At 35.1% G+C, this 57,671-nt stretch carries 60 protein-coding genes (1 of these 60 running past the window's edge); 31 read left to right on the forward strand and 29 right to left on the reverse strand.

Annotation, left to right across the window (positions count from 1 at the left end; all coding sequences use genetic code 11):
• Nucleotides 1-234 precede the first annotated feature (234 nt).
• From PSU83_RS02760 to PSU83_RS02780, 5 genes are all read right to left on the reverse strand, one after another.
• Nucleotides 235-1,002: a dienelactone hydrolase family protein gene (locus tag PSU83_RS02760; protein ID WP_300586455.1), complete on the reverse strand. Its 768-nt coding sequence runs from the start codon at nt 1,000-1,002 to the stop codon at nt 235-237.
• Nucleotides 1,003-1,109: 107 nt separating this feature from the next.
• On the reverse strand, nt 1,110-1,628 hold the full coding sequence (locus tag PSU83_RS02765; RefSeq protein WP_300586457.1) for a hypothetical protein: 519 nt from the start codon (nt 1,626-1,628) through the stop codon (nt 1,110-1,112).
• A gap of 170 nt (nt 1,629-1,798) precedes the next feature.
• Nucleotides 1,799-3,022, reverse strand: coding sequence for a porin (locus PSU83_RS02770; protein WP_300586460.1), 1,224 nt, complete (start codon nt 3,020-3,022; stop codon nt 1,799-1,801).
• 134 nt (nt 3,023-3,156) lie between these two features.
• Nucleotides 3,157-4,512, reverse strand: a complete 1,356-nt coding sequence (locus PSU83_RS02775) for an inorganic phosphate transporter (protein WP_300586462.1) — start codon at nt 4,510-4,512, stop codon at nt 3,157-3,159.
• Between the two features lie 74 nt (nt 4,513-4,586).
• Nucleotides 4,587-5,228 carry a DUF47 family protein gene (locus tag PSU83_RS02780; protein ID WP_300586464.1) on the reverse strand — a complete coding sequence of 214 codons (642 nt, stop codon included), beginning with the start codon at nt 5,226-5,228 and terminating at the stop codon, nt 4,587-4,589.
• A gap of 339 nt (nt 5,229-5,567) precedes the next feature.
• Between PSU83_RS02780 and PSU83_RS02785 the strand changes: the two genes are divergently transcribed.
• Nucleotides 5,568-7,196: a carboxyl transferase domain-containing protein gene (locus tag PSU83_RS02785; protein ID WP_300586466.1), complete on the forward strand. Its 1,629-nt coding sequence runs from the start codon at nt 5,568-5,570 to the stop codon at nt 7,194-7,196.
• 71 nt (nt 7,197-7,267) lie between these two features.
• On the opposite strand, the gene PSU83_RS02790 is transcribed toward PSU83_RS02785, so the two are convergent.
• Nucleotides 7,268-8,191 carry a LysR family transcriptional regulator gene (locus PSU83_RS02790; protein WP_300586468.1) on the reverse strand — a complete coding sequence of 308 codons (924 nt, stop codon included), beginning with the start codon at nt 8,189-8,191 and terminating at the stop codon, nt 7,268-7,270.
• A 92-nt stretch (nt 8,192-8,283) separates the two neighbouring features.
• On the opposite strand from PSU83_RS02790, the gene PSU83_RS02795 reads away from it, so the two are divergent.
• From PSU83_RS02795 to PSU83_RS02820, 6 genes are all read left to right on the forward strand, one after another.
• Nucleotides 8,284-9,720 carry an NADP-dependent isocitrate dehydrogenase gene (locus tag PSU83_RS02795; RefSeq protein ID WP_300586470.1) on the forward strand — a complete coding sequence of 479 codons (1,437 nt, stop codon included), beginning with the start codon at nt 8,284-8,286 and terminating at the stop codon, nt 9,718-9,720.
• Nucleotides 9,721-9,728: 8 nt separating this feature from the next.
• On the forward strand, nt 9,729-9,896 hold the full coding sequence (locus PSU83_RS02800; protein ID WP_300586472.1) for a hypothetical protein: 168 nt from the start codon (nt 9,729-9,731) through the stop codon (nt 9,894-9,896).
• Nucleotides 9,896-10,189, forward strand: coding sequence for a hypothetical protein (locus PSU83_RS02805; protein WP_300586473.1), 294 nt, complete (start codon nt 9,896-9,898; stop codon nt 10,187-10,189). The genes PSU83_RS02800 and PSU83_RS02805 overlap by 1 nt, the downstream gene beginning before the upstream one ends.
• Nucleotides 10,182-11,015: a DUF6671 family protein gene (locus PSU83_RS02810; RefSeq protein ID WP_300586475.1), complete on the forward strand. Its 834-nt coding sequence runs from the start codon at nt 10,182-10,184 to the stop codon at nt 11,013-11,015. The genes PSU83_RS02805 and PSU83_RS02810 overlap by 8 nt, the downstream gene beginning before the upstream one ends.
• A gap of 5 nt (nt 11,016-11,020) precedes the next feature.
• Complete coding sequence (locus tag PSU83_RS02815) at nt 11,021-11,980, forward strand: L-threonylcarbamoyladenylate synthase (protein ID WP_300586477.1); 960 nt, start codon at nt 11,021-11,023, stop codon at nt 11,978-11,980.
• A 72-nt stretch (nt 11,981-12,052) separates the two neighbouring features.
• Nucleotides 12,053-13,015: a sodium-dependent bicarbonate transport family permease gene (locus tag PSU83_RS02820; protein ID WP_300586479.1), complete on the forward strand. Its 963-nt coding sequence runs from the start codon at nt 12,053-12,055 to the stop codon at nt 13,013-13,015.
• 168 nt (nt 13,016-13,183) lie between these two features.
• On the opposite strand, the gene PSU83_RS02825 is transcribed toward PSU83_RS02820, so the two are convergent.
• The 7 genes from PSU83_RS02825 to PSU83_RS02855 form a co-directional block, all read right to left on the reverse strand.
• The gene (locus PSU83_RS02825; RefSeq protein ID WP_300586481.1) at nt 13,184-13,426 is read right to left on the reverse strand and encodes a hypothetical protein; all 243 of its coding nucleotides are present in this window, start codon (nt 13,424-13,426) and stop codon (nt 13,184-13,186) included.
• Nucleotides 13,427-13,584: 158 nt separating this feature from the next.
• Complete coding sequence (locus PSU83_RS02830) at nt 13,585-13,920, reverse strand: hypothetical protein (protein ID WP_300586483.1); 336 nt, start codon at nt 13,918-13,920, stop codon at nt 13,585-13,587.
• 11 nt (nt 13,921-13,931) lie between these two features.
• Nucleotides 13,932-14,279, reverse strand: coding sequence for a phage holin family protein (locus PSU83_RS02835; protein WP_300586485.1), 348 nt, complete (start codon nt 14,277-14,279; stop codon nt 13,932-13,934).
• Between the two features lie 34 nt (nt 14,280-14,313).
• Nucleotides 14,314-14,640, reverse strand: a complete 327-nt coding sequence (locus PSU83_RS02840) for a YtxH domain-containing protein (RefSeq protein WP_300586488.1) — start codon at nt 14,638-14,640, stop codon at nt 14,314-14,316.
• Between the two features lie 36 nt (nt 14,641-14,676).
• Nucleotides 14,677-15,336 (reverse strand): porin family protein, encoded by a 660-nt coding sequence (locus tag PSU83_RS02845; protein ID WP_300586490.1) that lies wholly within the window; start codon nt 15,334-15,336, stop codon nt 14,677-14,679.
• A 45-nt stretch (nt 15,337-15,381) separates the two neighbouring features.
• Entirely contained in the window at nt 15,382-15,537 is a 156-nt protein-coding gene (locus tag PSU83_RS02850; RefSeq protein WP_300586492.1) for a lmo0937 family membrane protein, read from the reverse strand.
• Nucleotides 15,530-15,784: a hypothetical protein gene (locus PSU83_RS02855; protein WP_300586494.1), complete on the reverse strand. Its 255-nt coding sequence runs from the start codon at nt 15,782-15,784 to the stop codon at nt 15,530-15,532. The genes PSU83_RS02850 and PSU83_RS02855 overlap by 8 nt, the downstream gene beginning before the upstream one ends.
• A gap of 306 nt (nt 15,785-16,090) precedes the next feature.
• On the opposite strand from PSU83_RS02855, the gene PSU83_RS02860 reads away from it, so the two are divergent.
• On the forward strand, nt 16,091-16,444 hold the full coding sequence (locus PSU83_RS02860; RefSeq protein ID WP_300586495.1) for a hypothetical protein: 354 nt from the start codon (nt 16,091-16,093) through the stop codon (nt 16,442-16,444).
• A 77-nt stretch (nt 16,445-16,521) separates the two neighbouring features.
• Here PSU83_RS02860 and PSU83_RS02865 read toward each other — a convergent pair whose 3' ends face one another.
• The 8 genes from PSU83_RS02865 to PSU83_RS02900 all read right to left on the reverse strand — a co-directional run bounded on the left by PSU83_RS02865 (nt 16,522) and on the right by PSU83_RS02900 (nt 26,187).
• A complete protein-coding gene (locus PSU83_RS02865) occupies nt 16,522-19,536 on the reverse strand; it encodes a glycoside hydrolase family 3 N-terminal domain-containing protein (RefSeq protein WP_300586496.1) in 3,015 nt (1,004 codons plus the stop codon).
• 12 nt (nt 19,537-19,548) lie between these two features.
• The gene (locus PSU83_RS02870) at nt 19,549-20,031 is read right to left on the reverse strand and encodes an ABC transporter ATPase (protein ID WP_300586498.1); all 483 of its coding nucleotides are present in this window, start codon (nt 20,029-20,031) and stop codon (nt 19,549-19,551) included.
• A gap of 40 nt (nt 20,032-20,071) precedes the next feature.
• Complete coding sequence (locus PSU83_RS02875; RefSeq protein ID WP_300586500.1) at nt 20,072-20,863, reverse strand: (Fe-S)-binding protein; 792 nt, start codon at nt 20,861-20,863, stop codon at nt 20,072-20,074.
• A gap of 78 nt (nt 20,864-20,941) precedes the next feature.
• On the reverse strand, nt 20,942-21,388 hold the full coding sequence (locus PSU83_RS02880; RefSeq protein ID WP_300586502.1) for a phosphoheptose isomerase: 447 nt from the start codon (nt 21,386-21,388) through the stop codon (nt 20,942-20,944).
• Nucleotides 21,389-21,523: 135 nt separating this feature from the next.
• Nucleotides 21,524-22,828: a (Fe-S)-binding protein gene (locus tag PSU83_RS02885; protein WP_300586504.1), complete on the reverse strand. Its 1,305-nt coding sequence runs from the start codon at nt 22,826-22,828 to the stop codon at nt 21,524-21,526.
• Nucleotides 22,829-22,831: 3 nt separating this feature from the next.
• On the reverse strand, nt 22,832-23,809 hold the full coding sequence (locus PSU83_RS02890; RefSeq protein WP_300586506.1) for an MlaD family protein: 978 nt from the start codon (nt 23,807-23,809) through the stop codon (nt 22,832-22,834).
• A gap of 51 nt (nt 23,810-23,860) precedes the next feature.
• Nucleotides 23,861-25,033 carry an N-acetylmuramoyl-L-alanine amidase gene (locus PSU83_RS02895; protein WP_300586508.1) on the reverse strand — a complete coding sequence of 391 codons (1,173 nt, stop codon included), beginning with the start codon at nt 25,031-25,033 and terminating at the stop codon, nt 23,861-23,863.
• A 17-nt stretch (nt 25,034-25,050) separates the two neighbouring features.
• A complete protein-coding gene (locus PSU83_RS02900; RefSeq protein WP_300586510.1) occupies nt 25,051-26,187 on the reverse strand; it encodes an N-acetylmuramoyl-L-alanine amidase in 1,137 nt (378 codons plus the stop codon).
• A 180-nt stretch (nt 26,188-26,367) separates the two neighbouring features.
• Here PSU83_RS02900 and PSU83_RS02905 point away from each other — a divergent pair, with 180 nt between their 5' ends.
• From PSU83_RS02905 to PSU83_RS14760, 4 genes are all read left to right on the forward strand, one after another.
• The gene (locus tag PSU83_RS02905; RefSeq protein WP_300586512.1) at nt 26,368-28,986 is read left to right on the forward strand and encodes a putative LPS assembly protein LptD; all 2,619 of its coding nucleotides are present in this window, start codon (nt 26,368-26,370) and stop codon (nt 28,984-28,986) included.
• Between the two features lie 81 nt (nt 28,987-29,067).
• Complete coding sequence (locus tag PSU83_RS02910) at nt 29,068-29,454, forward strand: RidA family protein (protein WP_300586515.1); 387 nt, start codon at nt 29,068-29,070, stop codon at nt 29,452-29,454.
• 127 nt (nt 29,455-29,581) lie between these two features.
• On the forward strand, nt 29,582-30,385 hold the full coding sequence (locus PSU83_RS14755; RefSeq protein WP_363319852.1) for a cation:proton antiporter: 804 nt from the start codon (nt 29,582-29,584) through the stop codon (nt 30,383-30,385).
• Between the two features lie 18 nt (nt 30,386-30,403).
• Nucleotides 30,404-31,153 (forward strand): hypothetical protein, encoded by a 750-nt coding sequence (locus PSU83_RS14760; RefSeq protein WP_363319853.1) that lies wholly within the window; start codon nt 30,404-30,406, stop codon nt 31,151-31,153.
• 30 nt (nt 31,154-31,183) lie between these two features.
• On the opposite strand, the gene PSU83_RS02920 is transcribed toward PSU83_RS14760, so the two are convergent.
• The 6 genes from PSU83_RS02920 to PSU83_RS02945 form a co-directional block, all read right to left on the reverse strand.
• Entirely contained in the window at nt 31,184-31,687 is a 504-nt protein-coding gene (locus tag PSU83_RS02920; RefSeq protein WP_300586518.1) for a hypothetical protein, read from the reverse strand.
• 89 nt (nt 31,688-31,776) lie between these two features.
• Entirely contained in the window at nt 31,777-32,151 is a 375-nt protein-coding gene (locus tag PSU83_RS02925; protein ID WP_300586521.1) for a methylglyoxal synthase, read from the reverse strand.
• 101 nt (nt 32,152-32,252) lie between these two features.
• Entirely contained in the window at nt 32,253-33,104 is an 852-nt protein-coding gene (locus PSU83_RS02930) for a BadF/BadG/BcrA/BcrD ATPase family protein (protein WP_300586524.1), read from the reverse strand.
• 144 nt (nt 33,105-33,248) lie between these two features.
• Nucleotides 33,249-34,259 (reverse strand): type I glyceraldehyde-3-phosphate dehydrogenase, encoded by a 1,011-nt coding sequence (gene gap / locus PSU83_RS02935; RefSeq protein WP_300586526.1) that lies wholly within the window; start codon nt 34,257-34,259, stop codon nt 33,249-33,251.
• Between the two features lie 50 nt (nt 34,260-34,309).
• The gene (gene pfkA, locus PSU83_RS02940; protein WP_300586528.1) at nt 34,310-35,296 is read right to left on the reverse strand and encodes a 6-phosphofructokinase; all 987 of its coding nucleotides are present in this window, start codon (nt 35,294-35,296) and stop codon (nt 34,310-34,312) included.
• Nucleotides 35,297-35,435: 139 nt separating this feature from the next.
• The gene (locus PSU83_RS02945) at nt 35,436-39,974 is read right to left on the reverse strand and encodes a translocation/assembly module TamB (protein WP_300586530.1); all 4,539 of its coding nucleotides are present in this window, start codon (nt 39,972-39,974) and stop codon (nt 35,436-35,438) included.
• A gap of 100 nt (nt 39,975-40,074) precedes the next feature.
• On the opposite strand from PSU83_RS02945, the gene tsaD reads away from it, so the two are divergent.
• From tsaD to PSU83_RS02970, 5 genes are read left to right on the forward strand one after another with little or no spacing between them, the layout of a single operon-like run.
• The gene (gene tsaD / locus PSU83_RS02950) at nt 40,075-41,097 is read left to right on the forward strand and encodes a tRNA (adenosine(37)-N6)-threonylcarbamoyltransferase complex transferase subunit TsaD (RefSeq protein ID WP_300586534.1); all 1,023 of its coding nucleotides are present in this window, start codon (nt 40,075-40,077) and stop codon (nt 41,095-41,097) included.
• A 5-nt stretch (nt 41,098-41,102) separates the two neighbouring features.
• Complete coding sequence (locus tag PSU83_RS02955; protein ID WP_300586538.1) at nt 41,103-41,810, forward strand: 16S rRNA (uracil(1498)-N(3))-methyltransferase; 708 nt, start codon at nt 41,103-41,105, stop codon at nt 41,808-41,810.
• Nucleotides 41,811-41,813: 3 nt separating this feature from the next.
• Nucleotides 41,814-42,500: a DUF4159 domain-containing protein gene (locus tag PSU83_RS02960; RefSeq protein WP_300586541.1), complete on the forward strand. Its 687-nt coding sequence runs from the start codon at nt 41,814-41,816 to the stop codon at nt 42,498-42,500.
• Nucleotides 42,501-42,510: 10 nt separating this feature from the next.
• Nucleotides 42,511-43,689 (forward strand): class I SAM-dependent methyltransferase, encoded by a 1,179-nt coding sequence (locus PSU83_RS02965; protein WP_300586544.1) that lies wholly within the window; start codon nt 42,511-42,513, stop codon nt 43,687-43,689.
• A gap of 2 nt (nt 43,690-43,691) precedes the next feature.
• Nucleotides 43,692-44,264, forward strand: coding sequence for a hypothetical protein (locus PSU83_RS02970; RefSeq protein ID WP_300586546.1), 573 nt, complete (start codon nt 43,692-43,694; stop codon nt 44,262-44,264).
• Here the strand turns inward: PSU83_RS02970 and PSU83_RS02975 are convergent.
• Both PSU83_RS02975 and PSU83_RS02980 read right to left on the reverse strand, forming a co-directional pair.
• Nucleotides 44,257-44,916, reverse strand: coding sequence for a M15 family metallopeptidase (locus PSU83_RS02975; protein ID WP_300586550.1), 660 nt, complete (start codon nt 44,914-44,916; stop codon nt 44,257-44,259). The genes PSU83_RS02970 and PSU83_RS02975 overlap by 8 nt on opposite strands.
• A gap of 49 nt (nt 44,917-44,965) precedes the next feature.
• Nucleotides 44,966-45,286: a rhodanese-like domain-containing protein gene (locus tag PSU83_RS02980; RefSeq protein ID WP_300586553.1), complete on the reverse strand. Its 321-nt coding sequence runs from the start codon at nt 45,284-45,286 to the stop codon at nt 44,966-44,968.
• A 167-nt stretch (nt 45,287-45,453) separates the two neighbouring features.
• On the opposite strand from PSU83_RS02980, the gene PSU83_RS02985 reads away from it, so the two are divergent.
• The 14 genes from PSU83_RS02985 to PSU83_RS03050 all read left to right on the forward strand — a co-directional run.
• Nucleotides 45,454-45,912, forward strand: a complete 459-nt coding sequence (locus tag PSU83_RS02985) for a MarR family transcriptional regulator (protein WP_300586556.1) — start codon at nt 45,454-45,456, stop codon at nt 45,910-45,912.
• Between the two features lie 12 nt (nt 45,913-45,924).
• Nucleotides 45,925-46,557: an NAD(P)H-dependent oxidoreductase gene (locus PSU83_RS02990; RefSeq protein WP_300586561.1), complete on the forward strand. Its 633-nt coding sequence runs from the start codon at nt 45,925-45,927 to the stop codon at nt 46,555-46,557.
• Between the two features lie 22 nt (nt 46,558-46,579).
• Nucleotides 46,580-47,146, forward strand: a complete 567-nt coding sequence (locus PSU83_RS02995) for a YceI family protein (protein ID WP_300586566.1) — start codon at nt 46,580-46,582, stop codon at nt 47,144-47,146.
• 288 nt (nt 47,147-47,434) lie between these two features.
• Nucleotides 47,435-48,829 (forward strand): anthranilate synthase component I family protein, encoded by a 1,395-nt coding sequence (locus tag PSU83_RS03000; RefSeq protein WP_300586569.1) that lies wholly within the window; start codon nt 47,435-47,437, stop codon nt 48,827-48,829.
• 96 nt (nt 48,830-48,925) lie between these two features.
• On the forward strand, nt 48,926-49,495 hold the full coding sequence (locus PSU83_RS03005) for an aminodeoxychorismate/anthranilate synthase component II (RefSeq protein ID WP_300586574.1): 570 nt from the start codon (nt 48,926-48,928) through the stop codon (nt 49,493-49,495).
• Between the two features lie 74 nt (nt 49,496-49,569).
• Complete coding sequence (trpD, locus tag PSU83_RS03010) at nt 49,570-50,562, forward strand: anthranilate phosphoribosyltransferase (protein WP_300586577.1); 993 nt, start codon at nt 49,570-49,572, stop codon at nt 50,560-50,562.
• The gene (gene trpC / locus PSU83_RS03015; protein ID WP_300586582.1) at nt 50,562-51,347 is read left to right on the forward strand and encodes an indole-3-glycerol phosphate synthase TrpC; all 786 of its coding nucleotides are present in this window, start codon (nt 50,562-50,564) and stop codon (nt 51,345-51,347) included. Before trpD ends, trpC begins: the two co-directional genes overlap by 1 nt.
• 26 nt (nt 51,348-51,373) lie before the next feature.
• Entirely contained in the window at nt 51,374-51,970 is a 597-nt protein-coding gene (locus PSU83_RS03020; protein ID WP_300586586.1) for a phosphoribosylanthranilate isomerase, read from the forward strand.
• Nucleotides 51,971-51,976: 6 nt separating this feature from the next.
• Nucleotides 51,977-53,164, forward strand: coding sequence for a tryptophan synthase subunit beta (gene trpB, locus PSU83_RS03025; RefSeq protein WP_300586589.1), 1,188 nt, complete (start codon nt 51,977-51,979; stop codon nt 53,162-53,164).
• A 2-nt stretch (nt 53,165-53,166) separates the two neighbouring features.
• On the forward strand, nt 53,167-53,928 hold the full coding sequence (gene trpA / locus PSU83_RS03030) for a tryptophan synthase subunit alpha (RefSeq protein WP_300586592.1): 762 nt from the start codon (nt 53,167-53,169) through the stop codon (nt 53,926-53,928).
• Between the two features lie 159 nt (nt 53,929-54,087).
• On the forward strand, nt 54,088-54,711 hold the full coding sequence (locus PSU83_RS03035) for a TetR/AcrR family transcriptional regulator (RefSeq protein ID WP_300586593.1): 624 nt from the start codon (nt 54,088-54,090) through the stop codon (nt 54,709-54,711).
• Nucleotides 54,701-56,029, forward strand: coding sequence for a TolC family protein (locus PSU83_RS03040; protein ID WP_300586595.1), 1,329 nt, complete (start codon nt 54,701-54,703; stop codon nt 56,027-56,029). Before PSU83_RS03035 ends, PSU83_RS03040 begins: the two co-directional genes overlap by 11 nt.
• Before the next feature lie 13 nt (nt 56,030-56,042).
• Complete coding sequence (locus PSU83_RS03045) at nt 56,043-57,122, forward strand: HlyD family secretion protein (protein ID WP_300586598.1); 1,080 nt, start codon at nt 56,043-56,045, stop codon at nt 57,120-57,122.
• Nucleotides 57,123-57,249: 127 nt separating this feature from the next.
• A protein-coding gene (locus PSU83_RS03050; protein WP_300586599.1) for a DHA2 family efflux MFS transporter permease subunit crosses the window boundary here: on the forward strand, nt 57,250-57,671 show its beginning. 1,165 nt of this gene lie beyond the right edge of the window; the window shows 422 of its 1,587 coding nt (coding positions 1-422); the start codon lies at nt 57,250-57,252; its stop codon lies beyond the right edge, outside the window.

Here is a 57,671-nt window from a genome sequence, read left to right on the forward strand (position 1 = left end):
AATAGATAAATAATAAAAAAGTCCTATATTAGTTTTTATCGGACATTAATGATTTAAAATTTATAATTCATAATTTAAAATAACAACGTATATTTGCATCGAGGATTCCGAAAGGAAGTTACACCTCACCGCAATAGTCGACCGCTCCAGGTCGGCTTTTGTACTTTTATAAAGAAACGAAAGCCCAAAATAGTCAACTGTTTTGGGCTTTCGTTTTAAAATTGTTAAAGCAATTTACAAAACTTCTTTTAGGAAATCAAGCAAAGCTTGAAACGAACGCTTATCTGCTTTTTCGTTGTAGGCTGCCCCTTTGGAATTATCGTTTCCAGCACCTTTTTCGGTGAACGCGTGTACAGCATTTGCATAATAGGTCATTTGCCAGTCAGCTTTGGCTGTACGCATTTCGTTTTGGAATTTTTCTATCTCTTCTTTTGACTCGTATGGATCATCAGCTCCGTGTAGCACCAGCACTTTTGGATTAATCGCCTCTATTGTTCTGGCATCATCACGACCTAAACCACCGTGAAAGGATACAACTCCTTTGAATTTCATGTTGGCTCTCGCTGCTTCCACTGCACCTGTTCCCCCAAAGCAATATCCAATTACCACAATATCATCAGGATTTGCGCCTTGCTTTACCAATTGGTCTAATGCTAATTGAATTCTGGTTTGGTATTCTTTGATATTCTTTTTGTAATAACCCGCTTTGGCACCAGCCTCTTTTGGTCCATTCGGACGTTGATCAATTCCGTAAATATCTGCGACAAAGGTTTGGTAACCCAACGCTGCTAATTCACTAGCAACGTCTTTTTCGTGCTCTTTAATTCCCATCCACGCTGGAAGAATTAACACTCCAGGATTGTTTTTCAATCCTTTAGAGGGTTTAACACCAACACCACTCAACACTTGATTTCCATCTTTGTATTCCACGGCTTTGGATTGTGCATTTACAGAAGACACTATAAAAATCGCCGCTATTAAAAACCCGAAGTTACTTTTCATATTATTTGATTTTTTAACTTTAGTAAAAGTACTCAACACTAACCGAAAACAGTTGTTAAGAATATAATAAAAAAAGCACCCAGTAATTGGATGCTTTAGTTAACTGCTTATTTTTTCTTTTTAGAATTTGACTTCTTTTTAGATTTTGCTTTAGTTTTCTTCTTTGCTTTTTCTTTAGCCTTTTTCTTTTTAGCCTTTTCTTTCTTTTTAGCCTTTTCTTTCTTCTCTTTCTCTTTTTGTTTTTCTTTCTTAGCTTTCTCTTTTTTCTTAGCTTTTTCTTTTTTCTCTTTTTCCTTGGCTTTTGATTTTGCCTTCTTAGCTTTCTCTTTGTCTGAATCTTTCATAGTTTCTAGTGTTTCCTGATTTGTACTTGTTTCTTTCTCAACTGCTGTTGGTTTAGCAACTACAACTGCTGTTTTACTAACCGCTGATTTTCTTGTTACTGGAGCCTTTTTTACTACTGGAGTTTTTGCTACTGGTGTTGTTTTAGTAGCTAAAGTTCTCCTTACAGAAGTTTTTGCTGCTGGTTTAACTGACGCAGCAGTTGTAGTAACTTCAGTTGGTGTAACAGAATTCTCTACAGCTTTTGCGGGCTTACTATTCTCTGGTGCTGTTTTATCTATCATACTATTTTTGTTTGTTTAAATTTTATGTTAATCAAATGTAAATTTAACGTTAACAAAAATACAGTATAAACACATTCGCCAATGTTAAGTTTTAGTTTTAAGCTAAAACTTAACATTGAAAAATTACAAACAATTAAAAATCAGATGATTAACTATTTATAGATGAATAGTTAAATTCCGATTTCAACTTGAAAACGCAAATACCAGTTATTTTTTGAAGTACCATTTGCAAAATCTAAGGTATCAAAAGTCAGTTCGCTTTGTAGTTTGAAAGAGTGTTCCCAAATGTATTTTGTAATACCAACACTATATTCTTTAGTGTTTGGAGCCAATGCTCTAATATCATTTCCGACTTTCTGAATGGAATATCTTCCAATAAACTCATAATTTGTTCGTGTACTATAACTTAGCTGATAATCGAATCCGTTACCAACAAATGCATAATTACTTTGGGTTAAATCAGCTGGATTGAAGGTAACAGCATTTTCATTGGTTGTTCTAGACATATAACTCATCATTGCTGCCCAACCACTGTATTTAAACATTGCATCTAACATAACAGATTTCATTGTTCTTCTTTCAAATAAATCATTTCCAAGCTGACCTTGTGTTCGCTGTGCGTGATTGTTTTGCTGGAATGCACCAGAAAGCAACAATTTAGGTTTTTTTTCTCTTAGAATATCACCTTCAAAGTAAGTTCCATCTTTGGTAAATGCTCCAAAAGGCAACAATTCTACTTTACCAGTCACGGCAATTCCATCGTCTGCTTTTCCAGTTTGGTTACGCCCTTCTCCACCGCTAATCGCTGTTTTGAAATTGTATGAGAATGCATCTTTATACTCGTTTAGATGATGAATCTGAAACCCAAAATCCCTATCGATAGTAAATTTGGCATTATTTATCGTTCGGTCTGTCAATTGTAATCCTCCCGAAGAGTTTACCCGTTGGCGGTTGCCAGGTAATTTCGTCTGTCCAAAACTGATGTTCCAATTTTTATTAGGTCTATAAAACACGACCGCATCCCGAATAATATTTATATTTTCTCCATCCTTTATCTCGCCAACATCTCCCGGAGCAAAAGACAATTGTACCGCATAAAGAAACTTGGGATTTCCAACATATCCATCAAAACGCAATCTTAAACGACGCACTTGTCCGTCATAAGCTCCGTTCTCTCCATCTTGTTTCAAGTAAGTAACTCGATTCTGCATTCGGAAACGGATATTTAATTGGAACAAACTGTCCGGCGAAGTCATTCCGATTCCTTTTCCAAAGCTATAATATGGCAAGGCTGATAATTTAATATCATTGTCGTTTTTGGTTGGTTCAATTGACACTTGAGAATGCATCGAAATTGATAGAAGCAAAGTACATAGGAGTGCAACTTTTTTCATATTAAAACTATTGATTAGTTTTTAGTCTTTAAATTTCCAATAAATTGATATTTAAGAAACGATTTCTTAACAAATTAAAATTATTTATAAAAAAAGCCAACCTAACGGTCAGCTTAATCATTATGATATACTTTTTAGATAACCATTTTAAGTACGTGATATACTAAACCTGCTATTAGAGCCGAAATCGGAATGGTTAAAACCCAAGCCCATAACAGCTTCACAGTAACTCCCCATCGAACGGCGGAAACTCTTTTGGTCACTCCTACTCCAATAATAGAACCTGTAATAGTATGTGTAGTTGATACTGGAATTTTAAAATGTTCCGTAATAAACAACGTTAAAGCGCCAGCTGACTCAGCGACAACACCTTCGAAAGCGGTTACTTTTGTGATTTTAGAACCCATCGTTTTTACGATCTTCCAGCCACCGCTCAAAGTTCCTAAAGCGATAACAGTATAACAAGTTAAAGGAATCCATGAAGGCATTACTCCTTCTATTTTTACTCCGTTTTTCTCGGACGGCAGTACAACATTTAAATCCAACCACCCCAAAGACATATTCGCATTTGGATGGGTATTTAAATACACTGCTACTGCCGCGGCAATAATACCCATTACTTTTTGAGAGTCGTTTCCACCATGACCTAAACTGAAAGCTGCTGAAGATAGCAACTGCATTCTTTTCAATACTTTTTCGGCTGTAGCTGTTGGAAAACTACTGAATACCAAGTTGAATATTGCAATACTATAAAAAATCAATGCAACCAAGCTCCATTTGATGTTTGCTGGTTCACAAATTACGCTCCACAGATGGCTTTCAAATCGAGGTTTCTTGATGTCTTCATATCCAATTAAAACAGACCATAAAAACAATCCTACTATTAGCATTAAAACACCGGTTAGTATTTTTGGATAAATAGATTTTTTTGAAGAATACATCAGCCAAAGTGATACAAAATAGGAAAGCAACATTCCTAATAATGGCGCTAAAACGATAAATGCGATGATAATGGAAACTCCCGAAGGCAGACTACCATCCTCTCCTGGCTTGTACCAATTTACAATGTTATACCAATGTTTAGATATTTGAACGCCATCTTCAACAATGAAATAATCAGAAAAGCCGTGAAGTGAAATTGCGTGGGCAATAGCTGCTCCAGCAAAACCACCAATTAAGGTATGCGAAGAGGAGGAAGGAATTCCTTTCCACCATGTGATCAGATTCCAAATAATGGCTGCAATAACACCTGCTAAAATCACTGTTAAGTTGATACTATCTGTTTTTGCTGTTTTCGCTACGGTATCGGCTACACCAAACCCGAAGACCCAATATGCTAAGAAGTTAAAGAACGCTGCCCAAAGTACGGCCTGAAATGGTGTTAGTACCTTTGTAGCAACTATAGTAGCAATTGAATTTGCTGCATCGTGAAAACCATTGATGTAATCGAATACTAAGGCAAGAATTATAATTACAATTAATAAAGTCATAAGAGTAGTGTTCAGTGTTCAGTTTCTAGCGCATAGCATTTAAATGCTACCAGTCGCAACTGTATTGCTATAATTTAAGAATGTTTAACTGAAATTTGTTCCATTACGTTAGAAACACTTTTACATTTATCAGAGGCCATTTCTAGTGCAGAAAGAACTTCTTTATATTTGATAACGTTTTTAGCATCGGTTTCATTTTCGAAAATATCGGCTACAGCTTTATCAAAAACGGAATCCGCTTTGCTCTCCAATTTGTTGATTTTTTTGCACGTTTCTTTGATGGCTTTGTGATTCATCTCTTTCAATTCCTTAATGCCGACACCAATTAACTGACAAGCTTCCAAATTGATTTCCGTTAACTTACGAATAGATTTTGTAATTTTTTCTACCTGATACAAACGCATTCTACTCGCTGCGCCATGCATATTATCAGCAACATTATCAATAGCTTTTATCAACGCATGAATGTCTTCGCGGTCAAAAGGCGTAATAAAGTTTCTGCTTAATTCTAAGTGTGTTTTATGTGTGATTTCTTCAATAACAGCTTCAAGTTCTTCTATTTTTCTAAACAATTCTTCTCTCTCCATTTTCGGAGCATTTACAGCTTCGTGTAAGGTATCGGCTAAAATGATTAAATTGGCAGCCGCTTGTTCAAATAATGGAAAAAACTTTTTGTCCTTTGGAACTAAGAACTGGAATAGGTTATTAAGAGTCATTTTCGTTTCTTTTTAATGGTGCAAATGTATTGTTCTAATGTTAAGTGAATATTATTTAATACTATTTTTATATAAATCAAACTTTACAATTTGTTAACATTGCGTTTCGGCTTTATTCAGCAATTTCAGGAGCGCAAATCCCCTGTTTTCTAGAGCTAACGTCCCGCTGTCCGCGCTACACGGTAGCCAGCTCCCATCGGGGCTATCGAGCACTTTTTGCGTTATTAAGGAAACATAAATCAATAGCTGTTTGTCATTCGCAATCCTATATTTAATTTCAAATTTCAAAAACGTTTTCGTAATTTAGCCCGCAACTAAACGCGCTACAAATATACTATCATGGATATCAACTTCAATAAAAACGAAGATCATAACAAACTTTTACTTACCGATTTAAAACAACATTTTGCCAAAGTTAGAGTTGGTGGCGGTGAAAAACGTATCGAAAAATTACATGCTGAAGGTAAAATGACCGCTCGAGAACGGATCGATTACTTGCTAGATCCCAAAGGTAAAAGTATTGAAATTGGGGCTTTTGTGGGTGATGGAATGTATGCCGAACACGGCGGTTGTCCGTCTGGCGGTGTAGTTGTAAAAATGGGATACATCAAAGGAAAACAGTGTATTGTTGTTGCCAATGATGCTACTGTAAAAGCGGGCGCTTGGTTTCCGATTACCGCCAAAAAGAATTTACGTGCACAAGAAATCGCGATGGAAAATCGGTTACCCATAATTTATTTAGTGGATTCTGCCGGAGTTTATCTTCCGATGCAAGATGAAATTTTTCCCGATAAAGAACATTTCGGACGCATATTTCGGAACAATGCTATCATGAGCAGCATGGGGATTACCCAAATTGCAGCGGTTATGGGAAGTTGCGTAGCCGGAGGTGCTTATCTTCCTATTATGAGCGATGAAGCTATGATTGTAGATAAAACTGGAAGCATTTTCCTTGCTGGAAGTTATTTGGTGAAAGCGGCGATTGGCGAAAATATTGATAACGAAACCTTAGGCGGAGCGACAACACATTGCGAAATATCGGGTGTTACTGATTATAAAGCCAAAGATGATAAAGATGCTTTGGACCGAATTAAAAGTATCGTCGGTAAAATTGGAGATTATGAAAAAGCAGGCTTTAATAGAGAAACGCCGCAAAAACCCGCTTTAGACGAAAAAGATATTTACGGAATTATTCCAAAATTGCGCACCGAACAATACGATATGATGGAAGTCATCAAGCGTTTGGTAGACAATTCAGAAATGGATATGTATAAACCCGATTACGGAAAATCAATAATTACTTGTTATGCACGAATTGACGGCTGGGCAGTTGGAATTATAGCCAATCAACGAATTGTATCCAAAACCAAAAAAGGGGAAATCCAATTTGGTGGTGTAATTTATTCAGATTCTGCCGATAAGGCGACACGTTTTATTGCCAATTGCAATCAAAAGAAAATTCCGCTACTTTTCGTTCAGGATGTTACCGGATTTATGGTTGGATCTAAATCAGAACATGGTGGAATTATTAAAGATGGTGCCAAAATGGTGAATGCCGTTGCGAATTCGGTTGTTCCGAAATTCACTGTTATTGTTGGAAACTCTTATGGTGCTGGAAACTATGCCATGTGTGGAAAAGCATACGATCCTCGATTAATATTTGCTTGGCCAAGTGCAGAATTGGCTGTTATGGGCGGCACGCAAGCGGCAAAAGTATTGGCACAAATTGAAGCGGCTTCCCTTAAAAAAAACGGACAAGCAGTAGATGAAAAAACAGAACAAGAATTATTTGATAAAATAAAAGCAAGATACGATTCGCAGGTTTCGCCGTATTATGCAGCAGCAAGATTGTGGACCGACGCTATTATTGATCCGTTAGAAACTAGAACTTGGATATCAATGGGAATCGAGGCTGCTAACCACGCGCCTATTGAAAAGAAATTTAATTTGGGCGTTATCCAAGTATAATTTGTATTCCGTTAAATGAATAAAAAATTGAAGAGTAATTTGCGCTAGCTTATTGGTAAAAAATCTATGATCTAATACTGCTCGTACCAAGTAAATTTATCTTGAACGATATGGCCAATTTCTTTTTTTAAATACTCTAAATAGGCTGCGGCAATAGGTGTGTGTTTTTTTCCTTTTAACCAAACTAATCGCCAAGTGGTTATGATAGGTAATCCCTTGATGGGTATAATTTGTAATTCATTATTTTGCAATTCATTTTTAATTCCAATTAAAGGCATAATAGAATACCCTAACCCTGCTAGCATTGCCTGTTTAACTGCTTCATTTGATGAGAGTTCTATTTTTTTTACCGCTGAAATAGAATTATTTTTTATAAAATTTTCCATAGCTTGAAGTGTGCCAGATCCCTTCTCCCTAAAAATTAAGGGTAAATTTTCAACTATTTCTTTAATCGGAATTCCTTTTTTAAATTCTAATTTTTTGTTTCCCACCAAGTACAGTTTATTTTGAAGTAAATCTAATTTCTCTACGTTAAGAGCTGGAGGCAATATGGAAATCAAAGCAAAATCAACATCATTAATTTCTAGACTTTCCAAAACCTTGTTCTTATTAGTAACATCCATCAGTAACTCGATGCCCTTATACTCATTCATAAAATCGGAGAGAAAATAGGGCATTACATATTTCCCAGTAGAAACAACCGAAATTTTTAGTCTTCCACTTAATTGACCTTTAAAAGCCATCGTTTTATAATTAATGGCATAGACTTCGTTCAAAATTTTTTCAGCAGCTTCGGCAATTTCCATTCCAAAATTGGTCACATAAAGTTGGCGTCCAACAACCTCTGTTAGTGGAATTTCAAATTGATTTTGTAAATTTTTTAACTGAATAGAAACAGCAGGTTGCGTTAAATGCAATTCTTCGGCAGCTTTAGTAATACTCTTTTTTTGCGTGATTTTTAAGAATACTTGTAACTGATGCAAAGTGTAATTCATAAATTTTATTTATATATATCATCACAAATATAAATAAAAATATATGAAATATAATTGAGAATTTTGTCCCATCAAATTTTAAATAAAAAAAAATGACACGAATTACAGTAGCAAAAGGTGACGGAATTGGTCCAGAAATAATGGATGCAACACTTGATATCCTTAAAGCGGCAGGTGCACAAATTGAAATTGACGAAATTGAAGTCGGTGAAAAAGTTTATCTATCCGGAAATACTTCTGGTATTGCATCTGAATCTTGGGACATCATCCGTCGGAATAAAATTTTTCTAAAAGCACCTATTACAACTCCTCAAGGTGGTGGCTATAAGAGTTTGAACGTTACTACACGAAAATTTTTAGGACTGTATTCTAATGTTAGACCTTGTATCAGTTTACATCCTTTTGTAGAGACTAAACATCCTAAAATGGATATTGTAATTATTCGAGAAAATGAAGAGGATTTATATGCCGGAATTGAACATCAGCAAACCGATGAAGTAGTTCAATGTTTAAAAATAATTAGCCGTCCTGGTTGTGAAAAAATTGTGAGATACGCTTTTGAATACGCAAAAGTGTATGGTAGAAAGAAAGTTACTTGCTTTACAAAAGACAATATTATGAAGCAAACAGACGGTTTGTTCCACCAAGTTTTTGATGAAATTGCCTTAGAATATCCAGAAATAGAAAACGAACATTGGATTATTGATATCGGAGCGGCAAAAATGGCGGACACACCAGAAATTTTTGATGTGATTGTTACACTTAATCTTTATGGAGATGTATTGTCTGATATTGCAGCGCAAATAGCTGGATCGGTAGGATTAGCTGGATCGGCAAATATTGGAGAAGAATGTGCCATGTTCGAGGCAATTCACGGTTCAGCCCCAAGACGTGCCGGACAAAATTTGGCGAATCCATCGGGATTATTAGAAGGTGCTGTGATGATGCTAAATCATATTGGTCAGACTGAAATAGCTGAAAAAATACAAAATGCATGGTTGAAAACAATTGAAGATGGAATCCACACCTATGATATTTATAAAGAAGGTATTAGCAAAGAAAAAGTGGGGACTAAAGAATTCTCAAAAGCAGTAATTGCCAATCTTGGCAAAAGTCCTGAATTACTAAAAAAAGTGTCTTACAGTAAGGATGCTGTTTTAAATCTACCAAAATATGTTAAAAAACCTGCCGCTGTAAAAGAATTAGTCGGTGTAGATTTATTTGTGCATTGGAATGGCACAGACCCTAATGAATTAGCAAGTTTAGTTCAGAGTATTAATACTGAAAACAAACATTTAACGATGATCACCAATCGTGGAATTAAAGTTTGGCCAGAAGGTTTTGAAGAAACATTTTGCACAGATCATTGGCGTTGTAGATTTAAACCAACTCATGGTAAATTAATGTACAAAAACCATATCATTACTTTATTAAATCGAGCTTTAGAAGCGAAAATTGATGTAATAAAAACGGAGAATTTATACGAGTTTGATGGTAAATCTGGATATTCCTTAGGACAAGGTCAATAGTTTAAAAAATGAAAAAAGAACAAATAGCAACCCATTTAGTCCTTGTATTAGTACTATCAACAGTAGCAATAATAGCTTTATCAGTGAGCGAAAAAATTAATAGCAATCTAATCGCATCATTTATAATTATTACTGGTGCATTAACTCATCATCAATATTCTAAAGTAAAAAGGTAATGATAAACTCCCAAACATTTAAACTAATCGATGGCGATTTTTCAGCGGAAGAGAGCCTTGAAATTATACGTAATGTATTCTCAAGTAAAATCCAATTTCATCAAATGAAAAATTTCAGTTCGCAAGAACGCTTTGGATATGATGATAAAACTGCTATGATACGAATTCCACAACTTAAAAAAAGTTTAGATGAAATCATAAAATTGATTGAGTCTACCGAAATGAAGGGACCACAATTTGAAATAAAGTCAGACGTGGTGATTCGTTTTACACGCCCATCTGAACATGTTTAGAGAGCGAACTTTGTTGATTGCGACCCAGCATGAAAAAGAACAAGTGATTGCGCCTATTTTAGAGAAAGAACTTGGTGTAAAATGTCTCGTTGCGTCAAACTTTGACACCGATTCATTAGGAACATTTTCTGGAGAAGTTGAAAGAAAAGATGACCCTATTACAACCGCAAGAAACAAATGCCTTCTTGCAATGGAACTTACGAATTGCGATATGGCCCTTGCCAGCGAAGGTTCTTTTGGTCCTCATCCGTCAATTTTTTTCGCACATGCCGATGATGAGTTTTTAATTTTTATCGACAAGAAAAACGATCTAGAGATTATTATTCGCGAATTAAGTACCGACACCAATTTTAATGCAACCGAACTTAAATCTGAAAAAGAATTGCGTGATTTTGCAACTACAGCATTATTCCCTTCACACGGCTTAATACTTAGAAAACATAAAGACGATTATTCCAAAATTAAAAAAGGTATTACGGATTGGGACTCATTGATTGACGCCTATCATGAAGTTAACACAAATGGAGAAGTTTTTGTTGAAACGGATATGCGCGCAATGTATAATCCGACTCGTATGAACGTTATTCAAAAGGCTACCCAAAAATTGGCAGACAAAATCAACTCCCTTTGTCCGCAGTGCTCTTCACCAGGTTTTGGAATTACAGATGCTAAACCAGGTTTACCTTGCGAATGGTGCGGTTTTCCAACCCGTTCAACCCTAAGTTATATTTATACCTGTTTGAAATGCAATTTCAAAAAAGAAGAAAAATATCCACATAAAAAAAATAAAGAAGATCCCATGCACTGCGATAGGTGTAATCCATAAAGAAAATGATTAGTAATAATATAGATTTAGCAGCAAGAATTTTAAAAGATGAAGGTATTATTGGTTTTCCTACTGAAACTGTTTATGGTTTAGCGGGCAATATTTTTAGCGATAAAGCCATAAAAGAAATATATACTATAAAACAGCGGCCATTTTACAATCCGTTAATAGTACATATAAAAAGTATGGAAGATTTGAAAACTATTGCAGTAGATATTCCTCCAATGGCACTAAAATTAGCTAAAAGTTTTTGGCCAGGCCCATTAACATTATTGCTTAAAAAAAATGCTTCAGTACCTGATTTAATTACTGCGGGCAAACCAACAGTGGCTGTGAGAATACCCAATCATCCAACAGCATTAGCGCTTCTAAACCTACTTGATTTTCCGCTGGCAGCTCCAAGTGCGAATCCCTTCGGAATGATAAGTCCAACAAAAGCGGAACATGTAGCAGAATATTTTCAGGATAATATTGAAATGGTTTTAGACGGAGGTGCATGCCAAACAGGTATTGAGTCTACTATTATCGGATTTAATCAAAATGAAGTTGTTGTTTATCGATTAGGAGGCATTTCAATTGAGGAAATTAAAACTATTGCTGGTGACGTTACATTATTTACTAAAAATGATACTGCGCCCGAGGCACCTGGTATGCTCTCAAAACATTATGCACCAGCGACTCCTTTAATTTTCACAGAAAACATTGAAAAATTTATCCCTCAATTTAAAAATAAAAGAGTAGGACTATTGCTATTTAGTACCGCTATAGTTAACGTGCCAAACGATTGCATCCAAATGATAGTATCTCCTAATGAAAATTTAAAGGAAGCTGCAGCACGACTCTATGATACACTTCACCAATTAGACAAAATGAATTTGGAAGTAATCATTGCAGAAAAATTTCCAGATACCGAATTAGGGCGGGTGATTAATGATAAACTAACGAGAGCATCATTAAACAAATAACGATTTAAATTTGGGGCATAAATTGAATCCTTTTCCTAAACGAAATACAATTGACAACAAACAATTTTATTTATGAATTATAACTTACTTATTGAAAATTTAACTAATCCTGCATTACTATTTTTTGTGTTGGGTATAATAGCTGTTTATTTAAAAAGTGATTTAGAAATTCCACCTAATTCGTCAAAATTTATTTCGCTATATCTTTTGTTTGCCATCGGATTTAAAGGCGGTCAAGAATTATCTCATGAGAACTTTACAAGCGAAATTGGATGGTCTGTATTGTTTGGAATGTTAATTTCATTGCTAATTCCGCTTTACACATTCTTTCTCTTGAAAAGAAAATTGAATGTCTTTGATGCTGGGGCAATAGCTGCAGCTTATGGCTCGGTAAGTGCAGTGACGTTTGTAACCGCCGTTTCTTTTCTAGAATACCAACAATTAACAATTCATGGTCATATGGTTGCTCTTATGGCTTTGATGGAATCTCCTGCCATTATAATGGGACTTTTACTAATTTCAGTATTTAATAAAGAGCAAAGCAAAAATATAAGTAAACGTAGCGCCATAAAACATTCTTTTACCAATGGCAGTGTCTTACTAATTTTGGGAAGTTTAATTATAGGCTATTTAGCAAGTGACAAGCAAGCCGAAGGAATCAAGCCTTTCACCAACGATTTATTTAAAGGATTTTTGGCAATCTTTTTATTAGATATGGGGATCAGCAGCGGTAAAAAACTGAAGGCATTCTTTTCATTCGGATGGTTTCCCTTCATTTTTGCAATCGTAATTCCTTTGTTTAACGGTTGTCTTATTGCGATCCTAAGTTCGTATGTTACCAACGACATCACCAATCGATTTATGTTTGCAATTTTGGCTGCCAGTGCCTCATACATTGCCGTTCCTGCTGCTATGAAAATATCTGTACCCAAAGCAAATCCTGGACTTTTCCTGCCCATGGCGCTTGCGGTAACCTTTCCTGTTAACATCACTATTGGTATGCCGTTGTATTTTCTTATTGTTCAAAACACGTAAGTAAGTGTAACAATCGGATATTCCAAATTTGAAAGCTACCTATTATAATAGCGGCTTTGCAATTCCAATAAAAACAACAGTAATATGTAATGTTTAACACTACCAGATACAGAATTATTTGGGTCTTATAGTGTAAAGGACATTCAGTAGCATCACTAAAGCGAGCGATTACTTTTCATTGCTACTGTTGTCGTGTTTACGATTAAATCCGTTCTTTCTTAAATTCATTCCATACGTGTAGTTGGTAGAAAGTATCACATCGTTGCAATCAAAATGTTTTACTACACCGTCTTTTTGCAATGCCACAACCCAACAGGTATTTTGATGCATTCCGTAATCTATAATAAAAATTGCTTGACCTGTTCCGAGTGGCGTTTCAACAAGAATTGATGGTTTTAATTGAAGTATCATCTTAGTTATATTTTGTGTTTTAAATTTACGACAGCATAGAAATTAATGACTTATATAATTTTTAAAAAATATTATATATAAAAAACACACTCTGTATAGAGTGTGTTTTTGTATGAATTCAAGAATTTCAATAAAATGCAACCTTAAAAAAGTTGCTCTTAAATTTTTGAAATTATTTTGCCAATGAATGAGTTTGAAACTTTTTCGGCCAACATCGAACCTAAAAATCCTTTTATACTACTATTACTTCCTAAAATTTTTTCAATTAAAAAGTTAGTTCCCATGGTTGTGCCAATCGTAAGTAAGTTTTTCTTAGTATCCTTATCCGAAGCAATGTGCGCAACAGATTCTTTAATAATTGATCCAATAGTTATTGAACTTTTCAAATCAATAAATTGCTCACTGATTTTCGCCTCTTGTTCGGCTTTAATTATTTTAAGCGCCGCAATTCTATCCATTAAGTCTTGATCGCATGATATAACTTTAGTTTCCATAGATAAGTATTTTACAATTCTTTAGCCATTTTTCTTTTGATAAAGTTGTTGCAAACTCTATCTTCGATCAATTTCTTTCTATTGAAGAAGAATAGTATTGCTACAAGCAGATAAAATCCACCAACAACTGCAAAACCAATATTATCGATACCAATCAAATCAGTTAAATAAAAAGCAGCGTATACACTTCCGAATATTATAAATAAAAATAAAAGAATTCCAAAAATAAGCATACCAATAAGAGCTGAAATAACATCAGATGTATGATCAATAACTTGTAGTTTAACGAGCTCGTAATTAGTTTCTATATACTCTTTTACGCTGTCTGTTAAAAGATCTATTTTTTCGTTTAATTGCATACCAATAAGAATAAAGGTTTATACTATTGTTAATTTATGATTTTGCAGCATTCACTACATCATCCACTTTATGGTTTAAATTACTTTTTGCATCAGCATATTTATCAGTAAAAGCATCTTTAGCATTTGACACATTATCTTCAATAAACTTTTCTGCTTTACCAACTTGATGCTTTAAAGAATCTACTTGATTCTGAAATTTATTCTTCATTTTTTTTGACATTTTCTTTGCGTTTTCTGCAATTTCTTGTCTTGTTTCAGAACCTTTCTTTGGTGCAAATAAGACTCCTAATGCTGCTCCTGCAGCTGCTCCTAATACTAATGCCCCTATTACCTTAAATGTGTCGTTTGAATTTTTCATTTTGTTTTAATTTAAATATTATACTTTATTTTATTTTTAGAATTTATAACCTAGAGTCAATTGGTACCAATAATTTTTGTACCTCGGTGTATCTGAAGTTCCGTCGCCATTGTTGGTTTTTAAATCCCAACCAGCACGAGCTCCCACAACTAATTTGTCAATATTAATGTCAACTCCACCCACAAAAGCGAAAGTATTTTTTCTAATATTGTCATTATTAAATGCCTCTTCTTGAGATGCATTACCAACAGCGCTAGTAAATTCATTTTTCTCACTCAATAAGTAAGAAAATTGAGGTCCTGCCAATATCGAAATATATTCTACTGGACGAATAGCAACAAAAATGGGTACATCTAAATAATCTGTTGTACGTGTGTAACTGTAAGAACTACCAAGTAAAGTTCCTTTACCTTTAAATCCTTTTTGGGAGTACAAAACCTCAGGCTGAATTGCAAATAATTTCCCTAATGGCAATGTAACAAATCCACCGGCTACGAATCCCAGTTTACCGTCAGCTACAAAGTCTTCACCTTCGCTATCATAAACGTTAGAATAATTAGCACCTAATTTGGCGCCTAAAATAAAATTACTTCTTGTATCAGTATCACTTGTTGTTCGAGCTTCTATTGTAGACTGAGCGTTTGCACCACTTATCATTGCCATGGCTGCTAAAATTGTAAAAATTGACTTTTTCATTATTTTGTATTTTGTTAAGTAAAGATTTGAGTTTGGAAAGCGACCTTATATTGGATCTTTCCCTTTAATAACTCTAAATAGAACGGCAATTATGGCGATTACTAAAAGAATGTGAATGATGTTTCCCATGCCTCCAATAAAAAAACCAAGTGCCCATAAAATTATTAGAATTACTGCGACGGTGTAAAGTAAATTACTCATGATAGTTTATTTTTAAGTTATTAATGAATTTATTTGTGATTGTGTTTTCTATTATTTGAATGACTTCTGATTTTGTTTTCTTGAGCTTTCTCTGTAATCGTTCAAGCAAATCGTTTTCACTTCCTTTCTCAAATTTTAAGTCTGATGGAATCAACTGTGGAAAACGCCTTCGAAGCAATTTGGATTTTTTTTCCCATTCGACCCAAATATTGGGTGGTACCGGTTCTTTGTTTTTAAATGTGTTCATAGACGAATTAATTTATTGTTTTTGATATTACAAAGTTCTCCAAATTTCACTCCTACTGCATTACATTATTATCCTGATTATTTATAGTTATCCCATATTCCTACTAATTCACCTAAAAGACCACACTAAATAATAAATAATTTTAACCCTAATTTCAAAACTTGATAGGATATAGTATAATTAGAATGCTAGATTTCAATTAGTTAATTATAATTTAAATTTGCCTGTGTTAGATCTTAACGATAAATATGGAATTTCTTCTTTTGTATTAAATTCCAATAAATGTATCTTTAAATAAAAATAATTATGAGACTAAATTCAAGAATTCACGGTGCAATCGATTATGGTGTAGTTATGTTTTTATTAATATCACCTGTATACTTTGGTTTGGCAACGGTGACTTCTACATGTACTTACATTTTAGGAATTGTTCATTTTTTTTTAACTCTCTTTACCAAATTTGAATTGGGTATAGTTAAAATCATTCCTTTTAAAATTCATGGCATGATCGAACTGGGAGTTGCAATCATTTTGGTAGGATTAGGTTTTTATTTAGGAAAACTTGAAGGAGATTTGTCTAAATATTATTACTTATCATTTGCAATAGCTGTTTTCGCTACTTGGCTTATTACGGATTATAATAATACTGCTAAACAATGAATTAATAATATCAGTTTAAAATAAATCAGGAACTCTTTTACTACGCAGTCAAATACCATCTCACAGTCGAAACGAAATCAAAATTTCTTTTCAATAATTGCGTCTTGAATAACTTTTTGAATGTCTTCACGGATATTAGCCTTCGAAAGTTTATTCGGCAAATTTGAATCCGGGTACGTTCTGTTTGATAAGAAAATATAAACTAAATCGGTTGCCGGATCTGCCCAAGCAATAGTTCCAGTAAAACCAGTATGACCAAAGCTCGACATTGATACGCAGCCACAAGTTGGACCCGCTCCCGCGATTTGGGGTTTGTCGAAACCTAATCCGCGGCGATTGCCTTCGCCATAAAACCAACTCGTGTTGAACGTCTTAAAAGTATCCTCTGAAAAATACTGAATACCTCCATAATTTCCTTCTTGAAGATACATTTGCATCATCTTGGCAATATCCATCGCATTCGAGAAAATTCCGGCGTGCCCGCCCACTCCATCTTCCATTGCAGCTTCCATATCGTGAACATAGCCTTGAATTATACCATGACGAAAATAAGTGTCAATTTCTGTTGGAGCAATTATAGTTTTATCGAATTTCTTTAAAGGATTGAAGGTAGTATTGTTCATCCCCAATGTTTTATAGAAATTGTTGGAAGCCAATTCGTCCAAAGGTTTACCTAATATTTTCTCTAGATATTGTTTCAGAATAATGAACGTAAAATCGCTGTAACGGTATTCTTTTTTATCAATTAATGGACTATTGATAATTTGTTTCATAATAGTATCATGATAATCATCCCGCAAAAACAAACTATCAGAAACGCGTTTTGTAAATCCTTCGCTGTACACCATTTTATAGTATTTATCTAATGGTACCTTAGCCGAATCCAACGTTGCTTTATAAAACGGAATCCAAGCTTGCATTCTTCCATAATGTGAAAGTAGCTCTTTGAATGTCATTTGCTGTTTGTTCGAATTTTTAAAAATTGGTAACATCTCACCTAAAGTGGTTTGAAGTGTAACCTTCTTTTGGTCATACACCTTCATAACATTGGGTAAAGTCGCTACTATTTTAGTCAAGGACGCTACATCATATAAATCGGAGTTTTTGATTTTCACGTTACCTTCATAGGTTTGCTTTCCAAAAGATTTTTGGTAGATAACTTTCCCCTTTCGAGCAACAAGAATTTGCATTCCGGGTGCCATTTTCTCATCTATTGCTTTATTGGCGTATGTTTCAATTTCCTTCAGTTTTTCAGAACTCATTCCTACTCGTTCGGGAGTTGAAAAACCTAAACGATTTAGTGGTATTGTAGCCAAACCAAATCCTGCTTTATAGGTTTCATTAATAGAAACCGGTAAAGTACCTTTCGCTTCTATCGCTCCAAAAAGCAATTCGGCTGAAACTTCCTGTGCTACATTTCCATTTTGATACGAAACTACAACCGCGTCAATGGCATCAAAATTCATTATTTGCGATAATACATAAGGCTTGGCAAAACAATCAATGATCAGTTTTTTAGCCGCGGCCACTTTGTTTATAATTTGTAACTCATTATCCGTAAACGCTGGCACTTTCCACCAGCTCTTATCTGATTTATGGTATCCGATAATTACCGTTTCGTAATCTTTTAATTTCACCATTAAAGAGTCTGGATTGGTGTCTGCTATTTCGGTAACATCGGTGTACTTTTTTAGTGTAGTTACGAAGGAATTATTTGTATCATCACCCAATTTTACATAGGCAATTTTTTGATTTAGGTCTTTTATTGGAAGTAATTGATCCTCATTTTTAACTACAGTAATCGCATTTTCATACATCTCATAATCCAAATCATTATTTGAAATTGGATTAAGATCATGGTACAAATTGATTGGTTCCACCGGTTTATAGTTGTTCAAACCTGCTTTGAACTTATAACGCAAAATCTTTTTAACCGATTCGGCTAAACGTGATTCAGAAATCAAACTATCTTGGAAGGCCACGCAAATTTTTTCTACAGCAAGCGGAACGTCTTCTGCAAAAAGTAAAATATCATTACCTGCCATAAAGGCTTCCAAATCGATATCGCCAGGTTTTCTGAAATTGCTTGCGCCCTTCATATTGAGGGCATCTGTAAATATTAATCCATCAAAACCCAATTCACCTTTAAGCATATTTGTAACAACGTTGTAGGAAACCGAAGTTGGATATCCTTCTCTTGGTTCCAAACTGGGCACATTCAAATGCGCAACCATTACAGAAACCAAACCTTCGTCAAACATTCTTTTGTACGGATACAATTCAATTTTTTCAATATGTTCCAAAGAGGCATTTACAAGTGGAAGCGTGCTGTGTGAATCGGTTTCCGTATCGCCATGACCTGGAAAGTGTTTTCCTGTTGAAAATAGTCCTTGACTTTGAACTCCATTCATTAACGCCATAGCATGAACTGTTACGTTCACTTTGTTTTCCCCAAAAGAACGGTACCCAATAATTGGATTTTTCGGATTAGTATTTATATCCAATACAGGAGAAAAATTAAAATGGATGCCCATTCGTTTGCTTTCTTTAGCCATACTGACACCTACTTTTTCAATCAATTTTAGATCTTTAATAGCACCTAAAGTCATGTTGAACGGATATCGAAACGTAGAATCAATTCGCATATTCAAACCCCATTCAGCGTCAATTCCGATGAACAAAGGAACTTTAGCAAGCGCTTGAAATTTATTGGTTAATAGCGCCTGACGCATTGGTCCGCCTTGAAAAAAGATTAAGCCACCAACTTTATTTTCGGTAACCAATCTTTCAACATCGGCTATATGTGCGGCATCTTTATTAGAATAAGTAGCAATCATAAATAATTGTCCAACTTTTTCGTCAAATGACATTTGATTGTAAATGCTATCGACCCAATTCGTTTCGGCTTCAGTTTCGGGGAAAAAATTTTTTCTGTCGGATTTTAAGTGCGGTTGGTATATTTCTTCATCAAGGGCTACTCCAGCTTTAGACAAAGCTAGCGGTGCTTTTTTACTGACTTTGGTAGACGAGCAATTCGTAACCAAAAACAACAGCGCTGTTAGCAAACCGATTCTGAAGAAAAAAAATTTCATAAAATTCAGCAATTAAAAGAAACGACTGTGCCAGCTTTCACTCGCAGGGACTTCCCAGTTTTCGTTAAATTCTTCGATAGTATTTACTAAATTGTTGAATACAATTGTATTTTCGGTAACCGCTTTTTCTTTGGCCATACGTTTGAAATCAAGTAAAGATTTATGCGCAATATGTTCTCCATTTTTGAAGGTTACATTCATTTTATCTAATAAATCTACTTGGTATTTTTGCTCTAAGCTTTGGATGAAACCTACAGAAGAATCAATAGAACAACCCGTTGCCTGCTGTACGTCTTGATTTACAGCTAGAACAATAAAACGATTGTATTTTAAAAGATAAGAAGCTTCTAAACCAGATCCGTGTGCCGACCAATTTTCGATGAATGTTTTTAAATCACTTTCGATTTCAGTCATTTCGTCATCTGAAAATTTTCTGTTGGATTGGTAGATCCAAATTTTAGCTTCTTCGGGTAAATTTTCAAAAGGAACGTACATTTGATATTGGATTTTTGATATTAGATATTAGATTTATAAATTATAAATCTTGTGCATTTGCAATTAGTTCAGCGATATCCATTACTTTAATGTCGCCTTCTTTTTCTTTGGCTTTTACGCCATCGGTCATCATCGTGTTACAGAATGGACAACCTGCGGCAATAATTTCTGGCATGGTTTCTAAAGCTTCTTCGGTTCGCTCTATATTTATTTCTTTATTTCCAGGTTCGGCATCTTTGAACATTTGTGCTCCACCAGCGCCGCAACATAAACCATTCGCTTTAGAACGTTTCATTTCCACCAATTCGGCGTCTAATTTTTCAATTAATTCTCTTGGCGCTTCGTAAACATTATTAGCACGACCCAAATAACAAGGATCGTGAAATGTAATTCTCTTTCCTTTGAATTGTCCGCCTTCTATGGTTAATCTTCCTGTATCTAACAAAGATTTTAAGAATTGAGTGTGATGAATGACTTCATATGTTCCACCTAATTCTGGATATTCATTTTTCAGTGTATTAAAACAATGCGGACAAGCAGTCACGATTTTTTTAGCTTCGTACCCATTCAGAACTTCGATATTCATCATGGCTTGCATTTGAAACAAAAACTCATTTCCTGCACGTTTGGCCGGATCTCCAGTACAACTTTCTTCCGTTCCTAAAACAGCAAACTCGACATTTGCACGATTTAAAATACGCACGAATGCTTTGGTGATTTTTTTTGCTCTGTCATCAAAACTACCCGCACAACCAACCCAAAATAAAACTTCTGGCTGTTTGCCTTGAGCCAACATTTCTGCCATTGTAGGCACGTTTAACACTTCTGACATTTTTTATTGTTTATGTGGTTATCTGGTTATCTGGTTATTTGGTCATTTCAAATAACCAAATCAACAAATAACCGAATGTTATTCATGTTGACCATCGTCAAAAACTTCGATGGTGACTTCTTTTTCAATTAAATCAGTAAACTTTCCTCTGTAACGAGTCGCTTTCACCAAATGATTGTCAATCCAGTGGTAGTTTCCTCCACGTGGTTTTCCGAATACGATTCCGTGGTATTTGAATCCGTGTTTTTTTAACCAGATTTCAGTATATTCTCTGTGTGCTTCTGTTCGTGAAGTAAAGAAGAATATAATGTGTCCTTCGTCGTACCATTTATTCAAGGTTACCAATGCGTCGGGATAAAGTTCAGCCGTGAGCATTCGTTCCGGTTCTTCATTTGGAATATCGTCGCATACCGTTCCGTCAATATCAATTAAATAATTTTTAACACCTTCTGGTAATATCGGACTTAAATGCTGTCCGTTTTCTGTTACTACTTGCAAGTTTTTGTCAATGTCTTCCGCTTTCATTTTTTTAATTTAATTATTTCTCATTCATTAGACAAATTCCCAAGTCTCACATTTATGGTGATTTGTATTTATAGTTTATTTATTTATTTCTGATCAATCAAAATCCTATTTAGATACGATGAATCAAATCAATATTTATTCATTTTTCCAGTTTAATCTATCTTGTTGGTTGTATTGCCACGGCGCGCCATTGTTCTCAATGTTGGTCATCATCGCATTTAAGGATTGAGGTGCCGCACTTTGTTCCATTACCAAATACCTTCTCATGTCGATGATAATGGATAATGGGCTGATATTAACCGGACATTCTTCCACACAAGCGTTACATGACGTACAGGCCCAAAGTTCTTCTGGCGTAATGTAATCATTCAACAGCGCTTTATTATCGGGAACAAAAACACCTTTGTTGGCATCGATATTTTTTCCTACTTCTTCCATTCTATCACGCGTATCCATCATGATTTTGCGTGGTGACAATTTTTTACCGGTAATGTTTGCTGGACAAACCGATGTACATCTTCCACATTCAGTACAAGTATATGCGTTCAGCAATTGAACCCAATTCAAATCTTGAACATCGGAAGCTCCGAATTTTTGTGGAACCGCATTGGGATCGGCAGGCTGAGCTGCAAAAGGATCAGCAGTAGGATCCATCATAAGTTTTACTTCTTTGGTCACACTTTCTAAATCATCCAATTGTCCTTTCGGATTCAGATCGGCAAAATAGGTGTTTGGGAACGCCAATAAGATATGTAAATGTTTTGAATAATATAGGTAATTTAGGAAAACCAAAATTCCACAAATATGAATCCACCAAGCGACTCTTTCAATAATTTCCACCTGTATTAGTGAAAAGATTTCTGGCGAAGGCGTCAAGAATTGCGAAATAACATTTCCGGAATTCATTGTTTGAAATTGAAGATCAAATGCGTTCATAATCAAGAACAACGACATCAAAACTACTTCGAAATACAGAATATAATTGGCATCATTTTTAGGCCAACCCGTCAAATCAGAACTTACAAAACGCTTCAATTTGATTCCGTTTCTTCTAATCCAGAAAACTATTACAGCAAATAAAACCAATACTGCAAGAATTTCAAAAGAACCAATTAGAAAACCGTACAATCCGCCAAGGAATGAAAATATTCTGTGGGTTCCGAAAAGACCATCAATAATAATTTCAAGAACTTCTAAGTTAATAATTATGAATCCAACATAGACTATTATATGGAAAAAACCAGCGATTGGTCTTTTAATCATTTTAGATTGCCCTAGCGCAATCATGGCCATATTTTTCCAACGTGCGGATGGATTATCGGTTCGGTTTACGTCGCGACCGAGATTGATATTGCGTTTCAGTTTGATTACATTTTTAGTAAACAAACCAATTCCCAAAATAAGAATTATAGCAAAAAGTATGTTATCAATATACATCATGGCTTAAGGTTTCTTTATGTAGATACTATCTGTTTTGGTTTCAACTGTTGGCACTTTATAAGGTTTGTTTTTCTTTCCGAAAAGAGAAACGTTGACATACCGTGTCGGATTCAAACGTAAATCCTGCAACAATAATTCAAGTTCTTTTGATGTTTTATTGAAATTATTATACAACGATTCATCTTTTGCCAATTTACCCAGTGTACCTTTGCCTGCTTGAACATCAGACATTATTTTATCAACGCTTGCCAATGTTTTTTCTAAGCTTTTCACTGTTTTCCCAATATTTGCTTTAGACAACGAATCAGACAGTTTCGCAAAATTCGCTGAAGCTTTATCTACATTTGTCATAGTGGAATTAAATTTCCCTTTATTATCAGCTAACAATTCGTTGACGCTTTTTGAAGCAACTTTAAATTCGGCCAAAGTTGCATCTAGATTAGCGATACTACTTTTCAAGTTTTCTTTAGTTTTAGCATCAAAAATAGAATTCACATTGAATAACAATACGTCTGCTGAGCCCAACATTTTATCGACTTTTTCTTGAAGCGGCGTTAATTTATCTACTACTAGTGAGGTCAAACCTGGTTTTACATCAGAAATTAAAGTCATTCCAGATTCGGCTGGTGCTTTATCTTGAAAATTAGGAATAATCATAATTTGCTTACCCCCAATTAACCCCGGCTCATAAATAGCCGCAACACTCGTTTTTGAAAAAGGAAAGTCATTTTTGATTTGTAATTCCACCTGAATTTTTCCAGCAGTATCGAGGAATTTGATACTAGCGACTTTACCAACGATAAGTCCATTAATGGTTATTGGAGCTGAATTTACCAACCCTTCCACGTTATCGTACTGAACATAAAACGTTTTATAGTTGGATAGTAAATCTCTTCCTTTAAGGAAACTATAACCCCAAATAAATAATAAAATAGAAGCAATAACTAATATCGCGGTCTTAATTTCTCTAGTGACTTTCAATGGTAGATCGTTTTTGGCAAAGTTAAAATAAATAATTAAAACTCCTTGTTATTATTGTCTTAATGCTTCTTGAACAGAAACTTTCTTACCGTTTTTAAAAGCGATTACAAAGGCAGATGCATATCCTTTTGCTTTGGCTTCCGATAATAGCCTCCGAGCTTCTTCATAGTTTGTTGTTTCACCGTACATATACTTGTACAAAGTTCCTTCATTTGATACAGAAATTTTACTCAAACCATTAAAATTGCTTGGTACAGGATCTAATTTTGTTCCACTCGCAGATAGTTGTATTTTAAATGTTGCTATTCCGGTAGTAACAGGCTCTGACTTAATTATTGGTTTTACGTCAGGTTTTTTTACTTCCGGATTTTTTACGGTCGGTTTTGATTTTGTCGAATCCATTTTTTTGACTTCAATTCGGTCTGCTGGCTTCACCACATCGTCATCAGCACCTTTTCCAAAATATTCTTTTTTGTAACTGATGATTGCAGTAGCAATGGATTCCGCAACTTCTTGCTGCCCTTGCTCTGAATCCAATCTTGCGCCTTCAGCTGGATTCGATATAAAACCCATTTCTATTAAAACTCTTGGCATGTACGCTTTGTGCAAAACCATATAAGGAGCTTGTTTTACGCCGCGACTTTTTTTACCAACATTTAAAAAATGTTCTTGTACTTTTCCGGCTAAAGCTATACTTTGATCAAGATACAATTCCTGAGCTACAATCATTCCGCCATAGGATTCAGCAGAATTAGGATCAAAACCTTCGTACTTTTGCTTGTAATCTTTCTCTAAAGTGACAACCTGATTTTCTCGCTTTGCAGCTTCAAGATTGGAAGCATTTTTGGACATACCCATAACATACGTTTCACTTCCATCGGCCACCATATTTTTATTAGCATTGCAATGAATAGAAACAAAAATATCAGCATTGGCTCTGTTGGCAATATTAGCGCGTTCTACTAAATCAATAAACTGATCGCCTTTACGGGTGTAAATAACTTGTATGCCCGAGTTTTTTTCCAGAATCCGTCCTACTTTAAGAACAACTGCTAGAGCAATATTTTTCTCAATATGTCCATGATGCACGGCGCCAAAATCGTGATCACCATGACCGGCATCTAACGTAACTTTAAATTTTTGTGAATAGGCTTTAGTAGAAATACACACCAAAATAGTGCATAGTACAAATTGTATAATTTTCGTATTCTTAAGTAGTCTCAAAATTCTCTTTTAATTAATTATTTTATCGATGATACTTTACCATCAGCAAATACTACGATAAAGGCATCTGGAAATCCTTGGTTTTTTGCTTCAGCACTCATTTTCTTTGCATAATCAATATCATAAGATTTTCCGTAGTAATATCGGTATAATCCATTTTGAAAAGTAAAAGAAATCTCTTTTAATCCTTTGAAATCATCTGAAAACAAATCCCTCTTTTTTGATGTGGCAAAAAGTTGAATTTTATATATGCCTTTACCCGGTTCTATATTTACTACTTCATTTGGTTTTGAAATTGCAGTATCAACGATTTCTTTCGGTTGTTCAGTAACATATTTTTTAACAACTGGTTTTATTTCGTCCTCACTTGTATAAGGTTCATTGAAATATGTTTTTTTGTAGTGAATGATAGCATTGGCAATTTGACGTGCCATTTCAGTTTGTCCCTCATCTGAATCAAGATATTCGCCTTCTTGTTTATTGGATAAAAATCCCAATTCAATCAATACACCAGGCATTTTTGCAGCATCCAAAACCCATAAAGGTTGTTGTTTAACTCCTCTAGTTTTTCTGCTTAAATTGTTGGTAAAATTATCTTGGATGGTTGAGGCTAAACTAATACTACTGTATAAGTTATCCTCTTGCTTAATTTTTAAACCTATTAGATTTTCCGGTTTTGATGGGTCAAATCCTTTGTATGTGGTTTTATAATTATCTTCAAGTAGTATTACGGAGTTCTCTTTTTTAGCTACTTCTAAATTCATATTGGTTCTTGAAAGTCCCATAACAAATGTTTCCGTTCCTGATGGAATTTGATTAACAACTGAATTACAATGTATGGAAACAAATAAATGAGCATCGAGTTTGTTAGCAACTTTTGGGCGATCGACTAATTCTATAAATTCATCTGTTTTACGAGTAAAAGTGACCTCTATATCGCTTTCTCTTTCTAAAAACTTACCTACTTTAAGCGTTGTCTTCAATGCAATTTCTTTTTCAATAAATCCGTGGTACGAATTTCCAGGATCTTTTCCTCCATGACCTGCATCCAAAACCACCACAAATCTGTTATTTGATGATTGTCCGCAAACATTTAGTATAGTAAAAAACAAAAGTGTTGTAAAACAGCTTTTTATATTATTTAAAAATCTCATAGACCTAATGTTAATTTTAATTAAAACCAAAAGGTTAAAATATCAATATTTCCTTATTTTTGACCAAAAATATTGTTTAAGTTTGCTTTGTCAAAAACCAAGCCATACTTCTACAAAAATAGTACTAAACCTTTGCAAAGAAACTTATTTTATATCGTTTTTTTAACAATTTTCCTAACATTGGGAAACACAAAAACATATTCGCAAGAAGGAACTCCAAATCGGAAATCTTTTCCTGCTAAGAATCAAGAAACTACACCCGAAAACGCGACCATAATCGAACCGCAACTTACCAAAGTGGTTGTTCCAGACAGTTTGAAGAAAAAGCCACTGCTTGAAAGTAAGATTAAGAGAAAAGCGCTTGATTACGAAAAAATAGACCAAAAGAAAAAAACGATTACACTTTACAATAAAGCGGAAGTTTATTATCAAGATATCGAATTAAAAGCGGGCATCATTGTTATTGATTACGAAAAAAACGAAATCTATGCAGGTCGAATAAAAGATTCTCTAGGCAAATATTCCCAAGCTCCTGTTTTCAAGCAAGGAACAAACGTAGTTGAACCCGACTCCATTAAGTTTAACACCAAAACAAAAAAAGCGTGGGTTTTGAATTCGAGAACCGAACAAGGAGAATTTAAAATTAAAGCTGAATTTACTAAAAAAGAAAACGATTCCGTCTACTTTATGAAAGGTGCGCGATTTACGACTTCTAAAGATGTTGATAATCCTGAATATTATTTTAAAACCAATAAAGTAAAATTTGTTCCTGGAAAAAAAGTAGTAATTGGTGTTACTAATATGGTTATTGCTGATGTTCCCACTCCAGTAGCGTTGCCCTTTGCTTTTTTTCCAATGAGTGAAAAAAGCCGTTCGGGATTGATTATTCCGTCGTATAACGATAGTAATACTAGAGGTTTTTCACTGCAAAATGGCGGTTATTATTTTGCACTAAGCGATAATTACGATTTGGCAGTGCTAGGAGATTATTACACTAATGGAAGTTATGGTATTAGATTAGAGTCGACTTATGCCAAAAAATATGCGTTTATGGGTAATGTCAATGTGCGCTTTGAAAATTTAATCACAAGTGAAAGAGGCTATCCCGATTATTCCAAAAGTAATATCTACAACATTCAATGGTCGCACACTAAAGACCCAAAATCAAATCCGAATTCGCGATTTTCTGCTTCTGTAAATCTTGGAACAAGTAAGTATTACAGACAGTCCATCAATCAGGTAAATATTGGTGGTTCGTTAATAAATACACTTAGTTCATCTGTTTCGTACTCAAAAACGTTCAATTCGGTTCCACAAGTAAATTTATCCTTGTCGGCTACGCACTCACAAAATACAAATACGGAACAAATCAACATGACATTGCCAACCTTGCAGCTAAGTGTTGATAGAATATTCCCTTTTGCTCCAAAAGATGGAATCAAAAAAGGATTTTTCAAGAACATCAATTTACAATATAACTTACGTGGCGAAAACAGAATTGCCACTACCGATTCGCTATTCTTTAAACCGCAAATGTTTAGAGACGCCAAAATTGGTTTCCAACATTCAATTCCGTTAAGTACGAATTTCAAAGTCTTTAAATATATTAGTGCTACTACATCGGTGAATTATAACGAGGTATGGTATTTAAAAACCATCCAAAGACAATATGACATCACTAAAAATGAGGTAACTGATACCGATGTCCAAGGATTTGATGCTTTCAGAACCTATTCGGTTAGTGCAAGCTTAGGAACAACAGTTTATGGAACTTATAACTTTGGCGAAAAGAAAAAAATACAAGCGATTCGTCACGTGATGCGTCCCAATGTTTCCTATAGTTATACGCCAAGTTTTTCTAAATATTATGACACGTACGATTCTGATGGAAGCGGAACCATGATAAAAGAGTACACGCGATTTGATAACGGAATATTTGGTGCACCCGGAAAAACAATGTCCAATAACATTGGATTTAACTTGAGTAATACTTTTGAAGCCAAAGTCACCGATAAAGATTCGACCAAAACGGAGCCAAAGAAAATCATGTTATTAAACAACTTGAACTTTTCTACAAGCTATGATATCACTGCTGATTCCTTAAAATTAGCTCCACTGCGGATGAGTGGTGGAACGCAATTTTTTAATCAAAAAATGAATATGAACTTTGCTGCGACGCTGGATCCGTATGCGATCAATAATGCTGGCCGGAAAATTAATACGTGGAATATTGACAACGGTGGAAGTTTGTTCCGAATGACTAGTGCTAATATGACGCTGAATTATGCGTTTTCAAGTAAAGATATTTCAGGTAAAGAAAATGAAAATACACAAGGAAAAAGAAATGGTGGCCGAGAAGACGACTTATTTGGAACTAACACCGATTTAGGCGACCGACGACAAAGCCAATTTGCAGCGGATGACGAAGACAAACCAGACACAACCTCTGATTTATTCAAATATGAATTACCTTGGGACATGACGCTCGCCTATTCGTTAACGTATTCGAATACGAATCGAGAGCAAAAAATAACCGGAAATTCATTAATGGTTTCTGTAAATACTGATCTGACGCCCAAATGGAAACTAGGGGTTTCAACAGGATACGACTTTGTTCAAAAAGGGGTTACGTTTACTCAATTCCGATTTGAAAGGGATTTACTAAGTTGGCGAATGGATTTTAACTGGGTTCCTTTTGGAGACAATAGTTACTGGGGATTCTTCATTGGTATTAAAGCCGGAGTGTTGAGCGATATTAAATATGATAAACGTAACCAGCCGAATCGAACGCTTCGATAGAAGTTAGAAGTTAGATTTCAGAAGGTAGAAGGTAGAAATTAGATTTCAAAAGTTGGAAACTATATTTAAAAACTAGAAGTTATGAGTAGTAAAACAATAATATTTACAAATAAAGCACCTGCGCCAATTGGACCTTACAACCAAGCAGTTTTGATTGGAAACACCTTATATACTTCGGGACAAATTGCTTTAAATCCGACAACAATGGAATTGGTTATGGATGATATCGAAACCGAAACCAAACAAGTAATGGAGAACATGAAAGCAGTTCTTGAAGCAGCCGAAATGACTTTCGACAACGTTGTAAAAACAACAATTTTCATTATGAACATGGTTGATTTTTCACGAATTAATTCGGTTTACGCAACTTATTTTAACGAAGCTACCGCACCTGCACGCGAAACAGTTCAGGTTGCTGGTTTGCCAAAAGGAGTCAACATTGAAATTTCGATGACTGCGGTGAAATAAGTGATCGGTAGTCAGAAAGCAGTAAACAGATACTCCCAAGTTCCCACATCTTCAGTTACTTTTATTGGTTTCAAACCGTAAAACTAATTCCAATTTTATGTTTCTATCCTTTTACACCTAAAGCACTATGCTAGATAATTTTCCATTTTACTTAATCCTAATCTTTGCCATCGTACTGATTATGATGATTGCCGATAAAATTAAAGTAGCCTACCCTATTCTCTTAATTATTGCCGGATTAATTATTAGTCTTATACCTGGAATTCCGAACATAACCATTGACCCCGAATTTATTTTCTTAATTTTTCTGCCGCCTTTATTGTATGAAGCAGCGTGGACAATTTCATGGAAAGAACTTTGGCATTGGCGTCGAATTATTCTAAGTTTTGCTTTTGTTGTAGTGTTTCTTACCGCCTTATCTGTGGCTTTAGTAGCGAATTATTTTATCCCTGGCTTCGGTTTGGCCTTAGGGTTTTTATTAGGCGGAATTGTATCTCCTCCCGATGCCGTAAGTGCTGGAGCGATTTTGAAATTTGTAAAAGTACCCCGTGCAATATCCTCAATTTTGCAAGGTGAAAGTCTTTTAAACGATGCTTCTTCCCTAATTATTTTCCGATTTGCCTTGGTTGCGGTTAGCACTACCCAATTCATTTTTGCAAAAGCAGCTATCAATTTTTCATGGATGGTTGTCAGCGGAATTGTCGTCGGGCTTTTGATCGGATGGATTTTTATGAAACTACACAAATACCTGCCTACAGATGCCAATATGGATGTTGCCTTGACACTCGTTATGCCGTATATCGTTTACTTAGCGGCAGAGGAAATGCACAGTTCAGGAGTTTTAGCAGTAGTTACAGCTGGATTGTATTTATCGCACAACCGACATTCTTTTTTAACCAGTGCCTCGCGTGTACGCGGTTATAATGTATAGCAAAGTCTTGTTTTTGTCATGAATGGTTTGGTATTCACACTCATCGGACTATCGCTACCTTCGATTACAGCTGGAATTGAAGGAGTTAGCTTTTACTCCGCTATTGGCTATGGCGTGCTGATCACTTTTGTGATTATAATTGTACGAATACTATCTGCTTATGGCGCTGTGGTTATTACTAAAATTGCTAAAAGGTACATTACGGTAGTCGATGTTAATCCGGGCATGAAAGGGCCGTTCATATTGGGCTGGGCCGGAATGCGAGGCGTAGTTTCATTGGCCGCAGCCTTATCTATTCCAGTAACTTTAAATAATGGAAATGCTTTTCCGCAGCGTAATTTAATTTTATTCATCACATTTATTGTCATACTGTTGACATTAATGCTGCAAGGATTAACATTGCCCTATCTGATCAAAAAATTCCACATGGTTAGCGTTGAAGAAGATGCGGAGGATGAGAAAATGTACCGAGTAATTAAGCATGAATTGTCTGAATTTGCATTGAATCATTTAGAAAAAAACTATGGGAAAGCACTCGAAGAACAGCCCATTCTTAAAAAAATAGCGGACAAATGGAAAGACAGTAAAATGCTTACTGAAGATACGGATATGACTTCCGAATGTAAAATAATCTACATCCGAATTCTTCACGAACAAAGGAAATGGTTGATTCAAAAAAATAAAAAAAATGATACTATAGATGAAGGAATCATCAGAAGGCACTTGCATCAGCTGGATATGGAAGAAGAAAAAATGAGGTATCTTTAGAAGTAGGCAGAAGATAGAAATTAGAATTATTTATTCGCTAGTAATCTGGAGTTCCACTTTGAACTTACCAACGTACGGATTGTCCGCCATGAGGGAATGACCAATTACCAACATATGCTTTCCAGTCTGTTTCAATTCTAAATTTAGATCCGTTCCGAAGGGCCCGTCAGCAGTTTGATTTGGAAACACAATCTGGTTGAAACGGATATTTCCTTTTTCGGTTTTGGTAACAATTTTTGCCTTGAGTTTTCCTATTTTGTCATTTTCAAACTTAACGTAAATTCGGGGATGAATTGAGTCTATCAAACCTTCAACTGTAAAAAGTCCTTTTTTATCAATAAAATTCAAATAGATGGTATCATCAATCTGTTGGTTTTTAACTTTTGACTTGTCATTTACTGAAACAATTGTATCTGAGATAGGAACTGGAATTATCTCCTTCTTATCCTTTTGGTTACACGAAACAAAAAATATCGAAACCACAAAAATAATTGAATAGCTTAATTTTGGATGATTAAAAGTGAGGATTGACATGAGATAGGTTTAGTTGTAATCAAATATAGTACTACTAATAAATAACATGTTACACAATTTTAGTAGGTTTTTTATATAGTTAAAGCTTTTTACTTCATCTCATCCAACCCCAATAATAACAACTGCGCAGTAGCTTCATTGGTTGCTAACGGAATATTGTGCACGTCACAAATTCGGATGAGCATGGAAATATCGGGTTCGTGAGGATGACTGGAATTTGGATCTTTAAAGAATAATACCATTTTAGTTTTTCCTTCTGCAACTCGGGCTGCAATTTGAGCATCACCACCTTGGGGTCCAGAAAGCATTTTCTTGACTTTAAATCCAACTGCTTCTGCTTTTCCACCTGTGGTTCCGGTGGCCACGAGTTTAATGTTTTCTTTTAAAAGAATTTCTTTATTCTTGTTCAAAAACTGAACCATGTCAGCTTTCTTTCCATCGTGAGCAATTATTGCAATTTCCATTATATTCAGTTATTTAACCGCAAAGAACGCAAAGTTTTTCGCAAAGTGAGCAAAGAAATTCTTTGTGCTTGTCATTCTCTCGAATGACAAAAAAAGAGTTATTACTTATTCAAAATATGGTACGCAATCAAACCGTCAATAGGTCTGCGTAATACATTACCAATTTTGATGTCATATTTATTTAACATTGCGGTTAATTCATCTTTAAGATAAAAGGCAATGGAACCTACAAAATGTACCGGAACTTCTCTACAATTGTCAAATTGCATGATGTAGTTTTTGGTAAACGATTTCAATTCCTTTTTTATGATTTTTTTGCAAAATTCATTATCCTTATGTTTAATAATAAATTTGGCAAACGTGGCTAAGTAGGCATTCGGATTGGCTTCTTTATATAAATTGGCTTTGATGTAATCGGCATCAAGATTGTATTCTTCTTCAAATTCTTTAGCAAGATCTTCTGGCATATTGTTGAAATAATAACCGCGGATTAAATGTCTTCCGAAACGATTTCCAGAACCGTCATCCATAGCAATATAACCTAAAGATTGAACTTTTTGATGCAACATTTTACCATCAAAATAGCTGCAATTAGAACCAGTTCCAAGGATGCAAACTATGGCTTCCTCATCTTTTGGAGTGGTAGCATAAACTGCCGCATACGTATCTTCATGAACTGAAACAACAGCATTTTTGAAGTACTCTTCAAATAGTTTAGTCAAAAAGTTCTTCATTCTGTCAGTTCCACAGCCCGCTCCGTAAAAGAATAGATGGGTGACTTTGTCTTTATTATGTGAAATATCAAACTTATCGTCAAGGCGACTGATAACTTCTTCTTTGTTTAAAACTTCTGGGTTTAAGCCCAATGATTGCGTAGTGAAAAGTACTTTCCCATTATCATCAATGGCAATCCAATCGGCTTTGGTAGATCCACTATCCACTAATAATTTCATAATTAATTTGAGAATTACGGATTACGAATTACGAATTTGCATTAGATACAAAGTATAAAACTTAATCCTTTTTATTGTTTTGGTTTAGTAAGTTTAGGAAATAAAAAATCCCACAATCGGTAAAGATAGCAGGATTGTTACTTTTTATTTTAAGCCAGCAATATGAACTGACAAATCAATTAATTTACTTGAGTAACCATATTCGTTATCGTACCAAGAAACTAATTTGAAGAATGTTGAATTCAGACCAATTCCGGCTTTAGCATCAATAATAGACGTACGAGAATCAGAAATAAAATCTTGAGATACGACATCGTCTTCCGTATAACCAAGAATACCTTTCATCTCATTTTCTGAAGCTTTTTTCAGTACGGCCATGATTTCTTCGTATGAAGTTTCTTTAGCAACTTTTACGGTTAAGTCTACTACAGAAACGTCAATAGTAGGAACGCGGAATGACATACCTGTTAATTTTCCGTTCAATTCTGGAATCACTTTTCCCACTGCTTTTGCAGCACCTGTAGAGGATGGAATGATATTTACACTTGCCGCACGTCCGCCTCTCCAGTCTTTTTTAGAAGGTCCGTCAGCCGTTAATTGAGTGGCGGTAGTAGCGTGAACTGTAGTCATTAATCCTTCAACAATTCCGAAATTATCATTAATTACTTTGGCTAGTGGTGCTAAACAATTTGTTGTACAAGAAGCGTTTGAAACAATCGTATCTGACGCTTTAGCTTGCATATGATTTACGCCCATTACAAACATGGGAGCATCTGCAGATGGTGCGGAAATCACTACTTTTTTTGCTCCACCATCAATGTGCGCTTGAGCCGTTTCTAAAGTGGTGAAGATACCTGTACATTCTGCCACTACATCAACATCAATGTCTTTGTCATCCCATTTCACAAGTTTTGGATCTCTTTCAGACGTTACACGAATATGTCTGTCGTTTACATAAAGTTTTCCTTCTTTCACTTCTACTTTTCCAGCAAAACGACCATGAACAGAATCATATTTTAATAAGTAAGCCAAATGATCTACTTCTAATAAATCGTTAATGGCAACTACTTCTACATTATCTCTGTTGTAAGTTTCTCTGAACACTATTCTTCCAATTCTTCCGAAACCGTTTATTCCTAATTTTACTTTTGACATTTTATTTTTTTCTATTGTTATTGTTATTGATATTGATTTTTGATATTGAATTACGTGGTCATGATATCAGAAACCCGCAACAATTCTCTATCAATTTCTGAATGCCCTTTAATGGCGTTTTCTAATGGCGTCAGTGCCACTTTATCATTTAGTATTCCAACCATGAAATTTGATTTTCCTTCCAATAGTGATTCTACAGCTTTCACACCAAGTCGAGATGCCAAAACCCTATCGTAACAAGAGGGTGAACCGCCGCGCTGCATGTGACCTAGTACAGAGACACGAATGTCGTATTCAGGAAAATTTTCTTCAATATAATCTTTCAATTCAAATACATTTTTACCAATTTTATCACCTTCCGCAATTACAACAATACTGGATGATTTTCCAGAAGCTTTACTTCTTCGCAAGGATTCTAAAAGACGCTCCAATCCTAAATCTTCTTCGGGAATCAGAATTTCCTCTGCTCCTGCTCCGATTCCGGCATTTAAAGCGATATGACCCGCATCTCTTCCCATCACTTCCACAAGAAACAAACGGTTGTGCGAACTGGCAGTATCCCGAATTTTATCGATACAATCCACTACCGTATTCAGTGCGGTATCAAAACCTAACGTATGACTGGTACCGAAAATATCGTTATCAATCGTACCTGGAATTCCCATCACAGGATATCCAAATTCATTATTAAAAATCTCGGCGCCGGTAAAGCTTCCATCACCACCAATAACAACCAGAGCATCAATCCCTGAATGTACTAAATTCTGATGCGCTTTTTGTCTTCCTTCGGGTGTCATGAATTCTTTTGAACGTGCAGACTTCAATATGGTGCCGCCTTTGTTAACAATATTATTAACGCTTCGCGGTCCCATTTCTTTAAAATCGCCTTCAATCATCCCTTGATATCCTCTATATATACCAATACATTCTATGTTATGATAAGCGCAAGTTCTGACTACAGAACGGATGGCTGCATTCATTCCAGGGGAATCGCCGCCAGAGGTGAGAACCCCTATTTTTTTTATGACTTTTGACATTTTATACGTATTGAAATGTAAATTTAGCAAACAAGAACCATTTATAACCCCATTTTTGTTTTATTACTAAAAACAGGAGAAATTCAAACGTTTTCGTTGATAAGTTTTTTGAATATTAGAATCTTAGAGGGTTTTCAGTCTATTCCTCGATTGGAATTGCCTCTCTATTTGGAGTTATAATGTCTTTCTTTTTGTCCTTTACCGGAGTTTTTTTATCTACTACTTGTACGTTTTCTGGTAAATCTGAATCGTGGATCTCGGAACTGTTATTAGAATTAACAGTACCTAATTTAGCATTCTTGAAAATTTTATTAATCAGTTCCTTAAGCGTATCAAAATCGACTTCATACGACATTCCAATTCCCTGCGTATAGCCAATTCCTTGACCAATATAGGTTACGTCATTTTCTTTATTAAAAACCCTTAAGTTCAATGTTCCGTCATCGTTTACACGATATTGTACCTCAAGATCGCCCACAATGGCCGTTTCGGTAATTCCTCCAACCGGGACTCCAACTTTTCCGTTAACCGTTATTCTGTCATTTATTTTAGATGAAACGGTTACACCAAATCTTCCGTCAGTTTGCTGACCAGGAGTTCTATTGGCAACAACATATTCGGGTGCAATTGAAATCTTATCATTCGTACCAGAAAATATATCCCTGAAAAGGCTACTCGCTTTTTCGAACAAATTATTGGATAATTGGTTTTGATTCACTCCTTCCGGACTTAAAAAACTACCCGTAGAAAGAAGATATAAAGCCTGAGTTTGTCGGGTATCCTTGTCGTCTAATTTGGTTTGAATTTCAGATTTCAACGAACTGCTTACATTTGGGAATAAAATATCAAAATCAGGTTGTGGATTGGTTAGACTTCCCCGTACACCAATAACAACACTTGTTTCTACTTTTTTATTAAACGATGGATTGTCTATTAAAACAGCAGGATTCGCTCCACCTACCACTTTATAAACTGCCTCTAGATTCAATGCTGCCGACATCGGATCTCCTGACCAAATAATAGAACCGCCTTTCTTAACTTTAAATTCCTTGTCAATCAATCCGCCATACTTAAAATTATAGGAGCCGGAAACCACAGAGAAATCCCCAAACATTTCAAATTTGCCTACCGTGTTGATTCGGAACAAGAGTGTACCGTTTCCTTTTCCTTTCATACCATGTCCCGATTCCCTATTTAGAATTACCTCGATATTGGCAATTTCAGTGATCTCAAAATCAAATTCCAATTCAAGTCCACCATAATTTTTAGCAAAAATTGTTTTGTCGTTTTTCTTTTTATTTTTCTCTTCAGGTGTTACAAAATGGATGTATTTGTTATCATCAACAGCCTGGGCATCATTTATGGGAATTTTGATATCTGTGCCTTTAGCCGATTCCGCTTCAACCTTAATCTTCAAATTGCTTGTTGGTCCCTTTATCGTTGCCGAACCATTCATAAAGGCAGTTCCATAGTATGCTGCGTCTTCCGCATCCACAGTATTTAAGGCTAATAGTCGATCCGTATTTATAGCCAAATCCAATCGCCAATCTCCAAATTGCTTATGCTTTATAAAACCGCTTAATGCTCCTTTGGTGTTAAATTTAGTATCGGTTATATCGGTTTCCCTAATGATAAACTTACTTTCGGTTACGTCCACAATCGAATTTTTATCAAAGAGATAATCAACGTTGAGATACGGAATGGTTAATCCTGCTTCGTTTATATAAAGCCTACCGTTATAATCCAACTCATTGATGTTTCCGTCAATACGTGCGGTACCAGATGCGAATCCTCTAATATTGGTAATAACATCACCACCAATCTTGCCTAAAACTCCCAAATTAAATTGGTCAAAGCTCAAATCTATATCCAATAAAGTCTCACCGTCCACGATCTGAATATTTCCATCGGCATTAAATGATTCTACATTTTTATTTTCAAGATTGGATTTCAAATAAAATTTACTAAGGGTTTCATCACCTTCAATATCCAAATTCATTTTTCCCAGTAAAATATCATTGACTTGCAAACTATCAACCCGAAGTGTAGATGTGGGCTGGAAAACCGTATTGCTTTGCTTGAAATTAATTTTTCCGTTTAAATTCCCATCAAACTTGAATTTAACAACATCGGGCGTAATTTTGTTCAGATTGACATTCTCAAATGTCAGTTGTAAATCCTTATTTTGCTTACCGTTCAGTAAGCCAACAAAATTAATTCGTTGGTTTCCGTGGGAAATTACGAGATCATTAAAAGAGAAATTACTAAGCTTTTTGTCAAATACTATCTTGTTATTGTCTGGGTTTTCATTTTCATTTAAAAACCATAAATAATCTTTAAATTGAAGTTCCGATTTATTAAATCCAACCACATTTTTATTATCCTCTGAAATAGTGTGATAAAAGTTCAGATTATAGAAATCATTGCCCTGTTTTCCACCTTTAAACTCTGTTCTAAAATGAAGTGTATCGTGCGCAAACGTATTAATCATACTAAAATCTCTAATCTTATAATGTTTGGTCTTTATAGAATCCAATTGAACATAAGCATTGTACAGCGGATTTTTATTGTCAACCTGCACTAACATGTTGTCAAAAGTATTCTCGTACGCGACTACTCTCGACGAATTAAAATCAAGTTTGAAATTCTTCGTATCAGAAGTAATATTACCTTTTAGTTTAGTATTTTGAGCAAGCGAAATATTGGGATTAAAAATTTCTATAATTTTATTGTTCAAATCGAAATCAAATTTTAAATACTGATTGGGCAATACTTTATTGGGTTTGTAATTGGCATAAAATGTACCCAATGAATTCTCAACCATTTTCTGTAATTGATTGAACTTGTATTTTCCAACAACAGAACCTTGTATTGCATCAGGAGAATCAATCGTAATTGCTCGTTCTCCATTAGTATCAAAAATTGAGTTAATATTCAAATAATCAATAAAATACAAGTCTTTTTTATTTTGATATGAGGCATTAGTGAGTAATAAATTTCCTTTCAAATTATCAAAGGAGTTTCCAGTCGCTTTTACCACAATATCGCCTTTAAAAACAGCGATGGAGTCCTTTATAAAATTCAGGTTAGCTAAATTAGCATAATCAATTTTAGAATGAAAATCGTAGATATTTTCCTTTTTAGATAAATCCAAAATGCCATTGAAATCCATAAACAAATTTGGATCGTTTACATAAAATTTGCCTTTAAAAATGGGTTGTTTGAAACTTCCATCAACTATAATTTTGGTATAATTATAGCCATTATACTTCAACTGAAAAACATCACCTGCAAAAGATGTATTGAGGTATTTCTGTGTAAACCCTTTTCCTTCAACATCCATATTCATGCTAACTTTTCCAATGCTTTTGTCGTTAATCATTGTGCCAACATCAAAATTATCTAGGATTATATTTCCGTTGTATTTTGCGTTGTCAATTGTAGCAATATCAGACATGTGCAAGTCAGATTCGATGATACCTAGCGCGGTATTCATTACAAAATTAGTATTCAAATAATCTTGTGTAACTTCAACATTTCCGGCAAAATTAAATTGTCCCAATTTTTGTAACGAAGTGGGTAACTTTTTACCCAAAACATTCGGCAAAAGCTTAGTCAAATCGGTATAATTAGAAGATATTCTTTTAAATTTACCTTTCATATAAAACGTGCCTGGACTTCTTGGAAAAAGGTTTTTAAAATTCACATCACCTTTGATGGTCGAGAATTTATTATCCCGCAAATCCATATTGCTAATATAGAAATCATTCAGCGTTCCTTTAATAGTTGACTTCAATGAAAACTTTCTATTTTTATCCAGTTCCTTATAAAAATAACGGATATCATTCGTTGCCAGAGTAGCACTATCAATCTTTATATCAAATTTTACTCGGTTATTAAAATCTGAGAAATCTTGATTGTCTCTGTTATAATTTAAAATAACGTCACCTTTTAAATACGATTCCTTGGTTAGTACCGTGAGCTTTTTAAGCACTATATTCTTTTTGGTATACACAAAATCAGAAACCAGATTTTCGACTTGAACCCCACGATGGTCATGGAAAGTCATCGCAATTATTTTTGCAGTCACATCAGGACCTTTGATTCCAAAATTTTTAAGATGTGCATTAATCCTAGTAAAATCGACGTCTTTAGGATCGTCTCTATTTTCATCCAACATCGCAAAACGGCTATTTTTAAGATAAATGTTCTTTGTTTTCATCAAAAACTTTCCACTAGCCTTTTTACCATCGTCAAATGCCGCTATGAATAAATCGAGATTAGTTTCCTTTTCTCGTTTGTAGGTTTTAATCTGAAGGTAAAAATTATCCAGTCGCAAATCGCCAAAATACAATTGGCCATCAATTAGCTTTTTGAAATCCAAAATACTCGTCTTAATACGTTCAGCAAAAATTAAAGTATCTTTATGATGATCTAAAATCAATACTTTTTTAAGCTTTACACCACCAAAAAATGTGATGGCTACTTGATCAATAGCAATATTTGTTTTATATTCATTGTTGAGTTTATCGGTAGCGTAATGTGCAATTTTGGTTTGAACATAAGGCATAGACAAGGCAATACTGACCAATAAAAAAAGTAGTAGTAGCGCAACAATACTGCGAAGAAGTATCTTTCGAAATTTTTTAAAACCGTTATTTGTTTTAATTTTTTCCAATTATTATTTTGACTTGGGAAAGAAAATTACCTTTGTAAAAATCTTTACATTTGATTTTCTCAGATCGATTGTCAAATATAAATTAAAATTTGCGCCTTTTATGCATACTGAAGAAGTTTTTATACTGGCTATTGAAAGTTCGTGTGACGACACTGCTGCTGCGGTTTTAAGAAATAATATAGTGCTTTCAAACGTAGTTGCCAGACAAAGCATTCACGAAGAATATGGCGGCGTTGTTCCAGAACTTGCTTCGCGTGCGCACCAACAAAATATTGTTCCCGTGATTGACATAGCCTTAAAGAAAGCAAATATTACTAAAAATCAGCTTTCTGCTATTGCTTTCACGCAAGGTCCAGGCCTTATGGGTTCGCTCTTAGTTGGTTCGTCTTTTGCAAAATCTCTGGCAATGGCATTGGAAATTCCTTTGCTTGCAGTAAATCATATGCACGCTCATATTTTAGCACATTTTATCGATGAAGAGGGATTTAACAAACCCACTTTTCCGTTTTTAGCATTAACAATTTCTGGCGGTCATACGCAAATTGTAAAAGTAAATGGCTTTTTCAATATGGAAATTATCGGAGAAACCACTGATGATGCTGTTGGTGAAGCTTTTGATAAAACAGCTAAAATATTAGGCTTTCCTTATCCTGGCGGTCCACTAATTGACCAATATGCGAAAGTAGGAAATCCTAAAAAATATCCATTTACCAAGCCTCGAATTGCAGGATTGAACTTTAGTTTCTCAGGTTTGAAAACGCAAATACTTTATTTTGTGCAGAAAAATGTTCTAGAAAATCCAAACTTTATAGAAGATAACAAAGCCGATATCTGTGCTTCGGTCCAACATACGATTATCGAAATTTTGATGGATAAATTAAAATTAGCGGTAGCTGAAACAGGAATCATTCAAATTGCAATTGGCGGAGGCGTTTCTGCTAATTCTGGAATAAGACAAACGTTGATAGAAGCCGAAAATAAATATGGATGGAAAACTTTTGTACCCAAATTTGAATACACAACAGACAACGCGGCGATGATTGGAATTGTAGGCTATCAAAAATATTTACATGAGAAGTTTGCGGATGCAAATGTTGTTTCCAAAGCGCGAATTGAATTTTAAAATCTATGCAATTATTCTATAATCCTAACTTCAATGAAACCCAAACTTCCTTTGTTTTTGACAAGGAAGAAAGCAGGCATATTATTAAAGCACTTCGTAAAAAAGAAGATGATATTCTTCACGTTACAAATGGTTTAGGTGTTTTATTTACGGCCAAAATCACGATTGCTTCAGACACTAAATGTACGGTAAAAATTGTTTCCTTCGAAAAACAAGAAGCGCCAAAATTTAAGCTACATTTGGCAGTTGCTCCAACCAAAATGAACGAACGTTATGAATGGTTTTTAGAAAAAGCAACCGAAATCGGTATTCAGGAAATCACCCCAATTATCTGTGAGCATTCGGAGCGAAAAGTAATCAAGCTGGATCGCTTTCAGAAAATTTTGGAATCAGCCATGAAACAATCTTTACATTATTATTTACCGAAATTAAATGAGCCGATCGCCTATAAAGATTTCATAAAAAATGTAAATCCTGGCCAACTTTTCATCGCACATTGTGAAGAAACAAACAAAAAATCCTTAAAAAATGAGTTGCAAGCCAATGAAGATGTAACCATCTTAATTGGTCCTGAAGGTGATTTTTCTGTTAAAGAAATTCAATTGGCTACCGACAACAACTTTATTCCTGTATCTTTGGGTGCAACCCGTTTACGGACAGAAACCGCAGCAATTGTCGCTTGTCATAGTGTTGTTTTTAAGAATGAAAATTAATTTATGAAATCAAAGATTAGCGAATACCAAATAATCACTATTTTGACTAAAAGTAAAAATTTATTTTTTCTTTTTTTGCTGCTTTCTACTGCAGGATTTTCACAGGAAATTGCGTTATTAAAATACAATGGTGGTGGTGATTGGTATGCCAATCCTACGTCATTACCCAATTTGATAAAATATTCAAATCAAACGATCAATACCAACATAAAAGCAAAGCCAGGAACCGTTGAGCCTAGAAGTCCTGACATTTTTGCTTATCCTTTTGTGCACATGACGGGGCATGGAAATGTAGTTTTCAGTGATGCTGAAATTGCAAACTTGAGAAATTATCTGCTTTCTGGAGGATTTCTTCATGCAGATGACAATTACGGTATGGATCAATACATTCGCAGGGAAATTAAACGTATTTTTCCCAATAATGATTTGGTAGAAGTTCCGGCAAATCATCCCATATTTCAAAAACCGAATATTTTTGCCAATGGCTTACCCAAAATTCACGAACACGACAACAAACGTCCGCAAGCTTTTGGTATATTCATCGAAAACCGATTGGTTTTACTTTACACTTACGAATGTGATTTAGGCGACGGATGGGAAGATCCCGAAGTGCATAATGACCCGAAAGAGGTTCGTGAAAAAGCATTGAAAATGGGTGCTAATATTCTGAATTATATTTTCAATAATTAATGCTATTGAAATGGATAAATCGTTGTTATCTGTCGAAATTCAAGAGTTTATCGATTCCAATTTAGAGGCTGATCTGGCAAGGTTAGCATTGCAGAAAAACAAATTTCCAAATACATACTGGACTGGAATTCTGAATCAGATTGCTTCCAAACAAAAAACCAAAACAAAACTTCCAACTTGGTTTAATACTCCGAATATTTATTATCCGAGCAAAATTTCAGTGGAACAAACTTCATCTGAAAAAACGGCGGAATACAAATCAGACTTAGTTTCAGGTGGATCTTTAATTGATTTAACTGGTGGTTTTGGGGTTGATGCATATTATTTCGCCAAAAAAGTAAATCAAGTAACACATTGTGAAATCAACGCCGATTTATCCGAAATTGTCGCGCACAATCTGCAACAATTAAATAGTGGCAACATTAACTGTATTTCAGGTGAAAGTTCGGAAACCTTAACGAAATTAAACCAAAAATTCGACTGGATTTATATTGATCCTTCAAGGCGAAATGAGGCAAAAGGCAAAGTTTTTATGTTGAAAGATTGTTTACCCAATGTTCCTGAATCACTTGATTTTTACTTCGAGTATTCTCCAAAAATGATGATCAAAACAGCTCCGATTCTTGATATTACTGCAGGTTTATCGGAACTGAAAAACGTAAAGGCAATCTATATCGTTGCGTTAGACAATGAAGTCAAGGAATTGCTTTGGATTTTGGAAAAGAACTACACCAAATCCATTGAGATCGTTACTGCTAATTTAGTAAAAGAAACGATAGAAGAATTCCGTTTTACACTAGGAAGTACTGCGATTTCTAATTACAGTTTACCAAAAAAATACCTGTACGAACCCAATGCGTCTATAATGAAATCGGGAGGATTTAATGAAATTTCTGCACCTTTTGCTATCGGGAAATTGCAGCAACATTCGCATCTTTATACTTCGGATACCGTAATTGATTTCCCGGGTAGAGTTTTTACAATCGAAAATAGTTTTGAATACAATAAACAAAACATGAAATCATTTCTCGAAAATAAAAAAGCTAATATCACGACGCGGAATTTTACGGAAACGGTAGAAAACATTCGAAAAAAATGGAAAATTCATGATGGAGGAACAACCTATTGTTTTTTCACAACTGATGTAAATAATAAGAAAATAGTTTTACTTTGCAACAAATTAAAATAAACATGAAAAATAGTGTCTTAGCATTATTCATATTGATAAACATAAGCGTTTTCGCCCAAAAGCCATGCGAAATTGACGCTGATATTACTGATACCATCGGGACTTATAAGACTACGAAACAGTATATGGTTTTCGAGAGAAGTTTTGCCGGAAACTCCACAAACGTCTTTTTTTCATTAGCCAATACTAATGGCGTTTTGGGAGTGGAACTGCAATTGTTACAAAAAAGCAATGATTTTATAAAAACTACTTGTTTAGATAGCGGTTCAAAAATATTTATCCAATTACAAAACGGAAAAATTGTAACTCTTTTTCACGCTGGCGCTGATTCTTGTGGCTCGCTTCTAAGAGATGATAAGAATATGAACAACCGAATTATTACTGGAACCTTTCTATTTTCTAAAGATAATTATGAGGAATTAAAAAAATCACCTGTAACTTTTATCCGAATTCAATTTACGGGAGAAACAGCAGATTATCCTTTTAAAACTGGATTTGTTTCGGTGTTGGACAAAAAAATGTATGAGCCTGAAAAATATTTTATGGACTATTTAAAATGTATAGAAACTAATTAAGACATTTCCATTTTAGATTAGAAACTTGGTCTTTACTACTTCCGCTTAAGTTATAATGCCACCATTCTGAATCGAAAGATTTGAAATTGTTTTCGAGCATTATTGTTTTTAGCAATTTTCTATTGGCTAAGATTTGTTCCGAAAGATTCAAATAATTATGACTGGCTTCTTTTCCGAAAAAGTCAAATTTGGTTCCCATATTTAGTTCCATTCCGTTTGAATCAACTAGTGAAATATCGACTGCTCCGCCACGATTGTGAATAGACCCTTTCTTTGGATTAGCTACATAATTAGCATCGGGAACAATTTTCCACATCTTTTTCTGAATCGATTTGGGACGATAGCAATCATATAACTTAATCTTATAACCTTTTTCTAAAAACGATTTATTAGCTTTGAGTAAAGCTTTTACAGTTTTCACACGCAAGAAACATTCGTCACAAGGATAAACTTTTTCTTTAAGAAAATTATCTGGCGTGGCATATTTCATATCAAATACAAAATCGTTGCTGTAATTTCTTAGATTAACAAAAGTAGTGCTGTCATTTTCTTTAGCAATATCAAACAATTCAGTTGATTTTTTAGAATTTAGGTGTGTCGATTTGCAGGAAATCAATACAACGATTAGTAATAAAGGAAGTACTTTTTTCATGTTTTATATAATTTGATGGTTAGGCTTCCTATAATACAAACAAATACAACTACTCTTCATCGCGAAACGCCACGTCGCCTTTCCAGTTCGAGAAACCACCTTCAAGATTATACGTTGTCTCAAAACCCATTTGGTTCATAATAGCGCAAGCCTCTGCACTTCTTCCACCAGCTTTACAATACACATAAAAATTTTTTGATTTGTCTAGTTCGTCAAGTTTGTAAATAAAGGCTTGGCCCCTGTATATATCGTTTAAAACGGCGTTAGGGATTATGCCATCATTCCATTCGTCTTCCGTTCTCACGTCAAGAATAACAGCATTAGGATCATTTTCTAATTTTGATTTCCATTCGTTTTGTGATAAATCCATAATTGATAATTTTGAATAACAAATATACTTGTTTGCAAATTTAAATTCGATTGCTGAGAAAAGAAACTTAACACTATTTAAAATTTTAACATAAGAATAACAAACACTTGTAGCTACAAATGAAATAATCCGTTACATTTGTATCTACAAATATTGTAAGGACAATTATGAAAATTGAAGAAGTTATAAAATCCACAGTCGAGTTAGATGTCGCCAAAAAAGTCATCTTAAACTTTCTGTATACTCAAAATGTGATTAATGATAATTTTCATGAGATTTTAAAGCCTTACGATATTTCGAGAGAACAATATAACGTGCTGAGAATTCTACGTGGTCAAAAAGGTTGTCCTGCCAATATGAATGTTATTCAGGAACGAATGCTTGCAAAAAACAGTAACACTACGCGACTAATCGATAAACTTTTAATAAAAAATTACGTAACTCGTGAAGTTTGCCCTGAAAACCGTCGAAAAATCGAGGTCAAAATTACCCAGCAAGGATTAGACATTTTAATCCAATTGGATCCTATTGTTATTGCTCACGAACAGCAATTTGCCAACAATTTAAGCGGCGAAGAATTACAGCAGTTGAACACGTTACTAGAAAAATATAGAACCTTTAAATAAATCAATTTACACATGAGTAATTTCATAAAAGACGCTAACTGGCGTTACGCAACCAAAAAATTTGATCCTTCAAAAAAAGTTTCAAAAGAAGATTTAGCAACCCTTAAAGAAGCAATTCGTTTGTCAGCTTCCTCGTATGGTTTGCAGCCCTACAAAGTTTTAATTATTGAAAATCCGGAAATTAGAGCCAAATTGCAACCCGTTGCTTGGGGACAATCGCAAATTGTTGACGCTTCTCAATTAATCGTTTTTGCGAATATTACAAATTTTGGTGAAAAAGAAATTAATGCTTACATCAAAAATTTAACAGAAGTCAGAGGGATCTCTATCGAATCTGTCCAAGGCTATGCTGATTTTATGAAATCAAAAATTACTGCGTTGTCAGAAGATAATCGAAACATCTGGACCGCAAAACAAACTTACATTGCTTTAAGTAATTTATTAAATGTCGCAGCAGAATTAAAAATAGACGTTACACCTATAGAAGGATTTGAACCAGAGAAATTTAATGAAATCCTTGGACTTGACAAATTAGGATTAAATGCCGTAGTAATAGCAACTGTAGGGTACCGCGATGATGAAGATGCCACCCAGAACTATGTAAAAGTACGCAAATCAACCGAAGAATTATTTATCAATTTATAACCATAACTAAATCGTAAAAACAATGAAAAATTTAAAAATTATCGCACTTGCAGTATTCGTAGCTTTTGGAACTACTGTAGCTACTGCACAAACTAAAAAAGTTGACGCTGGGAAAAGTACAATCAATTGGGTTGGAAAAAAAATAACGGGCGAACACAGCGGAACTGTTAATTTAAAAGAAGGAAATTTGATTTTCAAAGGAGACAAATTAGCAGGCGGGAGCTTTACAGTTGACATGGCTTCATTAGCTGCAACAGACATCTCGGGTGAATATAAAGCAAAATTAGACGGTCACTTGAAATCAGCAGATTTCTTCGGAACTGAAAAATTTCCTACTGCTGCTTTAGTATTCAAAAAAATTGCTACTAAAGTTGGCGGTGTTTATACAGTAACTGCTGACTTAACAATCAAAGGAATTACAAATCCTATAACTTTTGACTTAGCTGTGAAAGGGGATACGGCTAAAACAAATTTGAAAATAGACAGAACTAAATACGAGATCAAATACAACTCTAAAAGTTTCTTTGACAGCATTGGAGACAAAGCTATTTATGATGATTTCGAATTAACTGTTAACCTACAGTTCTAATTAGGGAATGATTGCTATGAAAAACCTTGAAAAGAAATTTTTGAGGTTTTTTTAATTTCTACTTGAAAATTAAAAACACATCACTACATTTGTGAATCATAAAAAAACAATGAAGAACATTTTAAATAATACTTGGTGGTGGAATAGTTTACGTCAAACGTCGTGAAATAGTCCATTATTGGTATCATTTACCCAAATAATATAAAGGCTTGTCATTCACGACAAGCCTTTTTCTGTTTAAACAAAATTGTCATACTGAGCGCAGTCAAAGTGCAAAAAAACAAAAAGATGAAAATTTACAATTTACATACGCAACACAAGCAAATCCTCGCTGATACAATCACTCCTGTTAGTATTTACCTAAAAATTAGAGATAAATTTCCAAATAGCATTTTATTAGAAAGTAGTGATTACCATACTGCCGATAACAGTTTCTCTTATATCTGCTGCAATCCTATCGCTTCAATAAAAATTGAGAATACTAACATCATCAGTGCTTTTCCAGATGGAACTTTAGAGAAAATAGCGGTTTCAAATACGGTAAATGTTCCAAAAGTAATTGAAGAATTTGCCTCAAAATTCAAACCTGAAAAGAACAATTTCAAATTCATCAATAATGGTTTGTTTGGTTATATTAATTACGATGCCGTACAATATTTTGAAAAGGCTTCTATTCAAAAAAGATCAGATGATATAGCGATTCCCGATTTGTATTACGCAGTTTACCAGAATATAATTGCCATAAATCATTTCAAAAACGAAGCGTATATCTTCTGTCACAGCATAGATAATACTAATAATATCAAGGAAATTGAGCAATTACTACAAACCAAAACCTTTGCGAGTTTTAGTTTTACCAAAGAGGGCAATTCGGTTTCCAATCTAACAGATGAAGAATTCAAATCGAATGTAGCTTTAGCTAAAAAACACTGTCATCGAGGCGATGTGTTTCAATTGGTCTTATCCAGAAGATTTTCTCAAGCCTTTAAAGGTGATGAATTCAATGTCTACCGTGCCTTAAGAAACATCAACCCTTCTCCCTATTTGTTCTTTTTTGATTATGGAAATTTCAAGATTTTTGGGTCTTCGCCCGAAGCGCAACTGGTGATTGCAAACAAGCATGCCGAAATTCATCCTATTGCCGGAACATTTAAACGAACCGGAAACGATGAACAAGATGCCGAATTAGCCAAAAAACTTTCCGAAGATACCAAAGAAAACAGCGAACATGTGATGTTAGTCGATTTGGCTCGAAACGATTTAAGCCGAAATTGCACTGAAGTAAAGGTTGAAAAATATAAAGAAGTGCAGTTTTTTTCACACGTAATCCATCTGGTTTCAAAAGTCACTGGAAAACTAAATGGAAGTGCTATGAATTTGGTTGCCAATACCTTTCCGGCCGGAACCTTAACTGGTGCTCCAAAACACAAAGCGATGCAATTAATAGAACAAATCGAAATTACCAACCGAACATTTTATGGAGGCGCCATCGGCTTCATGGATTTTGAAGGCAATTTCAATCATGCCATTATGATTAGAACGTTCCTTTCTAAAAACCACCAATTGCATTATCAGGCTGGCGCCGGAATTGTGGAAAGTTCTTCAGAAGAAAACGAAATGCAAGAAGTGTACAACAAATTAGGAGCATTAAATAAAGCGCTCGAATTAGCAGAAACAATATAGTGATCAGTGGTCAGAAAGCAGTGATCAGTTAAAAAAAAATAAACATTATACATTTTGTCACCCTGAGCGCAGTCGAAGGGCTTTAATAATAAAAATATGAAAACAATAGCAGTTATCGACAATTACGACAGTTTTACCTACAACTTAGTTCATTATTTAGAAGATTTGAACACACAAGTTACTGTATTCAGAAACGACGAATTTGAATTGGAAGAATTACAAGTTTATGATAAAATAGTGCTTTCGCCTGGACCCGGAATCCCAGATGAAGCGGGCTTACTGAAAGCTGTCATTTCAAAATATGCCAAAACTAAAAGCATTCTTGGAGTTTGCCTCGGACAACAAGCCATCGGAGAAGTCTTTGGCGGAAGCCTTATAAATCTAGAAAAAGTATATCACGGAGTGTCCACAAAAATTACGCAGACAGTTACAGACGAAACGCTTTTTTATGGTTTGCCCAATGAATTTGAAGTCGGGCGCTATCATTCTTGGGTTGTTGCCAATGCTGATTTTCCAACAGTTTTAGAAATTACTTCGACAGATGAAAACGGACAAATCATGTCACTGCGCCACAAAACACTTGATGTTAAAGGGGTTCAATTCCACCCAGAAAGCGTTTTGACGCCTCTTGGTAAACAAATTATAGAAAATTGGGTTAACGATTAACTGGCAATTTCAATAGCAATTTCAATGACAATTTCAATGGCAATGACAATAGCACTATCAATTACAATAAAAAAATGAAAATTATACTTAACAGATTAATAAACCACGAATCGCTATCCAAAGCAGAAGCTAAAGAAGTGCTAGTAAATATTTCTTCGAGCCAATATAATCCTAGCCAAATTGCTTCGTTTTTGACGGTTTATATGATGCGAAACATTACCATTGAAGAGCTTTCGGGTTTCCGTGAAGCGCTTTTAGAACTTTGCATTCCTGTTGATTTCTCAGCGTACAACACTATCGATTTGTGCGGTACTGGCGGAGACGGAAAAGATACTTTTAACATATCAACCTTAGCTTCATTCGTAGTAGCTGGAACCGGAATTCATGTCGCAAAGCACGGTAACTATGGCGTTTCCTCTATTTCAGGTTCGAGTAACGTTATGGAAAATTTGGGTGTAAAATTCAGTAATGATAAAGACTTTCTAGCCAAATGTATGGATCAAGCGAACATTGCCATACTTCATGCACCACTTTTCCACCCTGCAATGAAAAATGTGGGTCCAATCCGAAAACAATTAGGCGTAAAAACCTTCTTCAACATGCTCGGGCCAATGGTAAACCCCTCGTTTCCGAAAAACCAGTTGGTGGGTGTTTTTAATTTAGAATTGGCTCGAATGTACGCGTATCTCTACCAAAACACAAATGTAAACTACACAATTCTTCACGCTTTGGATGGTTATGATGAAATTTCATTAACTGCCGATGCCAAAATGATTACTAAAAACTCCGAAAGTATTGTCAACGCTACTGATTTTGATGTAAAAAAATTGCTTTTAGAACAAATCAAAGGCGGAGAAACCATAGAAGAATCGGCGCGAATTTTCATGAATATCATCTCTGGAAAAGGAACGGAAGCGCAAGAGAATGTGGTTTGTGCCAATGCGGCCTTAGCGCTTGCAACGGTCGAAAATTCATCGATAATCGATGCATTTGCCAAAGCAAAAGAAAGTTTACAATCGGGAAAAGCCTTAGAAAAATTACAAAAACTGCAACAAATCAGTAAATAATGAACATATTAGACCAAATCATCGCCAGTAAAAAGAAAGAAATCGCTTTAAAGAAGTCTGTACTTTCAATTGCACAGTTGGAAAATGCTGAATTATTCAATAAAAAAACGAATTCTCTAAGCAAATCCATACGCAATTTGCCATTCGCAATCATTGCTGAACACAAACGCAGATCGCCTTCCAAAGCTACGATTAACAACAGTTTTTCAGTAGAAGAAGTGGTAAAAGGCTATGAAAATGGGGGTGCTTCAGCGATTTCTATCTTAACGGATACTCAATATTTTGGCGGCTCATTAGAAGATTTGATTTTGGCTCGCGCTTCTGTTCAGATTCCGTTATTGCGTAAAGAATTTATTATTGATGAATACCAGTTATTAGAAGCCAAAGCCTTTGGTGCCGATGCTATTCTGCTGATTGCAGCCGTTTTATCTAAACAAGAAATCAAACTACTTTCAGAATTTGCGCAATCGTTAGCTTTAGAAGTTTTGTTAGAAGTGCATAATCTCGAAGAATTAGAGAAAAGCATCATGCCAAGCCTTGATTTAATTGGTGTTAACAACCGAAACCTAAAAACATTTGAAGTGAGTTTGCAGAACAGCATCGATTTATCAAATAACATTCCGAATGATTTTGTTAAGATTTCCGAAAGCGGATTAACCGCAACTGAAGACATCAATCTATTGAAAAGTCACGGTTTTCATGGATTCTTAATTGGTGAAAACTTTATGAAAACCGATAATCCTGGGAAGAGTTTGGAACAATTCATCAATCAATTGAAAGGATAATGGCAATTCAAATCAAAATATGCGGTATGAAATTTCCAGAGAATATCATCGAAATTGCTTCGTTGCAACCGGATTATTTAGGATTCATTTTCTATGAAAAATCGCCTCGTAATTTTGAAAATGATATCCCAAATATCCCAAAATCTATTCGGAAAGTAGGAGTTTTTGTTAATGCCTCTTTGGAAGAAATTCTAAAAAAAGTAAATCAATATCAATTAGAGTTAGTGCAATTACATGGCGCTGAAAGTCCAGAATTCTGTCATTCATTACAGCAAAATAACGTTAAAGTAATAAAAGCATTAAGTATTGATAATCAATTTAATTTTAATACGTTAAATGAATATAATAATTTTTGCGATTACTTCCTTTTTGACACCAAAGGAACAAATTATGGAGGCAATGGAATTACATTCGATTGGAGCATTTTAGAAAATTACACTTTAGATAAGCCCTACTTTTTAAGTGGCGGAATTGGATTAGAAAACCTCGAAGAAGTAAAATCATTTCTAACTAAACCTTACTCGAAAAACTGTATTGCCATCGACTGCAACAGCAAATTAGAAACAGAACCAGGATTAAAATCGATAGAAAATACAAAACAGCTTATCAACGCTTTTAAATAATAAACTATGCAAACGACTTACAATGTAGACGAAAAGGGATTTTATGGCGAATTTGGTGGCGCATTCATTCCAGAAATGCTATATCCAAATGTAGAAGAATTACGCCAACAGTATCTAACAATAACAGCAGAGCCTGAGTTTCAATCCGAATTCCAGTCGCTTCTCAAAGAATACGTCGGCAGACCTACGCCACTTTACTTTGCTAAGCGTTTGTCAGAGCAATTTAACACCAAAATTTACCTTAAACGTGAGGATTTATGCCACACTGGTGCACATAAAATCAACAACACTATCGGTCAAATCTTATTAGCCAAACGATTGGGTAAAACCCGAATTATAGCCGAAACTGGCGCAGGACAACACGGTGTGGCAACCGCTACCGTTTGCGCTTTAATGGGATTGCAATGCATTGTTTTTATGGGCGAAGTTGACATTGAACGTCAAGCGCCAAATGTGGCTCGCATGAAAATGCTTGGTGCCGAAGTTCGACCAGCAACTTCGGGCTCAAAAACCTTGAAAGACGCAACTAATGAAGCGATTCGCGATTGGATTGCCAACCCAATTGATACTTTTTACATCATCGGTTCTGTCGTTGGACCTCATCCCTATCCTGATATGGTCGCGCGTTTTCAAAGCGTGATTTCAGAGGAAATCAAAATCCAACTACTAGAAAAAGAAAACCGAGAAAATCCAGATCACGTGATTGCCTGCGTAGGTGGCGGAAGCAATGCTGCTGGGGCTTTTTATCATTTTTTAGACAATCAAGAAGTCAACCTCATCGCAGTTGAAGCAGCTGGAAAAGGCGTTGAAACTGGCGAAAGCGCTGCGACTTCAATTTTGGGCAAGATTGGCGTTATTCATGGAAGTAAAACCCTTTTGATGCAAACCCATGACGGACAAATAACCGAGCCCTACTCTATTTCGGCAGGTCTTGATTATCCCGGCGTTGGACCAATGCATTCGCATTTGTTTCAAACAAAAAGAGCGGAATTCATCGCCATTACTGATGAAGATGCTATGCAAGCCGGAATCGAATTAGCCAAAACAGAAGGTATCATTCCCGCCATTGAAACCGCACATGCATTAGCCGTTTTTAAATACAAAAAATTCAAGCCAGAAGATATTGTTATCGTCAATTTATCAGGTCGTGGTGATAAAGATTTAAGCACATATATTAACTATTTCAACTTATAAAAATGAATAGAATTCAATCCAAATTATCAGAAGAAAATAAAATACTATCCATCTATTTTTCAGCAGGCTTTCCTAACCTAAATGATACTAAAAGTTTAATTGAAAAATTAGCTAAAAACAAAGTAGATATGATCGAAATCGGCTTGCCTTTTAGCGATCCTTTAGCGGATGGACCAACCATTCAAGCAAGCTCAACGCAGGCTTTAAAAAATGGAATGACGACTGAAATACTATTCGATCAAATTGCAGATATTCGCGAAACGGTAGAAATTCCGTTAATAATAATGGGGTATTTTAATCCGATTTTGCAGTTTGGAGTGGAGAACTTTCTGAAAAGATGTCAAGAAACTGGGATTGACGGATTGATTGTACCCGATTTACCGCTTGAAATCTACCTGTTAGAATACAAACAACTCTTTGAAAGCTACGGTATTGCTATGGTTTTTCTGATTACACCGCAAACTTCTGAAGATAGAATCCGTTTGATTGACGCAAATTCTAATGCGTTTATTTATATGGTTAGCAGTTCAAGTGTAACGGGAAGCAGAGATGCATTCGATACAAATCAACTTGAATATTTCGAACGAATTTCAGCAATGAATTTAAAAAATCCGCAGATAATTGGCTTCGGAATTAGCAATAAAACAACCTTCCAACAAGCAACAAAATACCAAAAAGGAGCCATCATCGGTAGCAGTTTTATCCAGTTTATCGAAAGTAATCCCATTTCAGATAGTTCCTTATTTATCCAAAATATACTTTAGATAATTTACATAATCAATTGATATCTAATTTTATAATTATTTACTATAGTATTTATCTATGATGTTTATATTTGTTAATTTCAAGTTAAAAAAAAATTAAACAAACGTTTAATTTAAACAGTTGTTTAATTTTGTACCCGATTTAAATCTTAACAAATCATGATTGCATTAAACGACAAACAAATTGAGATTCTACAAGTCGCCGAAAAGCTTTTTGCTGAAGAAGGATTTGACGGAACTTCAATAAGAGATATAGCCAAAAAAGCAAATGTCAATATCGCTATGATCTCTTACTATTTTGGCTCGAAAGAAAAAATGTTGGAAGCTTTAGTACTAAGTCGGATTTCCGATATGCGATTGCAACTCGAAAGCTTGTACAACGAAAACATCCCTCCTTTTGCCAAAGTGGATAAAATGGTGGAACTTTATATCACTCGTATCAACAAAAACCGTTGCATCTACCAAATTCTTCATTCTGAATTTTCGAACAAAAAGAGAGAATTGAACTTTGAAGGATTTACCGAGATGAAAAAATCCAACTTAGAAACCTTCAGAAACATTATCAAAGAAGGACAAGATTCTGGGGATTTCCAACAAGAAATCAATGTGGCCTTGCTTCCTCCTATTATCATGGGAACCTATTTCCAGTTTCATACCAATAAGCCATTTTACAAACAAATACTCAACCTGAAAACGGATGAGGAATACGACAACTACATTGGAACTGAGCTTACACAACACATTCAAAAAACCATAAAAGCACTCCTAGTCTATGCAAATTAATAAAATCGTTATCCTTGCCCTTCTCTTTTTGGGACTTACCAAAATGGAAGCGCAGCAAAAGAAACTCATGACTTTGAAAGAAGCCGTAGCACTCGCAGTAACCAACAGTGATGCTGCCTCCTTAGCGAAAGCCAAAGTAGAAGCTTCTAAATTGGAAGTTGATATCACCAAAAACACACGTTATCCTAGTGTGAAAGCTACCGGACAATACTTGAAATTATCTAGCGCGCACATTGATTCGAATCTACAAACCAACACTGATCCTAATGCTGCTCCGGCTAAACCTTTAAAAGCAGATCAATTGATGTTGGGACAAGTAAATGCTTCGATGCCAATTTTTAGCGGTTTTAAGATATCAAATAGTATCAAGGAATCCGAAAGTAGGTATAAATCGGAAACATTCGCTGAAAAGCACTCTAAAGAGCAAATTGGGCTTGAAGTGGTAGAAATGTTTGCCAACTTATACAAAGCACAACAAATGGTCGACTTAATCGAAGACAATCTGAAATCGGCTGACCAACGGGTTAAAGATTTTACCGCAATGGAAGAAAACGGTTTGATTGCGCGTAATGATTTATTGAAATCACAACTGCAACAATCCAACGTACAATTGTCATTGGATAACGCAAAAAAGAATACCGCTATTTCCAACTACCGATTAGTGACTTTATTAAAATTACCAGAAGGTACACAAGTTGAAATCGATATTGAAGCGGTGAAAAGAGATATGGCAAGCAATCAAGGAAACGGTGCAACCGGAGAACGAAATGATTTGAAAGCAATGGAACTTAAAAAACTAGCAGCCGAAAGCGGCATCAAAATCGCAAAATCGGGCTACTATCCTAGCCTTTCATTGTCTGGCGGTTATATCGCATTAGATTTGAATAATGTACTGACGGTTACTAATGCAATGAATATTGGTGTTGGTGTTTCTTATGATATTTCAAACATCTTCAAGAACGGTAAGAATGTTAAATTGGCGGAAAGCCGAGTAAAACAAACGGAGATTGCCGTATCACAACTGAACGACCAAATCAAAGAAGAGGTGTTTATGGCCAATGAAAACTACACCCTGTCGTTGAAACAAAGTTTGGTTTATGAAAAAGCAGTAGAACAAGCTACTGAAAACTACCGCATCGTAAAAGACAAATACGACAACAGCCTTTCGGATACGAATGATTTACTGGAAGCCGATTACCAACAATTACAATCCAAAATCAATCAAGCGTTATCTAAAGCAGATGTAGCTCAAAAATATTACGAATTGCAATTTGCTACAGGAACCTTAACCTCATCATTAAACATCACTCAAAAATAATAGATACACAACTATGAAAGCTAAAAAAACAAACAATAAATTCACCTTCATATTCATCGGATTGGCCGTTGTTGGACTAGGATATGGCGGATATAAATACATTCACTCTTTATCTCACGAAACTACTGACGATGCTCAGGTAGCTAAGAAGATGAATCCGATTATTCCAAGAGTTTCTGGGTACATTACTAAGGTTTTGGTTAAGGATAACGACAATGTGAAACAAGGCGACACGCTTTTCGTAATTGACAACAGCGATTATTTGGTTAAAGTAGAAGAAGCGAAAGCGAATTTGGCTGCAGCCGAAAACAATTATGAAGTGGCTAAGGCCGATATAGGAACGTCACAAGCGGGAGTTTCAGTTTCTGAAGCCAATGTACAATCCGCTGGTGGAAGTATTGAAACGGCTAAAATCAGATTGCGCAGAGCTTCAAGTGATTTTGAACGTTATAACAATCTGTATAAAAATCATTCGATTACCAAACAACAATTTGAACAAGCTGAAGCGGCAAAACAAGAAGCGCAAAGTCAGTTGAACATCTTGATGAACCAACAAAAAGCCTCCTCTTTCCAAAAGAATGTTGCTGCGGCTCGAACAAATGTAAGTAACAAACAAGTTCTGGTGGCTGCTGCCAATATCAAAAAAGCACAAGCAGCATTAGATGCCGCGAATTTGAATATTGGATACACGGTCGTTACGGCTTCAATAGACGGGCAGGTTTCTACCATCAACATCCAACCGGGACAATTGGTACAACCGGGACAATCGTTGTTTTATATTATCAACAACAATGAAACTTGGGTGGTAGCCAACTTTAAGGAAACGCAATTAGACAAAATGCGCGAAGGGCAAAAAGTGAAATTGAAAATCGATGCGTTCCCCGGAACGGAATTCGAAGGTCAGATTGTTTCGTTCTCTCCGGCTACAGGTTCTAAGTTTTCTCTTTTGCCTCCAGATAACGCAAGTGGAAACTTTGTGAAAACAGTACAACGTCTTCCGGTACGCATCAACTTTACCGACAACAATGCAAAAGATAAAGTGGCGTTGCTTCGCTCTGGGATGAATGCGGATGTAGATGTTATTTTAAAATAATTATGAATTAAAAATTAAAAATTAATAATGGAGCTACAAAGGCAACAACCCACTAAAATAGTACAATTACTCCTAGTCGCAATTAATAATTCTTAATTTTTACTTCCTAATTCTTAATTCATTAAAAATGTCTAAACCAACAGTTCAAGAGGATTTAGTAGAATATGGTTTTCGCCGGACGATTATTACCATTACGGCGGTGCTGTGTGCTATGCTTGAAATTGTAGATACTACAATTGTAAACGTAGCGCTTAATAACATGCGTGGTAGCCTTGGTGCTACCCTTACTGATGTGGCTTGGGTAATTACCGCGTATGCTATTGCTAACGTGATTGTAATTCCTATGACGAGTTGGTTATCACAACAATTTGGTCGTCGGAATTATTTTGCGGCTTCGATTATCATTTTTACCGTGGCTTCCTTTATGTGTGGTAACGCCGATAATATATGGGAACTCGTAGCCTTCCGATTCATTCAAGGTTTGGGTGGTGGTGCGTTATTGGTTACCGCTCAAACGATTATAACCGAAAGTTATCCGATAGCAAAACG

This window comes from Flavobacterium sp. (genome assembly GCF_029945805.1).
Lineage (GTDB): Bacteria > Bacteroidota > Bacteroidia > Flavobacteriales > Flavobacteriaceae > Flavobacterium.

What these genes read in the sequence shown, in the direction of transcription:
- PSU83_RS02955 (WP_300586538.1), top strand. Translation starts at nt 41,103, where the DNA reads ATGCAATTATTCTATAATCCTAACTTCAATGAAACCCAAACTTCCTTT.
- PSU83_RS02920 (WP_300586518.1), bottom strand. Translation starts at nt 31,687, where the DNA reads ATGTCAATCCTCACTTTTAATCATCCAAAATTAAGCTATTCAATTATT.
- PSU83_RS02970 (WP_300586546.1), top strand. Translation starts at nt 43,692, where the DNA reads ATGAAAAATAGTGTCTTAGCATTATTCATATTGATAAACATAAGCGTT.
- PSU83_RS02780 (WP_300586464.1), bottom strand. Translation starts at nt 5,228, where the DNA reads ATGACTCTTAATAACCTATTCCAGTTCTTAGTTCCAAAGGACAAAAAG.
- PSU83_RS02965 (WP_300586544.1), top strand. Translation starts at nt 42,511, where the DNA reads ATGGATAAATCGTTGTTATCTGTCGAAATTCAAGAGTTTATCGATTCC.
- PSU83_RS03045 (WP_300586598.1), top strand. Translation starts at nt 56,043, where the DNA reads ATGAAAGCTAAAAAAACAAACAATAAATTCACCTTCATATTCATCGGA.
- PSU83_RS02870 (WP_300586498.1), bottom strand. Translation starts at nt 20,031, where the DNA reads ATGTACGTTCCTTTTGAAAATTTACCCGAAGAAGCTAAAATTTGGATC.
- PSU83_RS02795 (WP_300586470.1), top strand. Translation starts at nt 8,284, where the DNA reads ATGACACGAATTACAGTAGCAAAAGGTGACGGAATTGGTCCAGAAATA.
- PSU83_RS02800 (WP_300586472.1), top strand. Translation starts at nt 9,729, where the DNA reads ATGAAAAAAGAACAAATAGCAACCCATTTAGTCCTTGTATTAGTACTA.
- PSU83_RS02790 (WP_300586468.1), bottom strand. Translation starts at nt 8,191, where the DNA reads ATGAATTACACTTTGCATCAGTTACAAGTATTCTTAAAAATCACGCAA.
- gap (WP_300586526.1), bottom strand. Translation starts at nt 34,259, where the DNA reads ATGTCAAAAGTAAAATTAGGAATAAACGGTTTCGGAAGAATTGGAAGA.
- PSU83_RS02980 (WP_300586553.1), bottom strand. Translation starts at nt 45,286, where the DNA reads ATGGATTTATCACAAAACGAATGGAAATCAAAATTAGAAAATGATCCT.
- PSU83_RS02855 (WP_300586494.1), bottom strand. Translation starts at nt 15,784, where the DNA reads ATGAACACATTTAAAAACAAAGAACCGGTACCACCCAATATTTGGGTC.
- trpB (WP_300586589.1), top strand. Translation starts at nt 51,977, where the DNA reads ATGCAAACGACTTACAATGTAGACGAAAAGGGATTTTATGGCGAATTT.
- PSU83_RS02975 (WP_300586550.1), bottom strand. Translation starts at nt 44,916, where the DNA reads ATGAAAAAAGTACTTCCTTTATTACTAATCGTTGTATTGATTTCCTGC.
- PSU83_RS02960 (WP_300586541.1), top strand. Translation starts at nt 41,814, where the DNA reads ATGAAATCAAAGATTAGCGAATACCAAATAATCACTATTTTGACTAAA.
- PSU83_RS02865 (WP_300586496.1), bottom strand. Translation starts at nt 19,536, where the DNA reads ATGAAATTTTTTTTCTTCAGAATCGGTTTGCTAACAGCGCTGTTGTTT.
- trpA (WP_300586592.1), top strand. Translation starts at nt 53,167, where the DNA reads ATGAATAGAATTCAATCCAAATTATCAGAAGAAAATAAAATACTATCC.
- PSU83_RS03035 (WP_300586593.1), top strand. Translation starts at nt 54,088, where the DNA reads ATGATTGCATTAAACGACAAACAAATTGAGATTCTACAAGTCGCCGAA.
- PSU83_RS02925 (WP_300586521.1), bottom strand. Translation starts at nt 32,151, where the DNA reads ATGGAAATTGCAATAATTGCTCACGATGGAAAGAAAGCTGACATGGTT.
- tsaD (WP_300586534.1), top strand. Translation starts at nt 40,075, where the DNA reads ATGCATACTGAAGAAGTTTTTATACTGGCTATTGAAAGTTCGTGTGAC.
- PSU83_RS02760 (WP_300586455.1), bottom strand. Translation starts at nt 1,002, where the DNA reads ATGAAAAGTAACTTCGGGTTTTTAATAGCGGCGATTTTTATAGTGTCT.
- PSU83_RS02850 (WP_300586492.1), bottom strand. Translation starts at nt 15,537, where the DNA reads ATGAGTAATTTACTTTACACCGTCGCAGTAATTCTAATAATTTTATGG.
- PSU83_RS02770 (WP_300586460.1), bottom strand. Translation starts at nt 3,022, where the DNA reads ATGAAAAAAGTTGCACTCCTATGTACTTTGCTTCTATCAATTTCGATG.
- PSU83_RS02845 (WP_300586490.1), bottom strand. Translation starts at nt 15,336, where the DNA reads ATGAAAAAGTCAATTTTTACAATTTTAGCAGCCATGGCAATGATAAGT.
- PSU83_RS02885 (WP_300586504.1), bottom strand. Translation starts at nt 22,828, where the DNA reads ATGATGTATATTGATAACATACTTTTTGCTATAATTCTTATTTTGGGA.
- PSU83_RS02990 (WP_300586561.1), top strand. Translation starts at nt 45,925, where the DNA reads ATGAGTAATTTCATAAAAGACGCTAACTGGCGTTACGCAACCAAAAAA.
- PSU83_RS03040 (WP_300586595.1), top strand. Translation starts at nt 54,701, where the DNA reads ATGCAAATTAATAAAATCGTTATCCTTGCCCTTCTCTTTTTGGGACTT.
- PSU83_RS02995 (WP_300586566.1), top strand. Translation starts at nt 46,580, where the DNA reads ATGAAAAATTTAAAAATTATCGCACTTGCAGTATTCGTAGCTTTTGGA.
- PSU83_RS03000 (WP_300586569.1), top strand. Translation starts at nt 47,435, where the DNA reads ATGAAAATTTACAATTTACATACGCAACACAAGCAAATCCTCGCTGAT.
- PSU83_RS02825 (WP_300586481.1), bottom strand. Translation starts at nt 13,426, where the DNA reads ATGATACTTCAATTAAAACCATCAATTCTTGTTGAAACGCCACTCGGA.
- PSU83_RS02860 (WP_300586495.1), top strand. Translation starts at nt 16,091, where the DNA reads ATGAGACTAAATTCAAGAATTCACGGTGCAATCGATTATGGTGTAGTT.
- PSU83_RS03005 (WP_300586574.1), top strand. Translation starts at nt 48,926, where the DNA reads ATGAAAACAATAGCAGTTATCGACAATTACGACAGTTTTACCTACAAC.
- trpC (WP_300586582.1), top strand. Translation starts at nt 50,562, where the DNA reads ATGAACATATTAGACCAAATCATCGCCAGTAAAAAGAAAGAAATCGCT.
- PSU83_RS02835 (WP_300586485.1), bottom strand. Translation starts at nt 14,279, where the DNA reads ATGCAATTAAACGAAAAAATAGATCTTTTAACAGACAGCGTAAAAGAG.
- PSU83_RS02900 (WP_300586510.1), bottom strand. Translation starts at nt 26,187, where the DNA reads ATGAGATTTTTAAATAATATAAAAAGCTGTTTTACAACACTTTTGTTT.
- PSU83_RS14755 (WP_363319852.1), top strand. Translation starts at nt 29,582, where the DNA reads ATGCTAGATAATTTTCCATTTTACTTAATCCTAATCTTTGCCATCGTA.
- PSU83_RS02775 (WP_300586462.1), bottom strand. Translation starts at nt 4,512, where the DNA reads ATGACTTTATTAATTGTAATTATAATTCTTGCCTTAGTATTCGATTAC.
- PSU83_RS02840 (WP_300586488.1), bottom strand. Translation starts at nt 14,640, where the DNA reads ATGAAAAATTCAAACGACACATTTAAGGTAATAGGGGCATTAGTATTA.
- pfkA (WP_300586528.1), bottom strand. Translation starts at nt 35,296, where the DNA reads ATGTCAAAAGTCATAAAAAAAATAGGGGTTCTCACCTCTGGCGGCGAT.
- PSU83_RS02880 (WP_300586502.1), bottom strand. Translation starts at nt 21,388, where the DNA reads ATGAAAGCGGAAGACATTGACAAAAACTTGCAAGTAGTAACAGAAAAC.
- PSU83_RS02985 (WP_300586556.1), top strand. Translation starts at nt 45,454, where the DNA reads ATGAAAATTGAAGAAGTTATAAAATCCACAGTCGAGTTAGATGTCGCC.
- PSU83_RS03020 (WP_300586586.1), top strand. Translation starts at nt 51,374, where the DNA reads ATGAAATTTCCAGAGAATATCATCGAAATTGCTTCGTTGCAACCGGAT.
- PSU83_RS02810 (WP_300586475.1), top strand. Translation starts at nt 10,182, where the DNA reads ATGTTTAGAGAGCGAACTTTGTTGATTGCGACCCAGCATGAAAAAGAA.
- PSU83_RS02875 (WP_300586500.1), bottom strand. Translation starts at nt 20,863, where the DNA reads ATGTCAGAAGTGTTAAACGTGCCTACAATGGCAGAAATGTTGGCTCAA.
- trpD (WP_300586577.1), top strand. Translation starts at nt 49,570, where the DNA reads ATGAAAATTATACTTAACAGATTAATAAACCACGAATCGCTATCCAAA.
- PSU83_RS02765 (WP_300586457.1), bottom strand. Translation starts at nt 1,628, where the DNA reads ATGATAGATAAAACAGCACCAGAGAATAGTAAGCCCGCAAAAGCTGTA.
- PSU83_RS02910 (WP_300586515.1), top strand. Translation starts at nt 29,068, where the DNA reads ATGAGTAGTAAAACAATAATATTTACAAATAAAGCACCTGCGCCAATT.
- PSU83_RS02805 (WP_300586473.1), top strand. Translation starts at nt 9,896, where the DNA reads ATGATAAACTCCCAAACATTTAAACTAATCGATGGCGATTTTTCAGCG.
- PSU83_RS02820 (WP_300586479.1), top strand. Translation starts at nt 12,053, where the DNA reads ATGAATTATAACTTACTTATTGAAAATTTAACTAATCCTGCATTACTA.
- PSU83_RS14760 (WP_363319853.1), top strand. Translation starts at nt 30,404, where the DNA reads ATGAATGGTTTGGTATTCACACTCATCGGACTATCGCTACCTTCGATT.
- PSU83_RS02815 (WP_300586477.1), top strand. Translation starts at nt 11,021, where the DNA reads ATGATTAGTAATAATATAGATTTAGCAGCAAGAATTTTAAAAGATGAA.
- PSU83_RS02785 (WP_300586466.1), top strand. Translation starts at nt 5,568, where the DNA reads ATGGATATCAACTTCAATAAAAACGAAGATCATAACAAACTTTTACTT.
- PSU83_RS02830 (WP_300586483.1), bottom strand. Translation starts at nt 13,920, where the DNA reads ATGGAAACTAAAGTTATATCATGCGATCAAGACTTAATGGATAGAATT.
- PSU83_RS02930 (WP_300586524.1), bottom strand. Translation starts at nt 33,104, where the DNA reads ATGAAATTATTAGTGGATAGTGGATCTACCAAAGCCGATTGGATTGCC.